Origin of the sequence: Candidatus Defluviilinea gracilis, assembly GCA_016716235.1 — a bacterium.
GTDB lineage: Bacteria > Chloroflexota > Anaerolineae > Anaerolineales > Villigracilaceae > Defluviilinea > Defluviilinea gracilis.
This window is the reverse complement of the sequence record JADJWS010000001.1, coordinates 922,744-979,344: the sequence shown is the minus strand read 5'-3', so window position 1 is coordinate 979,344 and position 56,601 is coordinate 922,744. Positions and strand designations below refer to the sequence as shown.

60 protein-coding genes and 1 tRNA gene (2 of these 61 cut by a window edge) are annotated in these 56,601 nt (G+C 53.4%); 30 read left to right on the top strand and 31 right to left on the bottom strand.

Going from position 1 to position 56,601, the window contains the following annotated elements; all coding sequences use genetic code 11:
• Positions 1-105, bottom strand: partial view of a serine hydroxymethyltransferase gene (locus IPM31_04575; GenBank protein ID MBK9006250.1) — the 5' end (the start) only. 3,003 nt of this gene lie to the left of the window's left edge; only the first 105 of its 3,108 coding nucleotides appear in the window; it begins with the start codon at positions 103-105; its stop codon lies off the left edge, out of view.
• 299 nt (positions 106-404) lie between these two features.
• On the opposite strand from IPM31_04575, the gene IPM31_04570 reads away from it, so the two are divergent.
• Positions 405-650 (top strand): hypothetical protein, encoded by a 246-nt coding sequence (locus IPM31_04570; protein ID MBK9006249.1) that lies wholly within the window; start codon positions 405-407, stop codon positions 648-650.
• 206 nt (positions 651-856) lie between these two features.
• Here IPM31_04570 and IPM31_04565 read toward each other — a convergent pair whose 3' ends face one another.
• A complete protein-coding gene (locus IPM31_04565; protein MBK9006248.1) occupies positions 857-1,978 on the bottom strand; it encodes an LCP family protein in 1,122 nt (373 codons plus the stop codon).
• Positions 1,979-2,079: 101 nt separating this feature from the next.
• Positions 2,080-2,156 (bottom strand) — tRNA-Val (locus tag IPM31_04560).
• An 89-nt stretch (positions 2,157-2,245) separates the two neighbouring features.
• On the opposite strand from IPM31_04560, the gene IPM31_04555 reads away from it, so the two are divergent.
• Together IPM31_04555 and IPM31_04550 are read left to right on the top strand one after the other, a co-directional pair.
• Positions 2,246-3,016, top strand: coding sequence for a fumarylacetoacetate hydrolase family protein (locus IPM31_04555; protein ID MBK9006247.1), 771 nt, complete (start codon positions 2,246-2,248; stop codon positions 3,014-3,016).
• A gap of 1 nt (position 3,017) precedes the next feature.
• Complete coding sequence (locus IPM31_04550; GenBank protein ID MBK9006246.1) at positions 3,018-3,575, top strand: hypothetical protein; 558 nt, start codon at positions 3,018-3,020, stop codon at positions 3,573-3,575.
• Between the two features lie 161 nt (positions 3,576-3,736).
• On the opposite strand, the gene IPM31_04545 is transcribed toward IPM31_04550, so the two are convergent.
• Positions 3,737-5,242, bottom strand: coding sequence for a sulfatase-like hydrolase/transferase (locus IPM31_04545; protein MBK9006245.1), 1,506 nt, complete (start codon positions 5,240-5,242; stop codon positions 3,737-3,739).
• Positions 5,243-5,279: 37 nt separating this feature from the next.
• On the bottom strand, positions 5,280-6,950 hold the full coding sequence (locus IPM31_04540) for a bifunctional lysylphosphatidylglycerol flippase/synthetase MprF (protein MBK9006244.1): 1,671 nt from the start codon (positions 6,948-6,950) through the stop codon (positions 5,280-5,282).
• 184 nt (positions 6,951-7,134) lie between these two features.
• Between IPM31_04540 and IPM31_04535 the strand changes: the two genes are divergently transcribed.
• The 4 genes from IPM31_04535 to IPM31_04520 all read left to right on the top strand — a co-directional run bounded on the left by IPM31_04535 (position 7,135) and on the right by IPM31_04520 (position 10,043).
• The gene (locus IPM31_04535) at positions 7,135-7,701 is read left to right on the top strand and encodes a DedA family protein (GenBank protein MBK9006243.1); all 567 of its coding nucleotides are present in this window, start codon (positions 7,135-7,137) and stop codon (positions 7,699-7,701) included.
• Positions 7,702-7,869: 168 nt separating this feature from the next.
• Entirely contained in the window at positions 7,870-8,199 is a 330-nt protein-coding gene (locus IPM31_04530) for a winged helix-turn-helix transcriptional regulator (protein MBK9006242.1), read from the top strand.
• Positions 8,196-8,726, top strand: coding sequence for a hypothetical protein (locus IPM31_04525; protein ID MBK9006241.1), 531 nt, complete (start codon positions 8,196-8,198; stop codon positions 8,724-8,726). The genes IPM31_04530 and IPM31_04525 overlap by 4 nt, the downstream gene beginning before the upstream one ends.
• Positions 8,727-8,846: 120 nt before the next feature.
• Positions 8,847-10,043: an aminomethyl transferase family protein gene (locus IPM31_04520; GenBank protein ID MBK9006240.1), complete on the top strand. Its 1,197-nt coding sequence runs from the start codon at positions 8,847-8,849 to the stop codon at positions 10,041-10,043.
• Here the strand turns inward: IPM31_04520 and IPM31_04515 are convergent.
• From IPM31_04515 to IPM31_04490, 6 genes are all read right to left on the bottom strand, one after another.
• Positions 9,961-10,506: an isoprenylcysteine carboxylmethyltransferase family protein gene (locus IPM31_04515; GenBank protein ID MBK9006239.1), complete on the bottom strand. Its 546-nt coding sequence runs from the start codon at positions 10,504-10,506 to the stop codon at positions 9,961-9,963. The two genes, IPM31_04520 and IPM31_04515, sit on opposite strands and share 83 nt — an antisense overlap.
• A complete protein-coding gene (locus IPM31_04510) occupies positions 10,503-10,730 on the bottom strand; it encodes an isoprenylcysteine carboxylmethyltransferase family protein (GenBank protein MBK9006238.1) in 228 nt (75 codons plus the stop codon). Before IPM31_04510 ends, IPM31_04515 begins: the two co-directional genes overlap by 4 nt.
• A 78-nt stretch (positions 10,731-10,808) precedes the next feature.
• Positions 10,809-10,970 carry a hypothetical protein gene (locus IPM31_04505; GenBank protein MBK9006237.1) on the bottom strand — a complete coding sequence of 54 codons (162 nt, stop codon included), beginning with the start codon at positions 10,968-10,970 and terminating at the stop codon, positions 10,809-10,811.
• 49 nt (positions 10,971-11,019) lie between these two features.
• Positions 11,020-11,235 (bottom strand): hypothetical protein, encoded by a 216-nt coding sequence (locus IPM31_04500; GenBank protein MBK9006236.1) that lies wholly within the window; start codon positions 11,233-11,235, stop codon positions 11,020-11,022.
• Between the two features lie 34 nt (positions 11,236-11,269).
• Positions 11,270-12,994 (bottom strand): DNA polymerase/3'-5' exonuclease PolX, encoded by a 1,725-nt coding sequence (gene polX / locus IPM31_04495; protein ID MBK9006235.1) that lies wholly within the window; start codon positions 12,992-12,994, stop codon positions 11,270-11,272.
• Between the two features lie 33 nt (positions 12,995-13,027).
• Entirely contained in the window at positions 13,028-13,462 is a 435-nt protein-coding gene (locus IPM31_04490) for a DMT family transporter (GenBank protein MBK9006234.1), read from the bottom strand.
• A 539-nt stretch (positions 13,463-14,001) separates the two neighbouring features.
• Between IPM31_04490 and IPM31_04485 the strand changes: the two genes are divergently transcribed.
• The 8 genes from IPM31_04485 (at position 14,002) to IPM31_04450 (ending at position 20,557) form a co-directional block, all read left to right on the top strand.
• Positions 14,002-14,763 carry an N-acetylmuramoyl-L-alanine amidase gene (locus IPM31_04485; GenBank protein MBK9006233.1) on the top strand — a complete coding sequence of 254 codons (762 nt, stop codon included), beginning with the start codon at positions 14,002-14,004 and terminating at the stop codon, positions 14,761-14,763.
• Positions 14,760-15,470: a L,D-transpeptidase gene (locus IPM31_04480; protein MBK9006232.1), complete on the top strand. Its 711-nt coding sequence runs from the start codon at positions 14,760-14,762 to the stop codon at positions 15,468-15,470. Before IPM31_04485 ends, IPM31_04480 begins: the two co-directional genes overlap by 4 nt.
• Positions 15,471-15,605: 135 nt before the next feature.
• Positions 15,606-16,817, top strand: a complete 1,212-nt coding sequence (locus tag IPM31_04475) for a L,D-transpeptidase family protein (protein ID MBK9006231.1) — start codon at positions 15,606-15,608, stop codon at positions 16,815-16,817.
• Positions 16,818-16,907: 90 nt separating this feature from the next.
• On the top strand, positions 16,908-17,924 hold the full coding sequence (locus IPM31_04470) for a L,D-transpeptidase (GenBank protein ID MBK9006230.1): 1,017 nt from the start codon (positions 16,908-16,910) through the stop codon (positions 17,922-17,924).
• 52 nt (positions 17,925-17,976) lie between these two features.
• Positions 17,977-19,002, top strand: a complete 1,026-nt coding sequence (locus IPM31_04465; GenBank protein MBK9006229.1) for a L,D-transpeptidase family protein — start codon at positions 17,977-17,979, stop codon at positions 19,000-19,002.
• Positions 19,003-19,052: 50 nt separating this feature from the next.
• A complete protein-coding gene (locus IPM31_04460; protein MBK9006228.1) occupies positions 19,053-19,634 on the top strand; it encodes a hypothetical protein in 582 nt (193 codons plus the stop codon).
• A gap of 21 nt (positions 19,635-19,655) precedes the next feature.
• Positions 19,656-20,084, top strand: coding sequence for a four helix bundle protein (locus tag IPM31_04455; GenBank protein MBK9006227.1), 429 nt, complete (start codon positions 19,656-19,658; stop codon positions 20,082-20,084).
• A 50-nt stretch (positions 20,085-20,134) separates the two neighbouring features.
• Complete coding sequence (locus IPM31_04450; protein ID MBK9006226.1) at positions 20,135-20,557, top strand: hypothetical protein; 423 nt, start codon at positions 20,135-20,137, stop codon at positions 20,555-20,557.
• A gap of 53 nt (positions 20,558-20,610) precedes the next feature.
• Here IPM31_04450 and IPM31_04445 read toward each other — a convergent pair whose 3' ends face one another.
• On the bottom strand, positions 20,611-22,143 hold the full coding sequence (locus IPM31_04445) for a hypothetical protein (GenBank protein MBK9006225.1): 1,533 nt from the start codon (positions 22,141-22,143) through the stop codon (positions 20,611-20,613).
• 494 nt (positions 22,144-22,637) lie between these two features.
• Between IPM31_04445 and IPM31_04440 the strand changes: the two genes are divergently transcribed.
• The 3 genes from IPM31_04440 (at position 22,638) to IPM31_04430 (ending at position 25,778) form a co-directional block, all read left to right on the top strand.
• The gene (locus IPM31_04440) at positions 22,638-23,567 is read left to right on the top strand and encodes a magnesium transporter CorA family protein (GenBank protein MBK9006224.1); all 930 of its coding nucleotides are present in this window, start codon (positions 22,638-22,640) and stop codon (positions 23,565-23,567) included.
• 1 nt (position 23,568) lies between these two features.
• Entirely contained in the window at positions 23,569-24,423 is an 855-nt protein-coding gene (locus tag IPM31_04435) for an SMP-30/gluconolactonase/LRE family protein (GenBank protein MBK9006223.1), read from the top strand.
• A gap of 284 nt (positions 24,424-24,707) precedes the next feature.
• Entirely contained in the window at positions 24,708-25,778 is a 1,071-nt protein-coding gene (locus tag IPM31_04430) for an acyltransferase family protein (protein ID MBK9006222.1), read from the top strand.
• Positions 25,779-25,897: 119 nt separating this feature from the next.
• Here IPM31_04430 and IPM31_04425 read toward each other — a convergent pair whose 3' ends face one another.
• From IPM31_04425 to IPM31_04380, 10 genes are all read right to left on the bottom strand, one after another.
• Positions 25,898-26,380 (bottom strand): hypothetical protein, encoded by a 483-nt coding sequence (locus IPM31_04425; GenBank protein ID MBK9006221.1) that lies wholly within the window; start codon positions 26,378-26,380, stop codon positions 25,898-25,900.
• Positions 26,381-26,405: 25 nt separating this feature from the next.
• The gene (locus IPM31_04420; GenBank protein MBK9006220.1) at positions 26,406-26,621 is read right to left on the bottom strand and encodes a type II toxin-antitoxin system HicB family antitoxin; all 216 of its coding nucleotides are present in this window, start codon (positions 26,619-26,621) and stop codon (positions 26,406-26,408) included.
• 30 nt (positions 26,622-26,651) lie between these two features.
• The gene (gene coaD, locus IPM31_04415) at positions 26,652-27,170 is read right to left on the bottom strand and encodes a pantetheine-phosphate adenylyltransferase (GenBank protein ID MBK9006219.1); all 519 of its coding nucleotides are present in this window, start codon (positions 27,168-27,170) and stop codon (positions 26,652-26,654) included.
• 90 nt (positions 27,171-27,260) lie between these two features.
• A complete protein-coding gene (recG, locus tag IPM31_04410; protein MBK9006218.1) occupies positions 27,261-29,786 on the bottom strand; it encodes an ATP-dependent DNA helicase RecG in 2,526 nt (841 codons plus the stop codon).
• A 24-nt stretch (positions 29,787-29,810) separates the two neighbouring features.
• Entirely contained in the window at positions 29,811-30,677 is an 867-nt protein-coding gene (locus IPM31_04405; GenBank protein ID MBK9006217.1) for a nucleotidyl transferase AbiEii/AbiGii toxin family protein, read from the bottom strand.
• Positions 30,665-31,315, bottom strand: coding sequence for a hypothetical protein (locus IPM31_04400; GenBank protein MBK9006216.1), 651 nt, complete (start codon positions 31,313-31,315; stop codon positions 30,665-30,667). The genes IPM31_04405 and IPM31_04400 overlap by 13 nt, the downstream gene beginning before the upstream one ends.
• 204 nt (positions 31,316-31,519) lie before the next feature.
• Positions 31,520-32,233 carry a hypothetical protein gene (locus tag IPM31_04395; GenBank protein ID MBK9006215.1) on the bottom strand — a complete coding sequence of 238 codons (714 nt, stop codon included), beginning with the start codon at positions 32,231-32,233 and terminating at the stop codon, positions 31,520-31,522.
• A complete protein-coding gene (locus tag IPM31_04390) occupies positions 32,230-32,733 on the bottom strand; it encodes a sigma-70 family RNA polymerase sigma factor (protein ID MBK9006214.1) in 504 nt (167 codons plus the stop codon). Before IPM31_04390 ends, IPM31_04395 begins: the two co-directional genes overlap by 4 nt.
• A gap of 160 nt (positions 32,734-32,893) precedes the next feature.
• Entirely contained in the window at positions 32,894-33,106 is a 213-nt protein-coding gene (locus IPM31_04385) for a DUF2283 domain-containing protein (protein ID MBK9006213.1), read from the bottom strand.
• Positions 33,094-33,420, bottom strand: coding sequence for a DUF4258 domain-containing protein (locus tag IPM31_04380; protein MBK9006212.1), 327 nt, complete (start codon positions 33,418-33,420; stop codon positions 33,094-33,096). Before IPM31_04380 ends, IPM31_04385 begins: the two co-directional genes overlap by 13 nt.
• Positions 33,421-33,503: 83 nt before the next feature.
• On the opposite strand from IPM31_04380, the gene IPM31_04375 reads away from it, so the two are divergent.
• From IPM31_04375 to IPM31_04350, 6 genes are all read left to right on the top strand, one after another.
• Positions 33,504-33,656, top strand: a complete 153-nt coding sequence (locus tag IPM31_04375; protein ID MBK9006211.1) for a hypothetical protein — start codon at positions 33,504-33,506, stop codon at positions 33,654-33,656.
• Positions 33,653-34,414, top strand: a complete 762-nt coding sequence (locus tag IPM31_04370; protein ID MBK9006210.1) for a hypothetical protein — start codon at positions 33,653-33,655, stop codon at positions 34,412-34,414. The genes IPM31_04375 and IPM31_04370 overlap by 4 nt, the downstream gene beginning before the upstream one ends.
• A 139-nt stretch (positions 34,415-34,553) precedes the next feature.
• Positions 34,554-34,886 (top strand): PadR family transcriptional regulator, encoded by a 333-nt coding sequence (locus IPM31_04365; GenBank protein ID MBK9006209.1) that lies wholly within the window; start codon positions 34,554-34,556, stop codon positions 34,884-34,886.
• A 60-nt stretch (positions 34,887-34,946) separates the two neighbouring features.
• The gene (locus tag IPM31_04360) at positions 34,947-35,924 is read left to right on the top strand and encodes a hypothetical protein (protein ID MBK9006208.1); all 978 of its coding nucleotides are present in this window, start codon (positions 34,947-34,949) and stop codon (positions 35,922-35,924) included.
• Positions 35,894-36,088: a PadR family transcriptional regulator gene (locus tag IPM31_04355; protein ID MBK9006207.1), complete on the top strand. Its 195-nt coding sequence runs from the start codon at positions 35,894-35,896 to the stop codon at positions 36,086-36,088. The genes IPM31_04360 and IPM31_04355 overlap by 31 nt, the downstream gene beginning before the upstream one ends.
• 13 nt (positions 36,089-36,101) lie before the next feature.
• On the top strand, positions 36,102-37,091 hold the full coding sequence (locus IPM31_04350) for a hypothetical protein (protein MBK9006206.1): 990 nt from the start codon (positions 36,102-36,104) through the stop codon (positions 37,089-37,091).
• Positions 37,092-37,130: 39 nt separating this feature from the next.
• Here the strand turns inward: IPM31_04350 and IPM31_04345 are convergent, their stop codons facing one another.
• On the bottom strand, positions 37,131-37,880 hold the full coding sequence (locus IPM31_04345) for an SDR family oxidoreductase (protein MBK9006205.1): 750 nt from the start codon (positions 37,878-37,880) through the stop codon (positions 37,131-37,133).
• 32 nt (positions 37,881-37,912) lie between these two features.
• On the opposite strand from IPM31_04345, the gene IPM31_04340 reads away from it, so the two are divergent.
• Together IPM31_04340 and IPM31_04335 are read left to right on the top strand one after the other, a co-directional pair.
• The gene (locus IPM31_04340; protein MBK9006204.1) at positions 37,913-38,359 is read left to right on the top strand and encodes a hypothetical protein; all 447 of its coding nucleotides are present in this window, start codon (positions 37,913-37,915) and stop codon (positions 38,357-38,359) included.
• Positions 38,360-38,364: 5 nt separating this feature from the next.
• Positions 38,365-39,381, top strand: coding sequence for an alkaline phosphatase family protein (locus IPM31_04335; GenBank protein MBK9006203.1), 1,017 nt, complete (start codon positions 38,365-38,367; stop codon positions 39,379-39,381).
• A 2-nt stretch (positions 39,382-39,383) separates the two neighbouring features.
• On the opposite strand, the gene IPM31_04330 is transcribed toward IPM31_04335, so the two are convergent.
• A complete protein-coding gene (locus IPM31_04330) occupies positions 39,384-40,154 on the bottom strand; it encodes an AMP nucleosidase (GenBank protein MBK9006202.1) in 771 nt (256 codons plus the stop codon).
• A gap of 716 nt (positions 40,155-40,870) precedes the next feature.
• On the opposite strand from IPM31_04330, the gene lpdA reads away from it, so the two are divergent.
• The gene (gene lpdA / locus IPM31_04325) at positions 40,871-42,271 is read left to right on the top strand and encodes a dihydrolipoyl dehydrogenase (GenBank protein ID MBK9006201.1); all 1,401 of its coding nucleotides are present in this window, start codon (positions 40,871-40,873) and stop codon (positions 42,269-42,271) included.
• Between the two features lie 178 nt (positions 42,272-42,449).
• Here lpdA and IPM31_04320 read toward each other — a convergent pair whose 3' ends face one another.
• Both IPM31_04320 and IPM31_04315 read right to left on the bottom strand, forming a co-directional pair.
• Positions 42,450-45,644 carry a substrate-binding domain-containing protein gene (locus IPM31_04320; protein ID MBK9006200.1) on the bottom strand — a complete coding sequence of 1,065 codons (3,195 nt, stop codon included), beginning with the start codon at positions 45,642-45,644 and terminating at the stop codon, positions 42,450-42,452.
• A gap of 81 nt (positions 45,645-45,725) precedes the next feature.
• Positions 45,726-46,562: a GNAT family N-acetyltransferase gene (locus tag IPM31_04315; protein ID MBK9006199.1), complete on the bottom strand. Its 837-nt coding sequence runs from the start codon at positions 46,560-46,562 to the stop codon at positions 45,726-45,728.
• Between the two features lie 132 nt (positions 46,563-46,694).
• Between IPM31_04315 and IPM31_04310 the strand changes: the two genes are divergently transcribed.
• On the top strand, positions 46,695-47,939 hold the full coding sequence (locus IPM31_04310; GenBank protein ID MBK9006198.1) for an MFS transporter: 1,245 nt from the start codon (positions 46,695-46,697) through the stop codon (positions 47,937-47,939).
• 122 nt (positions 47,940-48,061) lie between these two features.
• Here the strand turns inward: IPM31_04310 and IPM31_04305 are convergent, their stop codons facing one another.
• From IPM31_04305 to IPM31_04290, 4 genes are all read right to left on the bottom strand, one after another.
• Complete coding sequence (locus tag IPM31_04305; protein MBK9006197.1) at positions 48,062-48,385, bottom strand: cupin domain-containing protein; 324 nt, start codon at positions 48,383-48,385, stop codon at positions 48,062-48,064.
• A 166-nt stretch (positions 48,386-48,551) separates the two neighbouring features.
• Complete coding sequence (locus IPM31_04300) at positions 48,552-50,552, bottom strand: immune inhibitor A (protein ID MBK9006196.1); 2,001 nt, start codon at positions 50,550-50,552, stop codon at positions 48,552-48,554.
• A gap of 146 nt (positions 50,553-50,698) precedes the next feature.
• Positions 50,699-52,057, bottom strand: coding sequence for a hypothetical protein (locus tag IPM31_04295; GenBank protein ID MBK9006195.1), 1,359 nt, complete (start codon positions 52,055-52,057; stop codon positions 50,699-50,701).
• 44 nt (positions 52,058-52,101) lie between these two features.
• Complete coding sequence (locus IPM31_04290) at positions 52,102-54,573, bottom strand: AAA family ATPase (GenBank protein MBK9006194.1); 2,472 nt, start codon at positions 54,571-54,573, stop codon at positions 52,102-52,104.
• Positions 54,574-54,740: 167 nt separating this feature from the next.
• Between IPM31_04290 and IPM31_04285 the strand changes: the two genes are divergently transcribed.
• Both IPM31_04285 and IPM31_04280 read left to right on the top strand, forming a co-directional pair.
• Positions 54,741-55,733 carry a GNAT family N-acetyltransferase gene (locus IPM31_04285; GenBank protein MBK9006193.1) on the top strand — a complete coding sequence of 331 codons (993 nt, stop codon included), beginning with the start codon at positions 54,741-54,743 and terminating at the stop codon, positions 55,731-55,733.
• A gap of 35 nt (positions 55,734-55,768) precedes the next feature.
• Positions 55,769-56,152: a phage holin family protein gene (locus tag IPM31_04280; protein MBK9006192.1), complete on the top strand. Its 384-nt coding sequence runs from the start codon at positions 55,769-55,771 to the stop codon at positions 56,150-56,152.
• 126 nt (positions 56,153-56,278) lie between these two features.
• On the opposite strand, the gene IPM31_04275 is transcribed toward IPM31_04280, so the two are convergent.
• Positions 56,279-56,601 carry the final stretch of a hypothetical protein gene (locus IPM31_04275; protein MBK9006191.1) on the bottom strand. Its footprint extends 1,348 nt past the window's final position, so 323 of the gene's 1,671 nt are visible here — the last part of the coding sequence; the start codon falls outside the window, past its right edge — the gene reads right to left on this strand; its stop codon occupies positions 56,279-56,281.

Sequence of the window (56,601 nt, the reverse complement as noted above, 5' to 3'; positions counted from 1 at the left end):
AATGAGGATCAACTTGCGCGCCTGCCGCTCCTGTTCGAGTTGGGTGAGATCGTAGACATCCTTGTCAAGTTTTTCGAGCGAACCGCGGAAAAGAAAGTCGGACATTGTGTATCTCCTTGAGAGAGTTATTTTTTGTCTAACTACCCGGCACTTTCCTTTTTTGGACGCTGACCGCGAAGCGCGCTGAAAACGCTGATAAAAACTTTTTTGCCCGTTTTTTGAGAAATCCGCGTTTATCTGCGTCCCATTTTTAAAACTGTCAGGTAGGTAGTTTTTTGTTAATTCGGACAATCCGAATTGTAGACGTTATCGCCAAGCGGGGCAAGTCCCGAACGCTGGTTGGTGACAAACGTCATAATTGAAATTGGATGTGCGACCCCGTATGCTATTCATGGAGGTGTTGTATGGAACCGATCATCTTCCTGTATCGAAGCGGATGCCTGCCTGCGTTTCCATTCAAGCCCGGGATTGTTCGCTACGATATCGAAAAGGCTCTTGAAAACCGTTATCGAAGCCATCAACGAAAAATCAAACTGATTGCCTGGGTAAAATCGCTGGCGTCGTTCGAATGGCTTCTACGCCATCGTTATCAAACTCCGCTTCACCCGCGCCCAAAACCGGTCGCGGTCCACGTTCGCAAGCGAAGGTGATGGATTGAGAAAGATTGATCCGCAGATTGCGCAGATGACTTTAAAAATCCGTGAAATCCGCATCATCTGCGGATTTATTAAGTGATGTTACGCAGTAGGGCTCGTAATGCGAGATTTATCTCGCCTTTCAGGTTATTCTTGTGCAAAAGCGACATGAATGTCGCGTTACGGAGACCAGACTGGCTTCAACTGCGTAACATCAGTTATTAATCCCCGCACGCAAACTCTTGATCGGTATCGGCGGGCGAGGGTGTGGACTCGATGACGAGATTCGGGTCGGGCCATGCGCCTTGTTGAAATTCGCTGATGTATTCACGCAAGACATTGAAATCAACATCGAGTATTTGAGTTGTCGCTTTGAGCTGAGGATCGTAGATCTTTTTGTTCTTGAACAATTCGACGGGGAAACTGGCAAAGACGATATCCGAACCGTTCATTTGATTCGCAAGGCAGGCAAGTTGGTTGATCTGCTCGGGGCTGAGATCGGTCTGCACGTTGCGTTGAAAGGTTTGAACCAGATCGGGGATGGCAGGGACAATGGCGGGGCTTAATAATTTTTCGCGCAAGGCGCACATCACAATGTTTTGACTCTCGGCGCGGCTGAACGTACTATACTGACGAGTGCGCGCCACCCACAACGCGGTCTCGCCGTCGAAGTGATGCTGTCCCACCTCTACGTGAAAACCCTGAGGGTTGGCTGGCGAACGGACATCAATTTCGTAGGGCAGATATACATCAATGCCGCCGACAGCATCCACAATATTTTCGAAAGTATTCATGTTGACGGCGAGATAATGATCGGGTTGCGCGCCGAAGTTCAGGTTCAACGTTTCTGCCAGCAAGCCAGGTCCCTCGCCTGCGCCGTCGTAATAGCCAAATCCCTTGTTGCCATATAAATACGCCTGATTTAATTTTCCATGCGTGATGCCGTAATGATCGGAGATTCCGGGAATCTCCACCCACAGATCGCGCGGCACTTCGAGGATGGTCACGCGCGCGTTGACAAAATCCACGCGGACGAGGCGGATGATGTCTGCCAAGCCGTAGAGGTAATGATCGCCGCGCGCGTCTGACCCAACGGCAAGGATATTCATCACCGGTTGCGACGCTCCGCACAACGGACTCGGTTCGGGACTCAGGGCGGGCTGACTCGTCGTGGCGACCACGCTCACGGGGAAGAGGCGCGTGGGCGTCGATGAAGGCAGAGTTGGTGGAGGCAGGCTGAGGCTGGGTCCGAGCGGCTTTCGGTACAATACAGTCAGAAAAACCCCCGCGAAACAACACCACAAAATTGGAATGCCCAGCAAGATCATCCGTTTTCGAGTCATGAACATTTCTCTCCCATGCAAGAATACCCTGTAAACGGAAATGGAGAGCAAGTCGTTCCCCAAAATCAAACCTCCGAGTTCTCAAAGACTCGGAGGTTTGCTGGTGGGCGCTGAGGGACTCGAACCCCCGACCCCTTCTGTGTAAAAGAAGTGCTCTAACCAACTGAGCTAAGCGCCCGGGAATTTCATTATAAGTTGAAGGTTGCAGGTTGGCAAGTTGGCGATTACACTTGCGCCTGAAATTTAGTTTTACCATCACGGAGCGTCATGCGAATTGTTCGTTACGAAACACAGGACGGCAAAAAAGCAAAATACGGATGGCTGCTGGGCGACAAAGTGGGCGAGATCGGCGGGAATATCTACGGGCGTTATCGCCGGCAAGACGCCGCCACGCCTCTTTCGGATGTGCGGCTGATTCAGCCCTGCGAACCGGGCAAGATCCTATGCGTGGGACGCAACTATGTGGAACATGCGAAAGAATTAGGCAACGAGGTTCCGCAAGTCCCGCTTATCTTTATGAAGCCGCCTTCGTCGATCATTGCAAGCGGCGAGACGATCGTCCTGCCGCCGCAATCGAATAAAGTGGAGCACGAGGCCGAGTTGGTGGCGGTCATCGGCAAGCGCGGGCGTCACATCACGGCGGAGAACGCGAAGAAATATATTCTAGGCTATACCATCGGAAACGATGTCACCGCGCGCGACCTGCAACAATCGGACAATCAATGGACGCGCGCCAAAGGGTTCGACACATTTTGCCCGTTTGGTCCGTGGATCGACACCGATTTCGACCCTTCGGATTCTGTGATTACCTGCCGTGTCAACGGGCAGATGCGGCAAATGGCGTCGACGCGCGATATGGTCTTCAACGTGGGGACGCTGGTCGCGTACATTTCGTCGGTCATGACGCTTGAACCGGGCGACCTCATTTTTACCGGCACGCCCTCCGGCGTGGGCGAATTGAAGAACGGCGATGAAGTTACGGTGGAGATCGAGGGGTTGGGGATGATCAAAAATAAAGCGCAAGCCGAAGGCAGGTAAGATGCGATTCAACAAGAACCTCCGAACCGATATGGATTTTATTTTGCGATTTGCAGACACGCTGGGTAGCGGCGCCGCCCTGGCTTCATCCAGCCGCGCGCCGCACTCGGGTTTTTTCATCTTTGCCCATCAATTCATCGACGGGTTCATCCACTCGCAATTTTTCAAAAAGGAGGAACTCTTGATCGCCGCGTTGGCAGACAGCGGGTTTCCTCCCGACGATGGGCCCATCGGCGCCCTGCGCGCGGAACAGCAGAAATGCCGCGAATCTGCCGATCACTTGTTGAAAGCCTCGAAGGAATGGCAGGCAGGCGAATACCGGGCAAGCGCCGACGTGGGCTGGGCGTCCAGCGAGTACACTTCCACGCTTCGGCGTCACCTCGACCGGCTCAAGACCCTCGTCTTCCCGTTGCTTGAACAGAACCTGTCTGACGATGACGAATATAAAATTCTGGAGGGGTTGAACAACATCGCCTTCGAAATTGGGATGGACAGCGACCCCGATCAATACGCCAAGTTGCTCGAAGCGTTGGACGAAGAATTAAGCGAATGGAAATGAAAGAATAGACTTTATCGGTAATAAGCCCAAGTTCTTTTGCAGGACGCGGATAAACGCCGATGAACGCTGATAAAGAAGAAAGAATCCGCGTTTTCCGCGTCAATCCGCGTCCGAAAAATTATTTCCGATAACGTCTAATAAACAGGGCGCGGGCTGTGACCTTAGGGCGCGCACTCATTCTTCACCGCGTACTCGGGAGTGAAATCGGCGAACCGCCCGGCGTGATAGGCGATATCCTCCAACAAGGGATAATCCGTTCCAAAATAATTATTGAACACCACGCGGAACGAATTGACCGGCGTGATGGCGGGGTATAAATCCTGTTTCGCCGCATCGTTGACATAATACGCGTTCAAGATGGACATGCGCAATGACGGTTGGTCCTTGCTCGGCACACCGGAGGGACCATGGTCGCCCATGAGGATGATGACCGGGGGAATCTTCGATTTGGCGATGATCTCCTCCACAACGCCGGTGATCTGCGAGTCAATAAATTCCATGTTCGATAAATATCCATCCACCTCATTATCGCTCCAATCGAATTTTCCATCCGGCGTAAAGATGAACGGCGGATGCGGCACAAGAAAATGCGCAAAGACCAGTTTAGGTCCCTGAATCTCTTCGGGCAAACGCTTCAACTCATTCAAAATGAAATACGTCTGCTGATAATGCTCGTAGAATTCGGTCTCTTTTTGTTGCGCAAGATCGAAGCCGGGGATCAACGCGGGGATATCGAACGCGAGACGCGCCAGCGAAGTCTCTAACAACTCAAACTCAAATTCGCTCAAGCCGCCGGTCAGGTCCACTTTGCCGGCGAGCAGTTGATTGCGCGAAAGCCTCACATCTTCGCCGAAGGAAAAATGTCCCTGCGAGCGATTCTCGAAGGTGACGATCCGATAGCCCTGCGCGCGAAGCGTCTCGACGACGAGACTCGAATAGAGCGGGTAGAGCGTGTCCTCCCGATGGTAGTCGGCATAAAAAGTGGAGGTCACCGAAAGTTTGGTGGCGGGATAATTGCTCTGCGCGCATTGCGCCACGTAGAAACCGAGCCCCTCCAATTTTGTGGTGAACGCGGATTCGTCGTAGCCGAAATATTTTTCCAACGCGAAGGCGCTGGTGTGGGCGTCGAGTAGGATGACGTACACATCGGGTCTTTCGCCGACGTTCGACTGGTTCGCCTTACGGTACGCCTCCATCGCCGCCTGCGCCTCCCGCCCCGATCGATACACCGCGAAGTCGTGTTGAACGGACCGCGCCACCGAAAAGATCGCGAGGAACGCGCCCGCCATGGTGAGAAAGTTGACGAGCGTGTCGGCTCTTTTCATCCGCCAGAAGATGAACCAGACCGCAAGCGCAAACAGCACGCCAAAGATGAGCAAGAGATAACGGTGACGAATCGTCTCGCCGAACGCGGATTGAATCGCCAAGTAGACATGCCCGTACGAAAAGAAGACGATCACGACCAGCGTGGTGACGATGCCCGACTTTTGCCATTCGCGCGTGAGTAATCTCAGGATGATCCAGATCAACGCCGTGCAAACCAGCGAGAGCAGAACGGGCCGCGCGAGCGACGCAGAGTCCACATACGCGATGTTGAAATTCCGCAATTCAAAGATGGGGTAGAGCGCAAAGAGGAAGGGATGCAGGTAGGGAAGTATTTTTTTCATGGAACAGCGACGTATTATAGCCGAGAGAATCTCGCGCCTACTTCTTCAAATATCCCCGCAGGAAATCATCTCCGCTATGGGCGCGGACGAGCGCGGCGGTGACGGCGGGCAGGTTCGCCGATTCTGAATAGACCAAATAGCGCGGCTCCCACATGGGATGGAATTTTTCCTTGAAGGCGTGGAGTCCCTTGAAGTTGTAGAAGCGGCTCAAATTGTCGGTTAAGAGGCGCAGGACTTTTTCCACAGCCGGGTCATCCGACTTTTCTCCGATCCCCGAAAGCCCGCTCAGCCCGAGGTTGAAAGTCGCATATCCCGATTTCTTCGCCCAATCGAACAACGAAGCGAACAGCAGGTCCATCGTCCCGTTTTCGATCTGATGGACGCGGCGCATGAGGTCGAGCGAAACTTCGTTGCGTTGATACTCCGGCACAATATTCGCAAACGCGCTGACGTATCCTTCGGCGGTACGCGCCACGGCGACTCTTCCATTCCGCACATAATCGTCGTCGAACCAGCCCAGCGAAAAACGCATTTCACTGCCATGCATCATGGTCAGCCATTCATCGCTCACCGCTTTCAACTGACTGATCAATTCGCGGCTGAGCGGCGGCTCGAGAATATCCACGTGATGACCGAGCTTGCCGAGACGATTCATCACATTGCGAAATTCCTTGCCCGCCTTGCCCTCCAGCGTGAACGCGGAAAGATCAACGATGGCTTCCTCGCCGATGCTGAAAAATTTGAATCCTGTTTCTTTATACACGGGCAGGCACTCTGGATGCGTTTGATAAAAACACGGGTCCCAATCGTTGACCGCGCAAAACTTTTTGAATTCCAAAATGGACGCCTGCGCTTCTTCCCCCGTTCCAATTGGGTCGCCCAGCGCGAGCGCCACTCGCCCTTTGACCACGTACGCGATCAGCGTTCCGCCCGCGCTGAAGAAATAGGATTTATCGTCGAAGAGGGTCATACGCGCCAGCGGGGTGCGCCCATGCGCCTCGACAATTTCTCGCGCGCGGTTGCGTTCCTCCGCTGTGGCAGGCTGACGGATCAACACCGGACGGACGAGCATGAAAAAACCGTAACTTAACGTTGCGCCCGCAATGATGTAGATCGAGTCCGCAAAATAACGCCCAAAGCGCGTGACCGGTTGCAAGCCGGGGGTTGCGAATTCGGTGAACATCGCCAGCGTTTGCGTCAACGCGGGGATAAGCTCAAACCTCGCCTTGAAATGTCTATCGAGTAAATAGAATCCGACGGTTCCATACGCAAGCGTGAACAACGCCGCCGAAAACAACACGCGGATGCCCTGTCGAACAGAAGGAACATCGGACCGCGCATGAAAATGCGAGCGCAGAGAAAAGATGAAGAGCGCCAACAGAACCGCGATGCTCGCCTCTTCGTAATCCAAGCCTTTGAGCAAGTGACTGAGCGCCGAAGCGACCAGCACAGCGATCGCCAGCAACCAAGCCGCTTGTTTCCTTCGCCACAGGTTGCTCGAAAGCAACAGGAGGGCGAACCCAGCCAACACCGTCGCGAGGCGGCTTCCGCGCGTCACCTCCAACGGAGAGAATTGCTCCAGCAACCTCAACCGCTCTCTCACGGCGGGCATCGTGGCGGAAATCACGTTGACAACGCCCATTGCGGCGGTAAGAATCGCCACCGCGCGGACCGAGATCGCGTCCCAGCGCGATCGGAACGAATCCATGCGGTTGGCGAAAGAGGAATGATTTTGCGGTTCGGGTTCTGAAAACATCTTGCTTCCGAGTATAGCATCTGGCTGTGATGAAGAATGAGCATTTGCCACCAAATTATATACAATGTAAAATGCTGGCACGCGGCGAAGTTCCTCCCGGCAACGTCCGCTTCCCGTGTTTGTAGTGTGTGAAAAAATGAATCTTGAAACTTTGATCTCCCAATTTGGCTACCCCGCTCTGATTATCGGATTGCTCCTCGAAGGCGAGACCGTCCTTGTGTTGGGCGCATTCATGGCTCACCGCGGTTATTTGAATCTGCCGCTGGTGATCGCTCTGGGCTGTGTCGTTTCTTTTTCAACCGACCAGTTCTTTTTCTGGCTAGGGCGCGCGCAAGGCGTCCGCTTCCTTGAAAGCAGACCGACATGGAAACTTCACGTGGACAAAGCGCGCTCATTGCTTGGGCGAAACCCCGACATGCTTTCTTTGGGCGTCCGGTTCATGTATGGATTACGAACCGTTCTTCCCTTTGCGATGGGCATGTCGAAGTTCGACCCGAAACGGTTTGCGCTCTTCGATTTTTTGAGTTCCGCGCTCTGGTCGCTGACCTTTGGACTGGCGGGCAAACTCATCGGTCATCTGATCGAAGCGATCTTCCAAGACTTCAAGAGACACGAAGCCATCACCATTGTCGGCGCCATGATCATCGCTGGCGTGGTCTGGTTGTATCACTCCTGGCTGGGCAGAAAACAAGGAACGCTGTAAATATCTTGACGGAGAACCTCTATGTTCAATCTCAAAACCACCCCATTTCACGAAAGAACATCCGCGCTGTGCCAGCCGCAGAACTGGCGCAAGTGGGCGGTCGTGAGATGATATAATGACGGAAAATATCCGTCATTTGACGGCAATTCTCCGTCTTGAGGAATTAACATGATCGAATCGCTTCTTGGGTCAAAAAATGCAGAACGAGCGCTGGTCTATATTCTGAGCCGCGAGGAAGGGTATGCCCGCGAGATCGCCAGTTTTTACGGAACGGACTTGAAATCCGTTCAACTGCAATTAGATAAGTTCGAGAAAAGCGGCGTGCTGGTAAGCCGATCCGTTGGGCGAACGCGTCCGTATATGTTCAATCCACGTTACCCGTTTTTGACCGAGTTGAAAGCATTGCTTGAAAAAGCATTGTCGTTTTATCCCGCAAAAGAACAGGAAGAATTGACCATGAACAGGCGCAGACCGAGGGCAAGAGGAAAAAGTCTGTGAAAAGTATCGGAAAGATGAGCCAGAGCGAGTTGGCGGCATTTATTCAAGACACGTTGCAAGCGGAAGGAATCACTGTTGTTCTTTCAGGCGGTAGCGCCGTCTCATTTTACAGTGGCAACAAATATGTTTCAAAAGACTTGGACCTGATCAATACAGGCTTTGCCAAACGAAGCCAAATCAAAGCGGTTATGGCAAGTATCGGGTTTGAAGAAAAAGGGCGTTATTTTATCAACCCCGCTACAAAGTACTTTGTGGAGTTTCCCGATGGGCCGCTTTCGGTTGGCGAGGAGCCTGTGAAAGAGGTCAATGAATTTGAATTGGCAACAGGAATCTTGCGGGCGCTCTCGCCGACAGACTGCGTAAAAGACAGGTTATGCGCTTTTTATTTTTGGAATGATCAGCAAGGATTGGCACAGGCAGTTTTAGTGGCAAAAGACCAGAATGTGGATTTACAAGAGATCAAACGTTGGTCAAAAGCAGAAGGCAAAGAAAGGGAATATGAAATTTTCAAACGTAAACTTAACTAAGGAAGACTTGACGGTGTTGGTCTTCTTCGCGCCGGCGGAGTATGCAAACTGACCATAGACAATGGACGATGATGTGTCACATGGTCAATGGTCTATCGTCCATCGTCAAAAGGAATCTACATGTTCAATCTCAAAACCACACCATTTCACGAAAGAACGTCCGCGCTGTGCCAGCCGCAGAACTGGCGCAAGTGGGCGGGATATTTCGCCGCAGGCTCGTATGAGCATGTGCTCGACCGCGAGTATTGGGCGATCCGCAACTCGGCGGCGTTGATTGATGTCTCGCCGTTAATTAAATACATCATCAAAGGAAAAGATGCGGCGGCGTTGTTGCATCGCGTCACCACAAGAGACATCCACAAAATGAAGGTGGGACAAGTCGCTTACACGGGCTGGTGCGACGAAGAAGGCAAGATGATTGACGATGGAACCGTTTCTCGATTAGATGAAACATCTTTCCGTTTAACTGCGGCAGAGCCAAACGTACGTTGGTTATCCATGAATGCCGTCGGCATGGACGTATCCATCACCGAAGTGACGGATGAAATTGCCGCGTTGAGTTTCCAAGGTCCAAACACGCGCAAGGTGTTGAATCTTGTTGCTGAGAAATCTGTGGATGAGTTGAAATATTTCCGTTTGATGAAAAATAAAATCAAAGGAATCGAAGTCACCATTTCGAGAACTGGCTACACAGGCGATCTCGGTTATGAAATCTGGATGCCTGCAAAAGACGCCATCAAAATTTGGGATACGCTCATGTCGGCAGGCGCGGACTACGGCATCACGCCCGTCGGCATTTTAGCAATGGACATGGCGCGAGTCGAAGCAGGCTTGTTCATGCTTGATGTGGATTACACATCCACAACTCACGCGTGGATCGAGCCGCAAAAATCATCGCCGTTTGAATTAGGTCTCGATTGGACAGTCGCGCTCGATAAGACTGGCTACTTTGTCGGTCGCCGCGCGTTGGAAAAGGAAAAACGCGAAGGCTCGTTGTGGAAAATGGTCGGCTTGGAAGTGGATTGGGTTGGGATGGAAAACATCTTCAAGCGAGTCGGCTTGCCGCCCCAAATCCCTGGCATGGCTGTGCGCGGAAGTTTGCCGATTTTGGTTGGCAACGTGCAAGTTGGATATGCATCCACGTCAACATGGTCGCCGCTGTTGAAGAAATACATCGCTTTGGCGCATTTGCAAAAGCCGTATTTTGAAGTCGGTACTGATGTGCGGATGGAAATTACGGTGGAGCATCACCGTCAGCACGCGCCTGCGAAGGTGGTGAAACTTCCGTTTTATGAGCCTGAGTGGAAGAGGAAATAAATCGCGGAATCCACCTCGGCACACGCTGACAATACTCCTCATACGCCGCGCCGAATTGATTCCGCAAGACAGGTTCTTCAACGATGAAGATAAGAATGTTGAATCCGAGAAAAAAGAACAGGGCATAGACAAGCGCCAACGCTGACCCAAACCAAAGTATGTATCCCGCCTGAAATAACATTGCCCCAACGTAAATCGGATTCCGCACGTAGCGGTACAGCCCCGCAATGACCAGTTCCTTCGGCGGGTCAACGAACGCGGGTGTGCCGCGCCCGCGGCGGATGATGTCCACGCAACATCGGATGATGATCAGCCCGCCGAGAATCCAAAACGGGAAAGCAAGGTAACGGACTATACCAAAGTCAACGAACGGCGTATCACGCGAAGCGAGTTGATACGGAATGTACAACGTGAACAGTCCGTGCATGAAGCCCATGTAGATGATGGTTTTGAGGGTGTTCATTTCAACCGCGGAATCCACCTCGGCACGCGTTGACAATACTCCTCATACGCCGCGCTGAATTGATTCCGCAAGGCGGGCTCTTCATAAAGAACAACAAATAAATGCTGAATAAAAAAATATACGAACAAATAAATTAGCAAACTCCAATATCCAAACCACAGAAAGTGTCCCGCATTAATGAGAAATACCCCCACATACATCGGGTTGCGGACGTGGTTGTACAAGCCCGAAACGACCAGTTCTTTCGGCGGCTCGATGGGCGCGGGAGTGCCTTTCCCTTTTTGTACAAAGTCCCAGAAGCACTAGACCAGCATCCCGATTCCGACGAGCCAAAGCGGAAAAGCAAGATAGGCGAGAAATCCCGTCTGGACTTGCGAGCCTGTTCGCAACAACACCAGCGGAACGAATCCCGCCACTGTGCCGGGCGCGAGGATGAAGAAGAGGATGGATTTGAGGGCGGTCATATTTTTTTCAACAGACCTCACAGGTTTTTAAAACCTGTGAGGTCTAATTTTATTCTTCGGTTTTCGTCAATTGATACACCAACACCGCGAGCGACCCCGCGAACCACACCCCTCCGACCAAGCCGATCACCCAGCGCGGAATGCCCCAGCCTGAAATGTCAACGGGAAATAGACCGAAGTAAATGAGGAGGACGATTGCGCTTAGGATCAAATCAAATCCGCTGGCGATGATGATGACGGTGCGTTTGTATTGTGGATTATCCATAACTTTACCTTTTCCACTTTCTACGTACCACTTTCTACTTTCTACCCTTCAACCACTTCAACAACTTCTCCGTAGACCAGCAGTTGATCACGTCCTCTTTCAACACGCCTGCGCGTCTCGCAATTGCGACTCCGTAGTGGAGCATGTCCAAGTCCTCTTCGGAGTGGGCGTCGGTGTTGATGCTGAGGAGCACGCCCAACTCACGGGCGCGGCGGGCGTGCGGATCGTCGAGGTCGAGGCGGTAGGGACTGGCGCTGATTTCCATCGCTACGCCCGATTTCGCCGCGGCTTGCAGGATCACTTCCATATCCAAATCCGCGCCTTCGCGGTCGGGGATCTCGCGTCCCGTCGGGTGACCGATGATGTCTACGTGCGGGTTGTTCACGGCTTTGAGCAATCGCTCGGTGATCTTTTCTCGAGGCTGGCGCAGACTCGAATGGAGCGAGGCAACCACAAGGTCGAGAGAAGCGAGGAAGTCGTCGGGATAATCCAGCGAGCCATCCGCTTTGATCTCCACTTCGCTCGAATGCAGGATCGTAATCTTGTCGCCGAGTTGCTTTTGAATCTTTTTAATTTCAGCGGCTTGCTGTTTGTGTCGTTCAATTGAGAGTCCATTCGCAACGCCGAGGCTCACTGAATGATCGGAGAACACGATCACTTTCAGCCCGCGCTTGATGGCGGCTTTCGCCATATCGAGCATGGATAACTTTCCGTCGCTGTACGTGGAGTGCATGTGCAAGTTGGTTTTGATGTCTTTCACTTCGATCAACTTCGGAAGTTTGTTTGCTTTCGCCAGCGCGACCTCATCGCGTCCCTCGCGCAGTTCGGGCGGAATCCATTGCAAGCCCAACGTTTTATACACTTCCTCTTCAGTTGAACAGAAAATTTCTTTTCCACCTTTAACTTTTTTGAATGAATGATCCGAAAGTGACAATCCTTTATCGAGCGCGAGTTGGCGCAACAACACGTTGTGATCTTTCGAGCCTGTTGCGTATTGAAGCGCGGTTCCAAATTCGTTGGGCGGATGCACCCACACCTGCGCGCGGACTCCGTCGGTGAACTCGATGCTCGATTTGAATTCACCTTTGCCCAACACCCGCGTCACGCGCGGAAGTTTGACGAACGCATCCATCACCGCCGCGGAATCTTTCGCCGCGACGAGGATATCGAGATCGCCAACTGTCGAACGCATCCTTCGCAGACTTCCAGCGGGTTCGGCGGCGACGACTCCCTTCACCTTTTTGAGCGCGGCGATGATCTCGTTCGCCAGCGGAAGCGCGCGCCCGATGGAGATTCGTCCCGTGCGCCGCGCCAACGATGCCAGCCCTTCGAGGATGGCAGTCTCTGATTTTGCGCCCATGTTGGGGAGGTCGCGCAGTTTGCCGTCTTTCGCGGCGGCTTCCAGTTGCGCGAGAGATGTGATTCCCAACGTCTTCCAAATCATCGCGATCTTTTTTGGTCCCAGCGACGGGACAGCCAGCCACGCGGCGAGTTCTTCGGGAACTTCCTTTTTTGTTTTTTCGAGAAACTCGAGTTTGCCCGTGTTCAACAACTCGTCAATTTTTTCCGCGATGGCTTTGCCCACGCCGGGGATCTCGAGCAGTTTGCCCTCTTTCCAAAATTCGCTCGCCTCGCGCGGCAGGCTGATCAAACTTTCAGCCGCTTTGCGATACGCGAGCGTTTTGTAAATGATCTCGCCCTTGATCTCGAGCAGGTTGGCGATGAGCGTGAACGTGTCGGCAAGTTGTTTGTTGTTCATGGGACCTCTCGTTTGAGATTATACGACCGAACATTATTTCACCGTCAGCCAGACGCCCGCAAGCACGACCGCCAACCCCAACACCCGCGCCGCATCCAGCGGACGGGGCGCCAAGCCGAGCCAGCCGAAGTGATCGAGAACCGCGCCCATCACCAATTGACCCGCCAGCAAAATAATGAGGGCAGGCGCAACGCCGATCCGCGGAATCATAAAACTGATCGCGGCGATCACTCCCAACCCGAAGAACCCCGCGCCCAGTGTGTACCACGGCACATTTCGCCATTGACTCATTTTGCTTCCAAGAATCAACATGGGGATCAATGCGATGACCGCTCCGCCGAGATGCACGATGAACACGCTTTCAAAGATTCCCAGCCGTTGCGTGATCATGCTTGCCATTGGGCTTTGCAGTCCGATGGCAAGTCCGCCCGCGAGGCCGATGAGGATGATAAAGAGGATCGAGTCCATGAGTTTTCCTTTGGGTTGAATTTTGTTGATGATACTTGATTTCAAGACGTGGAGGCATAAACAGATTCGGTTCTACCGTTTTTAACGGGAATTCTTTGTTCAAACACAAAGGACACGACGGTCACAAAGGAAGAACGCAAGGAATTCAAACTCTTTTTTCCCCTTGGCGCCCTTTGTGGTGAGGCTCTTTCCCGTTAACTACGGGAGACTCGCGGATTCGAGAGCAAAAAATCTCTTTCGCGCGCAGCCCACGCAAGTTGCGCGGATTCTTCCGTAACAAACGAAAAAATCCGTTTCATCCGTGAACTCCGCGTGCTGAAATGCGCCGGGCGCCTGATCGCCTTACACAATCCTTTTTGGACGCAGAAAACGCTGATTTCGCTGATCTGAAAGAAAGAAAAATCCGCGTTTTCAACGTGAATCTGCGTCCCGATTTTGAAAGGGTAAGGTAATCAAACCGGGCGTTTTCTTGAGAAACCATTGCGAGCGAAGGCGCGCCTCTTGCACAACCCCATCATCACAGTTACCATTACCCCGTTATGCCCACCAGCCCGCGCCCGTTACGCGCCATTTCCACCACGCTTGGCGTTGCCATCCTGCTTGCCGCCCTGTTCACCGCCCTCCCCTCGCAAGGACTCGCCAATGGAAACTTCTACGAACGCCTGAGCCTGCTCCTCACCCCGCGCGCGCCGGATGAGGTCTCGACGACACAGCCGCAATTGAGGATCGGAATCGTCGCCGGCCACCTGGGCAACGACTCCGGCGCCGTGTGCGTAGACGGCAACGGCAGTGTCACCCTCACCGAAGGGGAAGTCAACCTCGATATTGCCGCCATCGTCCAACAGCAACTGCAAGGGGCGGGCTATGTGGTCGATCTTCTGAACGAATACGACACGCGCCTGAACGGCTATCGCGCCCTCGCTATCGTATCCATCCATAACGATTCGTGCGAATACATCAACGACCAGGCGAGCGGATTCAAAGTTGCCGCCGCGCTCAACACCAACGATATCAACCGCGCCAACCGCCTCACCGCCTGCCTGGTGGACCGCTACCAAAAAATTACCGGGCTCGACTTCCACGCTGGGAGCATCACCGCCGACATGCGCGAATACCACTCTTTCCGCGAGATCGACCCCAGCACCGTCGCGGCAATCATCGAGACCGGCTTCCTCAACCTGGACCGCGAAATCCTCACCAAAGAAACCAACCGCGTCGCTACTGGCGTGGTGGATGGGATTTTGTGCTTCACGAATAACGAGAATATCGAACCGACTCCGATCCCCAACTTGAACCCATGACAAAAAACAGACGGCTCTTTCTCCCAGTACTGCTGATTCTGCCCCTCGTCGGCATTTCTCTCGCGTACTTCTTCTTCACCCCCTCGCCAGCGGATGCGTTCCTCAACGCTCCCACCCCCGCCGTCACGCAGGAAGATCTGTGGGCGCGGGTGGAGATCGCCAAACCCACGTATACGCCGTTCATCCTCCCCACCGAAACGCCGACTCAAATTCTCCCAGCCACTGAAACACCCGCCGTGCTCGCCATGGAAATCGTTAACGAAATCACCGTGGCGCTCGAACAGGCGCAACAGATCGAAGCCGATCCGCCGCCCGCGCCGGTGTACGTGGGATCGAAATACATCCTGGTGGATATTTCCGACCAGCACATGTACGTCTACGAAAACGACGCGCTGATCTACAGCTTTGTCGCCTCCACCGGCATCAACAACGCCACGCGCGTCGGCGTCTTTGCCGTGCAAAGCAAATTCGATAATGCCTACGGCGCCACGTGGGATATCTGGATGCCCAACTGGCTCGGCATTTACTGGGCGGGCGGGCTGGAAAATGGAATCCATGCCTTGCCGATCCTGCCCAACGGCGCAACGTTGTGGGAAGGCTTTCTCGGCAGACCCGTTTCCTATGGCTGTGTGGTGTTGGGCACGTATGAATCGAAGTTGCTCTACGATTGGGCTGAAATAGGCGACACGGTTGAAATTCAGTGGTAACAAACCGCATGAAATTCAGATGGTTTTTGCCCATATAAAAGGGTAAAATCGTCCTACACGAACCCATCCTTCCCTCTAAGGGTTCGTAAAAATATAAACCATCAAACCATCAACTTGGAACGAACACTCCCGCCTATGAACGATAACCTTTCCCAATCCCGCGAATTGATCCTTCAAGCCCGCGAGGCGTTGCGCCGCAACGACCGGACCACCGCCCGCGCCCTTGGCGAGGAAGCCGCACTGCTCTCGCCAGATTTTGAGGACGCCTGGTTGATCCTCGTCGCCTCCGACGATAACCCCGAAGATGCGCTGGCGTACGCGCGCAAAGCGGAGGAACTCAACCCGAACAGTCCGCGGGCGCGGCGGGCGGTGGAATGGGCTGAGGGGAAGTTGAATCAGGCAAAAGTGGGGGCGAAGCGTTCTGAGCCGGTCATCAGCCAGCCGCAAAAAGGGATTCCGCTCGTTCGTGAATCCGAACCTGTTCAAGTCAAAGAAGAATCGAAACCGCGCGGTCGTTTGCTTTTGTTCGGCGGAGCGCTGGGTTTGCTGGTGTGCATCCTGCTCGGCGTTGCCGCGTGGATGTTGTTCCGGTCGCCGTCGATCGCTTCGATGCTCAATAACGCGCCCCAGCCCACGCAGGAAAATTTATGGGCGCCGGTGGAGATCGCCAAGCCGTTGAACGACGCGCCGGCGCAAACCAGCCCCACCGCAGAATTGCCGGCGCAGGCAAGCCCGGTGGTGCCCCTCACCGGCGCGACCGAAACCGCCACGCCCGCCCCCGCGTTGCCGACGATCACCCTGGCGCCCAGCGTCACACCGATGGCGCCTCCCACCGACGCGCCGACAGCCCTCCCCGCCGCCACTGAAACGCCGGCCGTGCTGGCAATGGATTTGCTTGCCGACACCCCCACCAGCGCCTACGTCCCGCCGACTGCCGCGCCCACCTCTGCTGTGGCGAACGATCCGCAACCGTCGTATCCCGCCGAGGGCAACGGCGTCCGTTGGATCGACGTGGATTTGACGAATCAAATGGTCTACGCCTACGAAGGCGATGTGATCGTCAATTCGTTCGTGGTTTCCACCGGCACGGCTTACACGCCAACGGTGACCGGCAAATTCAAGATCTGGATCAAACTCAAAAAGACGAACATGTCGGGTCCCGGGTATTACCTCGCCGATGTGCCGTACACCATGTATTTCTACAAAGGCTACGGTTTGCACGGCACCTACTGGCACAATAACTTCGGCACACCGATGAGTCACGGGTGCGTGAACCTCAGCATCCCCGACGCGGAATGGTTGTATTACTGGGCATCCGAAGGCACAGTGGTGAACGTGCATTACTAGCAATTTTTTAACCGCTAAGAGCGCAAAGAGCGCGAAGGTTTTTTAAAAGTTTTCTTGGCGTGCTTCGCGCGCTTTGCGGTTCAAAAGAAAATGAAACTATCCCGGCGCGATTTTCTGAAAATAAGCGGCTACGGCATGTTGGGGATGATCCTGCCCGGACTTCCGCATTTTCTCAACCAGCACAACGACCTCATCACCCAGGGGCGCATCATCGACAATTCGTTATGGTCCTACGAGGAGCCGACGAAAAAATCGAAACGCGTAAAAAATTATTGGCATGATCTTGTGGTGCCCATCACCGGCGCAACTGTCAGCGAGGATGAAGCCGCCTACAACCGCGTCTGGTACGAAGTGGAAGGCGCAGGCTACGTCTATTCAGGGAGCGTCCAGCCGGTGCGCATGATCCTCAACGAACCGCAACACATCTCGCTCAAAGGCGCGTTGGTCGAAGTGAGCGTGCCGTTCACCGACGCGTACCTCGAACCCAGCGCCGCCTCCGAACTTCTGTATCGCCTCTACTACGAATCCGTCCATTGGGTGAAAGCCAGCGCCGTCCATGCGGATGGGACGATCTGGTATGCCCTGCTGGATGATAAGACCGGCGCATATTATTACGCGCCAGGAAAACACCTCCGCCTCATCCCCGACGGGGAGCTTGCCCCGCTTTCCCCCGGCATTCCCAACGAGCAGAAGCGCGTGGAAGTGCGCTTGAAGGATCAACTCTTGCTGGCGTTCGAGGAGAATCAACAAGTCTTCGCCACGCGCGTCTCCACCGGCGGCCGCCTGCGTAGCGGAACCTACACCACGCCCGAAGGCGAGTACCTCACCTATCACAAACGCCCCACAAGGCACATGGCGCGCGGCGACCTCGCCTCCAGCGGATTCGACCTGCCCGGCGTGCCGTGGGTGACATACATCAAAGAGAACGGCACATCCTTTCACGGCACGTACTGGCACAACGATTACGGGCGTCCGCGCAGTCACGGTTGCATCAACATGACCCCGCCAGCCGCGAAGTGGTTGTATCGCTGGACAACCCCATCCGTGCCGCCGGAAAAAGAATTGGTCTATGGGCGCGTGGGGACGAGGGTGGAGATAAAAGTATAAGAAAAAAGTAACAGCGGAACAAATTCCCGCGTTTTCCAGTTAAACTTGCATCATGCTCAACCCCCAACTCACCCGCCGCGACTTTCTCAAACTCATCGGCGCGGGGACTCTTGCCTTCGCGCTCAAAGACCTGAAAGTCAGCCGCGCGCTGGCTGAAAACAGCATCACGCAGGGATGTATGACCATCAGCGGCATCCCATTGTATGACGCGCCAAGTTTCAGCGCGAACAAGGTCCATCACTTCGGCAAGGATAATGTGGTGGAAGTGACCGGCATCGAAGAAAATGGCGAGTTCGGCAACGACTTCAACAGCGCGTGGTATCGGATCAACGACGAGGGGTTCACCTATTCAGGCTGGGTATTTCCGGTGGAGACGAATTACCAAAAGCCAAATTTCAATCTCTTTGAAAAGGGACAACTGGGCGAGATCACGATTCCGTTCGTGGATGTGAAACTCGACCCGTACGTGTATGCCAAGCGCGGCTATCGGCTGTACTACCAGTCCACGCATTGGGTGAAGCGCGTCGTCGTCACACGCGAGGAGAAAAGCATCTGGTATCAGATCTACGATTCGCAACTGCGGAAAGATTTTTACGTGCCGTCACATGCCATGCGGCTGGTGCCGAACGACGAGTTGACCCCGCTTTCGCCGGAAGTCCCCGATTCGGAAAAACATATCGTGGTTGATCTGCCGACACAGATGGTCACAGCCTTCGAGGGCGAGAAACTTGTCTTTTCACAGCGCTGTTCCAGCGGAGCGACAGGGACGGAAACGCCGACGGGCGAATTCCGTACATATCACAAAGGTCCGTCCGTTCACATGACGAATCAAGGCGACGCGCTCGAAAACATCTATAATTTACCCGGCGTCCCGTGGTGCGCATTCTTCACCGGCATTGGCAATGCGTTCCACGGCACGTATTGGCATAATGACTATGGTCGCCCGCGCAGTCACGGGTGCGTGAATCTGCCGTCAGACGCCGCGAAATTTATCTATCGCTGGACCAGCCCGAACGTCCCGCCTGAAACGGAGTATCTTCACAGACCGGGCGAGGGGACGAAAGTCCAAATTTTTTAATTCGTAGTGACGATTTCAATCGTCCGTATTTAGCGAAAAAGGAAAATGCTATGAATTCAATTTTTCAATATCCGCATTATGTGCTTCATCGTCAGGTGTTCGCGCTGACTGGGAAATTCCGTTTCTACGATCCGATGGGCAATCTCGTCATGTTCAGCGAGCAGAAGATGTTCCGCTGGAAGGAGGACATCCGCGTGTATGCCGACGAATCGAAAATGCGCGAGGTGTTGAGCATCAAGGCGCGGCAGATCATGGATTTTTCCGCGTCGTACGATGTGGTGGATACGGAGATGAATCAAAAGGTGGGCGTGTTGCGGCGCAAGGGCTGGCGGTCTATGTTTCGCGATGAGTGGGAAGTGTTGGATGAAAACGATAACGTGAAAGGTCTGCTGTTCGAAGACAGTATGGGACTCGCGGTATTGCGCCGACTCGCTCTCGGCTCGTGGCTTCCGCAAAATTATGATATTACATTCGGCACGACGCGCGTCGCCGACCTCAAGCAAAACTTCAATCTCTTCCGCTATGAATTGAATCTCGATTTCAGCATGGACGTTTCGCGCATGATGGATCGCCGCCTCGGCATCGCGGCTGGGATTCTGCTCGCGGCGGTGGAAGGAAAGCAGAGTAATTGAGATAGGAGATAGGAGGTTGGAATGAGCGATGCGTTTTTGAAGTTTGAGGATTGGGAGAAGTCAATCCCTGCTTTCTATAAGCGAGACCCGTTGTGGGAGTCGCTTTATTATCGTGTTGCTTTGTTCCTTTATGATCTTGTTTGGGATGATTGCGACCTCCTTCAAAAGCATTCTCTGGCAAAGCATAACGTGGCGCAGATCATGCACAGTTCAGGGAGCGTCAGCGCCAATATGGAGGAGGCGTATGGGCGCGGAGTTGGGACGCCGGATTATGTGCGGATCATCAAAATCAGTCTTGGAGAAGCGAAAGAGACGCGAGGCTGGTATTATCGGTGTCGCCACGCGTTACCAGCCGACTTGATCGAGCATCGTTATAAAGTGGTCGACCATCTGATTTCGCTCATTACCAAGCTCCTCAACTCGCATAAAGGAAATTTAGGAAAGAAGTAACTCAACTTGCCCGCCCTTCCTAACTCCTAACTCCTATCTTCGCATTGAATATGCCACGCCAACCTCTCTTTGCCGGTCTTGTTGTAGACGAATCAGGACGCGCCGCTGAAACTGCATTCATCGGCGATGATCCCTGCTATGTGGTGGACGATTACGGATTCCGCCGTCACATCCCCTCGGAGCAGGTGGATCGAGAAGTGTTCAAGCAGATCACCGACCTCATGAAGGGCAGTGAAGATTTCATCTCCGAACAAACCGCCAAGATGCTCGGGCAGGAGGACGTCTTCACCAAAGCCGCCATCGAACAGCAGTTAAAAAATATTGATAAGCAATTCGACCAACTCGCGCAGCAAGGCATCCCTGAAGATATGCGCGCCTATCTCGGCATGATGGGTTTCAAGGTGGTCATCAATGTGCATGGCGAGGTGGTGAGGGTGGAGCAACCCGGTGCGGCGGGAGATGATGGGGAATAGAGAAGAGATTGGAGACTGGAGATTAGAGACTGGGGATTGGAGAATTAGAGAATTTATTTGCTCAGATCGTAGAAATACAAATAGACCGACGTGCCTGATTTTAGGATCTCGCGCCGTTTCTCGCCGATCTCATTCAGATATGCGACGAGGTAATCGCGCTCGTTGAAGCCTCCCTGCTCGTAGACGTGGGAGAACAAGACCCACACCCGCTTCTCTCCGACGAGCGGACTGATTCGGCTCTTCAACGTTTCGCCATCGGGGTAATCTTCGATCTTGCTGGACACATATTCCACATCTTCGAGTCCATAGAACGGAGCGTAATAGCGAAACGCGGGTTCCGCCCACGCGGTGACGAAGAGCGCGTCGCCGTCTTTCCATGAGTCCGCGAGTACCTGCATCGTTGGGCGGATATGTTCATAGTATTTCGGGGAAATGAAATTTTGAAACGAGGTGACGAGCGGGTTGATGAGCAAATATCCGCTCAATAAAATCGCTATGCCCATTGAAACAAATTTGTTCGAGGAAAGAGTTTGCCGCAAAAACTCAATTGCTTTTCCGAGCAAAAGAATCCCTAGCGGAATCAAAAACAGACTCAACCGTCCGTTGACGGGATACAGATGCAATGCCGAGGCGACAAATGCAAAGAAAGTTGTGAAGGCGAAAGCCAGCGCAAGGCTTCGTTGCTCTCGAAACAAAGCAAACCAGCCGATCAGGATCAAAACAAAAACGAGCAAGGGGATGAATTGAATATCGAATTGATAGTTGATGAGGTCGCCGATCCAGCCAAGATCGCTCCCCAGCGACAGGGAGATGAATCCCTCCGCCCAATAATTTGCGAGGTAATTATTTTGGCTGAGTTGCCGCAAGTTGATGAAATACAACAACGCCAGATTCGCCAGCCAGAGCAAGCCTATGCCGAACGTTGTTCGTAAATTTTTGTACTCCCGCGTCCGCAAACATTGAATGACGAGCGCGATGCCGATCCCTGCGAGGACGAACAGCGCGGGATGCGAGAACCACAACGCGAGAATCCCTGCGATGGCGAGCAGGATGATATTTTTTCTGTTGAATTGATTTTGGAATATCGGAATTGCGAGAAGCAACAAACAGAGCGTGACAGCCACATCTACGATGTATTGCTTGGCTTCGGAGGTGTAATAGACGAGTTGGGGATTGAAAGCGAATAATGCCAGGGCGAGGAGATTGTGTCGCCACGGCGCCACGGCGACGCTTCGCCGCTCCGTTCCCCCCGCACCTGTGGTTCGGGGCAGGTGTCGCAACGACATAATTAAAAGATAAAACAACGCCAATGATGCCAGCCCTGCAAGCAAAGGAAAGAATCGCAAGACGAGTTCGGTTCTTCCAAAAAGCGCGTTGAACAATTTCTCGACGAGTAAAAAACCCAGCGGCGCGCCCTGGTCGTATTCCAATGGCTTGAATAGCTCGGCAAAGTTTCGGTTGACGATGTTCAACGCCAGCATCGCTTCGTCTGCCCAGAGGGAGCGACCGCTGAAATATTGTCGCAGGCGGAGGATCGCGCCGACAAACAACAAAGTGATGGCGATGTTTTTCTCTGAGAGTTTCATGCGGGGTCAATTATAGTCGGGAGATTTGTACAGCAAAGTTCACTTTGCGATTCACTGTACGGAGACTGACTCAGCCATGATGTGCACGCGATCTTGACGCAGTTGAACTGCGTCAAGAACTGCATGGCAACGCGCGCGCCAAAGTGATGGCAGTGCAACTGCCATCACATCGAGGCGGGGCAAACGCGCGAGTCCGTTTCAACGGACTTCGTAGGGATAGCGCGGGGATTGATCCCCGCGCGGCGTTGAAGGGACACAAACGCCTCACGGAGACTGAACCAGCCGTCCCTGCGAAAGAAGCGTTCACAGAATTGCAATCCGCGCGGCGATTGTGCAATCCAATTTTCGGGCGTACAATTCATCATCATGTTTCATCAGGACGAGAGTCAGCCTCCCAGTTTGGGAGGAGTCGACCTAGCGCAACATCAGTTTCAACCGATCACGTAGGAGGTGAGCCGCCTCCTGCGCGGATATTTTTATGCAAGGAGGCAGTGATGCTCACCATTTACAAAACCACCGAGGGCGGAATCGAAGAATTGAAATCCATGGAAAACGGCGCATGGGTAAAAGCCGTAGACCCAACGCCCGAGGAAATTCAACAACTCGTGCAATGGGGCGTGGACCCGGACTACATCAACAACTCGCTCGACCTGGACGAAATGCCGCGCATGGAACGCGACGACGATTACACGTTCATCTTGATCCGCATCCCGCACCGCCAGCCCGAAAGCGACATCCCGTACACCACCATCCCGCTTGGAATTTTTATCAAAGGCAACATGATCGTCACCATTTGCCGTTACGAAAAAGAAATGTTCCAAGTGTTGGCGAACAGAAAATATCGCCTGCTCAAAACGGGCAAGCGTTATCGTTTCGCGTTGTACATCTTTTTGGAAACTGCCACGCGCTACCTCACGCACCTGCGCGAGATCAATCGCAAGACCGAAACCATCGAAGACCAGTTGCAAAAATCCACGCGCAACCGCGAAGTGCTTGAACTGCTCAAATATCAAAAGAGCCTCACGTATTTTGCGACCGCGCTCCGTTCCAACGAAGTGATGATGGAGCGCGTCCAACGCACGCAGATCTTCAACTATTATGAAGAAGACCAGGATTTGCTCGAAGACGTGCTGACCGAAAACCAACAAGCCATTCAAATGACGAGCATCAACGCCGAGATCCTCTCCAGCATGATGGACGCGTTCGCCTCGATCATCTCGAACAACCTCAACGGCGTGATGAAAGCCCTCGCCGCGCTCACGATCATCGTCAGTTTGCCCGGCACGGTGGCGGGCTTCTTCGGCATGAACGTGATGCTGCCCCTCTCCGACGGCGAGCCGACCGCGTTCCTCATCGTCTTCGGCATCGCGCTCGCGTTAACCGCGGTCGCCACATTTATTTTTTACAAACGCGATTGGTTTTAACATGCGCGTCGAATTGTTGTACGATGCCAAAGCAACCTTGGGCGAAGGTCCTGTGTGGGATGCGCGCGCGCAAACTTTATACTGGCTCGACATCCTCAGCAAACGCATCTATGCCAACGCGGATGTGATCGCTGAATTGGATGACTTCATCGGATGTCTGACTCTTCGTCAGCGCGGCGGACTCATCCTTGCGAAACGCCTCTCTTTCTGGACGTTCGATCTGGTTGCCGCTTCGTCAACTTTTCTCGCCGCCCCAGCGGACGAGCCCGCGACCAACCGCTTCAACGACGGAAAATGTGACCCACGCGGACGTTTCCTCGCTGGCACGATGAATCTCAACGAAACGGACTCAACTGGCTCGCTATATTCCTTCGATGGGAAATCCATCACGAAATTATTGTCGGACGTCACCATCTCCAACGGCATGACGTGGAGCGCGGACGGCAAAACGTTTTATTACATAGACACGCCCACACGCCAAGTACAAGCCTTCGATTATGATCTCGACTCAGGCGCGATCGCCAACCCGCGCATCGCGGTGACCATCCCCGCATCCCTCGGCTGGCCCGACGGCATGACCTCCGATTCGCAAGGCAACTTGTGGATCGCCATGTGGGGCGGCGCGCAGGTCACAAAATGGAATCCGCACACGGGTCAACTGCTGGAGCAAATCCCTGTGCCTGCGCTTCAACCGTCATCGTGCGTCTTTGGCGGGAAGAACATGAACGAACTCTTCATCACCTCCGCTTGCAAGGACATGGATGATGCCGCGTTGACGAAGTATCCGCTTTCGGGCGGCGTCTTCCGCGTCGAGACGAACGTGGAAGGTATGCCAATGTTCGAGTTCGCAGGGTAAAATTCAAAGGACATTTTGTTCGCCCGCAGTTGTACTGCGGGCGGAATGTGATGAAAGCGGGATGCAGTGCAACTGCATCCCTAACGGAGAAATTTGCCACAGAGAACACAGAGATTTTGAGATTCTCTATGATCCACCCACAGATCGAACCACCGAGACACGGAGACACTGAGAAACCAATTTAGAAACTCCGTGACTCGGCGTCTCCGTGGTTCAAGCCTTCGCGATGAACCACAACCAAGGATATTCTGCGGCTAAAACAAGACTTTCGAGGCGACCTTTTCATGACAAAGCGAATCGAATACATTGACATTGCGCGCGGCATAGGCATTTTGCTGGTGGTGCTGGCGCACAACGATTTCGGATTCATCTCGCAATACGGCTATCAGGTGATCTATTCCTTTCACATGCCGTTGTTCTTTTTGCTTTCGGGGTATTTCATCAAAACGAACATTTCGTTCTTCGAGTTCTTCAAAAAGCGATTCCATTCCCTGCTCAAGCCGTTCCTGTTTACGCTTTTCCTGATTTATTTCCTAAATGTTTCCTTCGAGAAGATGGCGTTCGAGACCGCCCTGCGACGCATCGTCAAATCGTTGTATGGGACAGGCGTGTACATTGACTGGGTGCAGTTGTGGTTTCTGCCGAATATGTTCGTGGCGAGTCTGTACGCGTTCATTTTCATCGTGATCGTCGGCAAACTCAACAATCGCTGGCTGAGGCTTGGGATTTTGTCCGCGACGCTGGCGTTCTCGCTTCCGTTCCTCAAAACGTTCTATCCGTTTTCTGTTTCTCTCCTGGGCAATGACTACGAACTCTTCGGCTTACCGTTCAGCCTCGACCTCGTTTTCCTCAGCGGCTTCTTCTACATTTTGGGAAGCGAATTGAGACAGCTCACAACAGAGAAAACATTCGATAATTATTTTCTTCTGATTGGAACGGGAGTCGCGCTCTTTGCGATGAATTACTTTATCGAATCGCCGATTGATTTCAACACGCGCACGTATCACTCTTTCTTCATCAACTCCATCGAAGCCGTCGTTGGGATTCTGTTCGCGATGGCATTGTCACGCCAGATTGAATTGCACACAAGTCGGCTTGCTTCCCTGATGAGGTATTTCGGGCAAGCATCGCTCATCATTTTGATCTTCCATGTCCCGATTCAGGATTTCTGGGGGCAGAAAGTGTTGGCGGTCACGGATAATCTTCCGCTCTCGATCTGGATCGGATTCTTCATGGGTGTGGGCGGGTCGGTGTTGATCCACGAATTATTTATCAGGAGGAACCCCGTCGCTTCGTGGTGGTTTGGGAGAGAGGCGGAGTTGCCCGTCGAGAAATCAGCGGATATGTCACCCTGAGGGAGCGGTCGTCCGCGACCGATGGGTCTCTGCTGTCGGGGTACAGATGATTCGCCGCTGTGCGGCTCAGCATGACATGTTCAAATAAAAAAATCCCTCCGTGATGGAGGGATTTGATTTTACTTATCAACCGAGTCGGAGACCGCCGCTCTTCGTTCCTGTTCATCTTGCACCACGCGGATTCCATTCGCCACTTGATTTGAAATTCGCTCCAGTTCCGCTTGCAATTGCGTGAGACTGCGCATCACATAATCGTCCGCGTCGCCGCGTGTGTTTTCGGCGTCTGTCCGCGCTTGGGCAAGGATCTGTTCCCCTCGGCGTTGCGACTCTTGCACGACCACTTCCTTCGAGGAAAGTTGGTCCGCTTTTTGGCGGGCGAGTTCGAGGGTGCGATTCGCTTCCTCTTGCGCCTGCGCCAGCACGCGGTCGCGTTGACCGAGTAACTGTTGCGCCTTCTTCACTTCTTCGGGGATGGCGATGCGCATCTGGTCAATGATGTCCAACATGCGGTCTTCATCCACCATCACATTGCGCGTCAGCGGGATGGATTTGCTCTCGTTGAAGAGTTCTTCGAGTCGGTCAATTAGTTGCAGGATGTCCATACGCGGCTCCTCCGTGTTTGAGCCGTCACGCGGCTACCGCAATATACTCGGCAAAACTATGCGATTGGGGTACGCGCATCTTGTCTTCGATCATTCCCTGCACGTGCATTTCGATGGCTTCGTGCATGTTGCGAGCGGTCTCTTCGCGGGTTTTGCCAGTGGCTACACAGCCTGGAAGATCGGGCGAATACGCGGAAAAATTTTTACCTGCTTTTTCAATAACGATGAGGAAGCGATACATTCTCTATTCCTCTTGCAATTCTAGCACAGATTAATCCCTCAGCGAGTTGGGGATGGAATGCTGGTCGTCGAGGCTGGCGACTTTTTCCTTGAAGGCTTTTTCCACGAAGGGAGGCACCATGCTCGAAACGTCGCCGTTCAACATGGCGATCTCGCGGACGGTCGTTGACGACAGGAACGTGTGCTCCTCCGCGGTGATGAGCGCGACAATTTCGATGTCGGGCGCGAGGCGGTGATTCGCCAGCGCCATGCGGAACTCAAATTCAAAGTCCGAGAAGACGCGCAGTCCGCGCACGATCACTTGCGCCTCGATCTTGCGCGCAAACTCGACGGTCAGTCCGCTGTAGCCTGTGACCTTGATCTTCGGATTATCTTTGAACGCCTCGTTGACCAACCCGATGCGTTCCTCCGGTGAAAACATCAAAGACTTGGACGGCTTGTCGTAGACCGCCATCACCACCTCATCGAAGAGACGCGCGGCGCGTTCGGCAATGTCTATGTGACCGAGGTGAATGGGGTCGAATGTTCCTGGGAAAAGTGCTCTAACCATGTACTCTCCATTTTTTTACCACGAAGGACACTACGGTCACTAAGGTTTGTTGCCTTTAAAACTTTGTGCCCTTCGTGTCCTTTGTGGTGATTAAGAAACGTCACCCTTGCCTTCACCCCAAAACCTTCCAAGCGATTCGGCGAGGAGTTTGTGTTCGGGCTGACTCAAATCCGCATCTTTCTCGAAGACGGCTTGCGCTTGCGCCCGAGCCTTCTCGATCAATTTGACATCGGTGATGCTTGCCATGCGCAGACTGTTAGCGAAGCCTGCCTGGCGCGTCCCCAAAAATTCGCCAGGACCGCGGATCTGCAAATCTTTTTCCGCCAGTACGAATCCGTCGTTCGACTCAGCCATGATCTGCAGGCGTTCATTTTCGGTCGCGTCTTCGCGCGTGGGGATGAGCAGACAATACGATTGGTCCGCGCCGCGCCCAACGCGCCCGCGTAACTGATGCAACTGCGCAAGACCGAATCGGTCCGCGCCTTCGATCAGCATGACGGTCGCGTTGGGAACATCCACGCCGACTTCGACGACGGTGGTCGAAACAAGGATGTTGTATGCTTTGTCGCGGAATTTCAACATCGTCTCGTCTTTTTCGCTGGGACGCATCTTGCCGTGCAACAAGCCAAGTTTCAGATCGGGGAAGACCTCTTTCGAGAGAGTCTCGTAATCGTCCACGGCGGCGCGGGCTTCGATCTTTTCGCTTTCTTCGATGAGCGGATAAATGATGAACGCCTGCTTGCCATCCTTGATCTGTCCGCGCAGAAGTGTGAACGCGCGCTCGCGTTCTTGCGGACGAAGCACAAACGTGTTGATCGGGATTCGTCCTGCGGGCATCTCGTCCATGATGGAGAGGTCGAGGTCGCCGTAGAGAGTCAACGCGAGCGAACGCGGAATCGGCGTGGCGGTCATCACCAACAAGTGCGGATTCGTCCCTTTACTGCGTAACTCGGCGCGTTGCTCCACGCCGAAGCGATGTTGTTCGTCAATGACGGCGAGTTGCAAGTCTTTGAATTGGACGGGTCCTTCGATAACGGCGTGCGTGCCGATGACGATTTTTATCGAGCCGTCTGAAAGACCAGAGCGAATTTGTTCTTTCTCTGATTCGGGCGTGTCGCCAACAAGCAATCGAATTTCTTCGGGCTTCAAAATATCTTTCAGAAGATTCGTGAAGTTGCGATAATGTTGTTCCGCAAGGATCGAAGTCGGCGCCATGATCGCGGCTTGCGCGTTGTTCGATGAAATGATTCCAGCGGCTATTGCGGCGACGACCGTTTTTCCAGAACCGACATCGCCTTGCAAGAGTCGATTCATGGGCTTGCCCGAGTCGAGGTCAGCGCGGATGTCTGCGATGGCGTGTTCTTGCGCGAACGTCAGGGTGAAGGGAAGCCCCGTCTTTAGCGAATCCAGCCACACGTCCGAGACAGAGAAGCGACGCGCCTCCACAGACTGCCAGTCGCGGCGTTGTCGCAGAACTCCCATTTGCAGATAAAAAATTTCATCGAAGGCGAGTCGCTCGCGCGCGGCTTTGAGTTTATCCTGCGACGATGGAAAATGAACTTGCAACAGCGCCTCGCCGAGCGGCATGACGCGCGCCGCGTTGCGCACGCTTTCGGGAATCGAATCGACCACCGCGGGCGCAAAATATTCGACGACCTGCTTCATCACATTGCGCAGCCATTTTTGTGTGATGCGTTCGGCAAGCGGATAGATCGGCACGATGCGATTCGTGTGCAGGTTTTCAGCCTCCACCGATTCCCAATCGGGGCTGTTCATCACGAGGCGACCGAGATATTGATCCACCTTGCCCGAAACAGAAATCGCATCGCCAGATTTGAATCGATTCGCAAGCCACGGCTGATTGAAATACGAGAGTCGCAACGCGCCCGTGCCGTCGCCGATGACGACTTCAACAATTGAAGCCTTGCCGCCGCGAATCGGTCGCGTATGCACGCTTTGAATTGTTCCGATCACAGTCACCTGTTCGCCGTAAAATAATTCCTTGATCGGTTTGAGTTGCGAGTAATCGTCGTAACGGCGCGGGTAGTAATACAACATGTCGCCGAGCGTCACCATGCCGAGCTTGGCGAACGTCTCCGCATTTTTCGGACCGACGCCTTGAAGCACTGTCAACTTTGCATCGAGCGCGGCGGGCGTGGATGAATGACGCGCGCCCGCAACGGATTCGGATCGCGGCTGCGCTTGCGGACGCGGACGTTGTTCGTGCCGCTGTGGATGTTGCGGGTGCGATTCTCTTTTCGGTTCGGACTCAGGTTTGGGCTGGTTCTGATTCTGCTGAGGCGGACGCGGCGCCTCTTGCCGCCCTTCAACCTGACTCTGCGCCCGCGGCTTTTGCTGCGCTTCAGGATACGCGTCCCCGATGCGCTTCCACAATCCCTTCAACGCGTCGGCGCGGGACTGGGGGCTGAGTCCGTCATACGAGCGGAGTCTCTGCACGACGGCTTGGATCACCTCTTCTTGAATCCCGTCTGCGCGCGCTTCCCCTTCCCAAAAGTTGAGCATCTCCGCCAGCCCGCCGATGATGGCGGTGTTGGCATATCCGTTTTCGTGTTCGAGTCGGAAGAACTTACGTAGTTTCTCCAATGAGGTCTGCATGAAAGGTATTTTATCATGGGGGAATCAAGGCTTCAGAACCTGGATCGTTCTTCGTCCAAGATAACCCTCGGCATATCTTGAAAAATTCTCGTGAAAGGAACTCAACCAACCCTCGATGAATGTTCTGGACTCGAACATGGGGAGCAGGTCCACAGCCAGGTCGGAGTCTTTAATTCCTTTCACTTTTTCACGCAATGCCTGTATGGCGGATTCAACGGTATAGGGATTCTTCCCGTCCTTCGACAGTTTTTCAGGCAGAGGCTGAATGCCCTTTTGCATATACCAAAGCAAATCGTAAAAATCGCGCCCCTTGATGTACGCTCCTGCTTTGCCGCGCTGGAAATTTCGTTCCAGGCAGGCAATGATCTTGCCAGCCATCATGGTCTCCAATGAGAAGTGAATGGGGACAAAACTCCGCCCATAGTAAAAAGACGGCGTGCTTTGCAAAACAGCCACCTGCTTGTGATGGCTGATCTCCACTTTCAAGTGCAGGGCTTCGTTCGCGTAATTGGAAACCCCAAGTGAATTTAACACAGGAAATTTCAACGTGACTCGTAGAACGCCATGTGCTCCCTGTTGTGATTTTACGTTGGCGCTTTCATATCCGAATGTTCGGCGATAATAGGAGGATAAATCGTCTGCCAGTGAGGAAAGGTCAATTTCCGCGCTATTGTCGAAGTCCAAGTCTTCCGAGAGTCGGTTCAGTCCGTATATCACGTGCAGGCAGGTGCCGCCGTAGAAATTGAGTCGGCGATAGGCGGGGTGATTGTAAATGAAATCCAAAACATGAGATTGCAGCGCCTCTTTGAGCAGAATCCGTTTCGTCTCGACGGACAGAAGCGAGTCCTTGGAATCGAGAACGTTTTGCAGGGTTTGGATCAATGTTGCCATATGGTATTCCGAAAATTTTCAAGGATGTCATTCATCTTGCGTGACCTGCTTTCTTCCACATACTGGGCAAATTCGTCCCTGTCATTTGCGGAAAATTCATCGAGATTCAAACGCAATTCGTCTGCAAGATCGAACTTCACGGTTCGATACGCCGAGGCTAACGGGCGAAGATATAAATAATCGAACAATGCTTTCGCCACCGACGCTTTTGCATAGCGGATTCCCATGTATTCTGAAAACGCAAACCCGCGATATAAGTCTGCGCGGATGTTGCGATACCAAAACACACCAATGCGATTTTTGATCGTACGCGTATTTTTCGTTGTAATGCAGGTGATTGGGTAAGTGACTTCGGTCAGGATGTTGTTCTGCTGTAAGATAAACTCAAGCGAAAGGTAGGATTGGGGCAGGAGAACGGCGCTGATCGCCGCCATGAAGGCTGGATCCTTGCTGTGCTGTTCGTAAAAACGCCGCGTCATATACACTCCCTTTTTCAAAGGGATAACGCGATCTGACGTCGACCAACGGTGTAAACGGACGCGGGAACTTTCAGGTGACTCCTTGTCGAGCACCTGCCTGATTCCCTCCACGGTGAAATAGGGCATGGCTTCAAATGGGCGGAGAGGGTCTGTTTTCATTTTATATCGGATAATATACAACTAATGTATATTATCCGATATAAAACAATTTTCGTCAAGTTATAGGTTGCTTCATGGAAATAGCCAAAGGAATCTTGTTCGGGAAGACATGGAAAGGAAATTGGCGGTAGCTTGCATTATAGAAATAAGAACTCGGAGGTCTCCAAGACCTCCAGTTTCTGTTTGAACAGAGGAAAACAGAAGTCACGGGATCGATTCAGCCATTTTGATCAATTCATCTGCCATATTCGGGTCGAGGCACCAGAGATCGTAAACGGTATTTTCGTCATATCGCCACTTGATGCTTACTTTGCCGGAATAATCATACTGTTGGGTATCAAGATCCCACACACCGCGAGTAAGAACGGCGGGCTTGCCATTGAGCATAATTTCTTCCATTGCCCCTTCCTGAACATAAAACCCGCAACCCGGGGTGTCAGATTGACACTGCGCAATAAACAGTCCGATCATTGGAAATTGTCCTTTTTTTCTCCAGATAACATCAACTGAAGGTGTGCCATCACCCCAGACGTGGTATCGTGTATCAACCTCTTGTTCATAGCCCTCTGGCAAGTAGGTTGGGAGTTGGACGGGGGAAAGAAAACGATCCCTTGCCTGCTCCCACGACAAATAGTCAGGCACGAGTTCGACTTCGGGAATATTAGGGTCGCTTGGATTCTCAGAGATCGTTTCAATGGACAGTCCACCGATATCCACGATCCACCCGATAACCTCGGCGCGGACCGTGAATGAAAAAGCCATCAATGAACCAAATACGAGAGTCAAGGTGAGCGCTGAACGCATGATATAGCTTTTTATTGTTTGAATGCGTTCTTTTCTTTCAAGCCGCATATGGACTTTTCCCACAAAACTGACGTTGGGTTGTTTTCTAAATTGTTTGAGATAGTCTTCGTTCATCTTGCGCCTCCTATTTGTTCACGGAGTTTTTGCAAAACACGATTGAGAATCGTGCCGACGTTGCTTTCGCTCAACCCTGTGACAACAGATATTTCACGGTTGTTTAAGTCCGCGCCGAATTTGAGCGAGATGAGTTCGCGCTCGCGCTCGGGTAAATCTGTAAGCAGGCGGGATAATTGCTGAATATTTTGAGATTGTTCAAGACGAGGCTCGATTGCCTCCCCATTCGTTGTTTCAGCCATTGAAATGGGCAACAAGTCTCGTCGCTTGCGCAAATAGCTGACAACTTCATTTTTGGCAATCGAGAATAGCCACACCGAGAAAGCGGCGCGATCCTTGCGGTACTGATGGCGTTTGGTCCACGCTTTTTCCAAGACCGTCGAAGTGAGTTCCTCGGCAACCGACTCCTCACCAAGCCGATAACGGAAATAGTTGTAGAGTCTCGGCAGTTCATCCTTAACCACCGAATCCCAGTTGATATCTTCTACAGAGGCTGTCATTGCCTTCCCGATTGCTTCGTTTTGCACTGTCATCTCATGGATTAATACGCGTTTTACAGGAATGTATCACACGAACCCCGAATTTTTTTCCCACTAATATTTGATGTAATCAAGAACTCGGAGGTCTTGGGGACCTCCGAGTTCTGTTATTTGAGTTTCGTTATGCGGCAACCGTCTCGAAAGCCACCCTAACCGCATCTGCTGATTGAGCGGTAAAGTTCAACTTCTCGAACCCTATGACTTTACCTTCTCGGTCTTTCATCAAGACAATTTCCTCACCTGTTTCTTCCGCGACAAATTCATCGGCAGGGTTGCCGAACCAAACCGTAAGCGTATTACCCTCACGGTCATAATAAACTTTTACTTGTGCCATACTTGCACTCCTTCTTTGATCGCGCCTGTCGGATACGTCGTGATCAAAAATCCTTCTCTTTCGTTGGTTCTCTTGGACACCGCGCAGATCCAACGCCTTGCCCGTTCAGATTTGTAAAACAGAAAAACGTTCTCGTCCGATTTGCTTTGGCGAATTTCGTCGGGCTGTTCTAATGCCATTTTGACATCTTGTTCGCGTCCTGCCATGACAGGGTGCTTGATGGAAACAATCAACTCCCAGTAGTCCTTCGTCACGCGGACTTGGAAGCCAAGCGGAGTCATCACCTCAAAAAGGATGTCTGATTCACTGGGCATAGATGCTTCTATTTTACCTTTTTTCTAAAACCCGTAAACAACTTTTGATACAATCGTCATCAATCTCCAGCCTCGAGGAATTTATGAAACCAACCTTCAAATGGGACGACCCCTTCCTGCTCGACGACCAACTGACCGACGCGCATGTGGAGTCAAACGGTAAGAAAATCATCCATGGCAAAATCTCTATTTATCCCGCAAGATCGATCCACTTAGGTTCCAAGGAGAACGAATGAAACATAAACTCATCACTCTGTTTTTGTTAACCGCGTTTGTTGCAGTCTCATGCAATTTGCCGGTCAATACACCGGAAGCGACAGCAACGCCTCTTTTTACCGAAACGGCGGCATTGCCCAGCGACACGCCAGCGCCGACCAGCACACCGCCGCCAACCGATACGCCGCTCCCCACATTAACCTTCACCCCCAGTGTGCCGACCGTCACGACGCTCGATAAACCGGTGAATTGCCGGCTGGGTCCCAGCACGGCATGGCTGGCGACCAGCGCCCTGAACATCGGACAAAGCGCGCAGATCGTGGGGAAAAACTCAGACGCGAGTTGGTGGCTGATTCAAGACCCGCTCAACCCCGGACGGAACTGCTGGGTTGCCTCCAGTGTAACAAGCGCGTCGGGCAACCTCTCTGGCTTGCAAGTGGCGCAGACCCAAGCCGCATCCGTTACCAATGTGACAATTAAACTGGAGCCCAAACTCATTGATCTGGTTCTGTTGTGCATCGGGGTGATCCCTCCGGTGAAATTCACCGGCTCCATCGAAACCAACGGACCAACTGAAGTCAAATGGTATTTTGAAACCCAGCAGGGAGGCGCCCAGCCGGTCAAAAACACCGACTTCGACGCGTTTGGCATCAAGGAAGTCTCCGGTGAATATACCCATGTTCTGCCGGTAGTAGCGGGAAAATATTGGGTGAGGTTGGTGGTCACCAGCCCCAACAGTCTGGTTGCAGAAGCGCTTTATGAAATAGACTGCACATAATCAACATATCCCGATCAGCAAGATAAGGGCAAAACCATCCCGAAGTTAATCTTCGGGATGGTTTTTGTTTCTATCATCCTATACTTTCTCTCTTGACATACTGTATGATATACAGTATAGTACGAGGCATAGGTGACACATGGACAATGATGAACTCGTACAAAACATGCTGTTGGAACTGCGACGCGGCATCCTGTCTCTTGCGGTGCTGAGCCAGTTGAGCAAGGAGCAATACGGCTATTCCCTGCTCAAGGCGCTCTCCGATCAGGGCATGGAGATAGACCAAAGCACGCTCTATCCCCTGCTCCGCAGGCTCGAGGCGCAGGGACTGTTACAGTCCGATTGGCGCATCGTGGACGAAGCCCGTCCACGCCGCTATTACGTGATCAGCGCGCAAGGCAAGGCGGTGCTGACAAAACTCAAAAAGGAATGGTCTGCCATGACGGCGACCATGACACAAATGCTATCGTAATCCGCGTGTGGTTGACGTTCTCTAACGTCAACACACAAGAAAACAAGTAAGGAGAATGAAATGAACCTGATTGACAAATATGTTGCCGAAGTCGGCAAACACCTGCCGCTCCTCAAAGGGCGCGAGGATGTGGAAAAGGAATTGAAATCCACACTGGAGGATATGCTCGAAGATAAAGCGGAACAGGCTGGGCGTCCGCGTGATGAAGCGATGGAGATCGAACTACTGAAAGAATACGGCTCGCCGCAGGAGATCGCATCCAGTTACAACGCGCATCCGTATTTGATCGGTCCGCGCATGTTCCCGTTCTTTCTGATGGTATTGAAGATCGTGGTCACGGTTGTGGTCGTCGTCATGCTTGCGATCGGTTGGGTAAAAGCAGTGACGGCTTATCCTCTCCTTGCGGCAGATTTCATGCAAATCATTTTTCAGGGATTTGGGAACGCGTTTTCAGCCGCCATCGCGGCATTCGGGAACGTCGCGTTCGTCTTCGCCATCCTCGAACGCGTTTTGCCTGAAAAAGAGATCGGCGATTTCTCCGATGACAAAAATTGGGATCCAGCATCGCTCGCAAAACAACCTGACCCCGATCTGGTGAAGCGCGGCGACTTGATCGCAGAGGTTGCGTTCACGGCGCTTGGGCTGGCATTCTTGAACGGACTGTTCAACCTGCCCGTATTTACAGAAGAATTTTCGAAATTCATCCCATGGATCAACGCGGTATTCCTCGCCGAGATCATTCTTGATGTGTACCTACTCTTCCTTGCAAAATGGAACATGCTGAGTCGAATTACCAAAGTGATCATCGAAGCCGTTGGGATTGCGGTCACCGTCGCGCTCATCCGCACGCCTGACCTCACCTTCTTTTCGAATGAGTCGCTGTTGAACTTCATAAAGATTTCTGAAGAGGCTGGCAAAGTTATCACTGCCGCCAACTACACCACGTGGATCGTCCTGATCGTTGTCCTCATCATTCAGGGGATTGAACTGGCAAAAGCCTTGTATGGATTGTTGAGGATAAACTACAAGACAAAGTAACTGATGTTGAGTCACAGGGACTGTTACAGTCCGATTGGCGCATCGTGGACGAAGCGCGTCCGCGCCGCTATTACGTGATCAGCGCGCAAGGCAAGGCGGTGCTGAGCAAACTCAAAAAGGAATGGTCTGCCATGACGGCGACCATGACCCAGATGTTGTCGTAAGAAGGAGAATGAAATGAACTTAATTGATCGATATATCGCGGAAGTCGGCAGACATTTGCCAGAAAAAGATCGCTCGGACATTGAAGCGGAAATACGTTCGATGGTGGATGACATGCTCGACGAGCGTGGAGCATCGGCAAACTCAGCCAATGAGAAGGTCATCACGCAGACGCTCGAACAACTCGGCGACCCAAAATTGCTCGCCTATAAATATTCGCCAGCCAAACGCTTCCTGATCGGACCCGATTGGTATGACCTGTACCTGACGACTCTCAAACGTGTGCTTTCTACGGCGCTTCCCATTGTTGCAATGGTTTCCTTCGTTCTAGTGTTTTCAAAAGACCCTCTGGATTTCGGTGGGGCAATCGAGCGGGCAATAGGGTCTGTGTTCGACGTGGGAACGGGAATACTTTTTTGGGTCTCTGTCGCTTTTATCATCGTGGAACACTCGAATGCCAAACCCGAAGAGATGAGCACACCCAAAGCCAAAGCATGGACGGTTGCCCAACTGCCGAAGGCGCCCGCAACACGCCAGATCAGTGTGAGCGAGGTGTTGACGAACATTGTGTTCTATAGCCTGTTCCTCGCATGGATCGTCCTGCCTCCCTTCACGGCATGGCTACGTGGCGATGAAGGATTTGTGCCCGTCTTTCATCCTAACTTGTGGAACGTCTGGTTCCCGATCTTCGCAGTGATCGCATTTCTGACCTACATGATCGAGTTCTTCAAACTGAAGATCGGCAACTGGACGACCGCGCTGACCGTGAGCAACGTACTTCTGTGCATAGGCACGATCGTCTTCATTGTAGCGTTGGTAACAACCCAGGAAATCTTTAGTCCCGCATTTCTGGCAACATTCGCTGAAAACGCGCCAACCGAGGAATTGCGTAATGTGGCAGTATCAGCAAAATGGACGGTCAACATCAGCGCCGCGATCGTCATTGGCATCTGCATCTGGGATATGGCTGACTCTGTGATCAAGTGGAGACGTTTGGCGAAGTAAGCAAAGAACTCCGAGATGGTCAACATCTCGGAGTTCTTTTTAAGCCGCTGTGATACCGCCATCCACAGGCAAAGCGACGCCCGTGATGAAACTCGCCTCGTCGCTGGCGAGGAACAAAATTGCGTTTGCCACTTCATCTGCCCGCGCAATCCTGCCAAGCGGATGTTTCTCCGCCCACACACGCTTCGCCTCTTCCACATCGCCAAACTTTTTCCACGCGTCGTGGATCATGTCGGTATCCACACTGCCGGGGCACACGGCATTGACGCGCACGCCCTCGCGCGCATGATCGAGCGCCAACGTGCGAGTCAGGTTGACGAGCGCGGCTTTCGACGCCGCGTACGCCGCCGTGTTGGCGAACCCAACCAACCCGACGTATGAAGCGACGTTGACCACACATCCCTTCCGCTCGCGCAGAATCGGCATCGCATGTTTGCACATCAGAAACGCGCCCTTCACATTCACATCGAACGTCGCGTCCCATTCCTCTTCGCTCGTTTGTTCAACGGTTCGATTGCGAAAAATAATTCCCGCGCAATTGATCAGCGCATCCAGCCCGCCTTGAGCGTGAACAACTTCCTCAATAACGCGCTGACAATCTTCGGCATTGGATACATCGCCTTTGATGAATTTCGCCTTCGGGATGCGCCTCGCTTCTTCCTCCCCTTTCGCCTGGTCGCGCGCCATCAACATGACTCGCGCCCCCTGCCCCGCGAACAAACGCGCCGCCGCAAGACCGATGCCGCGATTGCCGCCCGTGATCAAAACCGTTTTATTTTCAAAGCGCATGAGGACTCCTCATTCGGCATTATACTTCCCTCATGCGACAGACTCGCGTTCGTGGACGAATCGTGGAAGGCTACCGCGTCGCTTCCGGACCTTCGGCTGACTACCCCTATGGAGCCTTGAGCCGCCAGCGACCTTTGTTCGCCGCGCGCGGACTCGACCTCAGCAATTATTTCAACGGCACGCTCAACATTGACATTAGCCCGCACACGTTCAAACTTGTCCGACCCGAATTCACTTTTTACAACGTCAAATGGACGGACCTGCATCCGCCCGAACATTTTTCGTTTTCGCGTTGCAAAGTTATCTTCAAAGAAGTGGAATACGACGGCTGGGTGTATTATCCGCATCCCGAAACGAAATTGCGCCACTTTCAGAATCCATCCCTGCTTGAAGTGATTGCGGAAGAGATCAAAGACATTCAATACGGCGAAAAAGTAGAAGTATCAATGAACCCGCAAGAAATTTCAATTGAGAGTTGACCCTGATGAATCGCAAAAACCTTTTTCCCGTTTTGCTTTTTCTCCTTCTGCTTGCCTGCCAGATGCCGAATGTTGCGGGCTTGCCTTTTTCTCCAACGTCCACACCCACCGCGACCCTCACGCCAACGCTGACCGCGACTCCCACCCTCACTGCAACCCCAACAGAGACCTCCACGCCGACGATCACGCCCACGCCTGTGCCTCTCGCCCGCCGCGTGTTGATCTTATCCATTGACGGACTGCGCCCTGACCTGATCTCACTCGCGCCGATGCGGAATGTGCAAACATTGATGCAGATGGGCGCGTATACCTTATCCGCGCAAACCGTGTACCCAAGCGTGACGCTGGTCTCCCATTCATCCATGTTGACCGGTTTATGTCCATCCAAACACGGCGTAGACTGGAACGACTATATCCCCGAAAAAGGAATTGCGCAGGGCGCCGACTTATTCGACATCGCGCATGCGGCAGGCTTTCAAACTGTGATGCACGCGGGCAAGGAAAAATTACAACAAGTGACCGACGCTTCAAGCCTTGACATCTTCACCTACGTCAATGACCGCGACCTGGTCGTTGCAAAACGGTTGATTGCCGACTTCCCTGAAAATTTTGGCGTGCTGTTCGTTCACTTCCCGCTGGTGGATGGCATGGGGCACGCATACGGCTGGCTTTCGTCTCAACAGATCAGCGTCGCTTTCCGCGCGGACGAGGCATTAGGGTTGATTCTTGCCGAATTAGACGCGAAAGGCTTGCGCGGCGAAACGCTGATCATCGTCACCGCCGATCATGGCGGGCATGATACAACGCACGGCTACTCGCTTCCCGAAGATATGACCATCCCGTGGATCGCGTCGGGGGCGGGTATCCAGCCCAAACCGTTGACGACGCGCGTTCACACGATGGATACTGCCGCCACAGCCGCGTTCGCCCTCGGGTTGCCGATTCCCGCCGAATGGGATGGAGTTCCCGTGTATGAAGCGTTCGGCTTGCCCGTCGTCAAAGAATCGACACAGTGCAAGTGATTCTAAAACCGCAAGTGTTTGACCTCTTCCCCGTTGTTGATCAATTCCTTGAGCGAGTCGATTCCGATGCGCAAGTGCATATCCATATATTTCTGCGTAACTTTTTTGTCGCTCTTTGCGGTCTTCACGCCGCTGGAGATCATGGGCTGATCGGAAACCAACAGTAAGGCTCCCGCCGGAATCTTATTGTAAAAGCCCGCAACGAAGAGCGTGGCTGTTTCCATATCAATCGCCATCGCGCGGATGCGGCGCAGATATTTTTTGAATTCCTCGTCATGTTCCCAGACGCGCCGGTTGGTCGTGTAAACGGTGCCGGTCCAATAATCGCGCGCATTGTTGCGGACCGTCGCTGAAACGGCTTTTTGAAGATTGAAGGCAGGCAAGGCTGGGACCTCGGGCGGGAAATAATCGTTCGAGGCGCCCTCTCCGCGAATCGCCGCAATAGGCAGGATCAGGTCTCCGACCTTGCTCTTTTTCTTGAGTCCGCCGCACTTGCCGAGGAACAGACAGGCTTGCGGCTTGACCGCGCCTAACAGATCCATAATGGTGGCGGCGTTGGCGCTTCCCATCCCAAAGTTGATGAGCGTTATGCCTTCCGCTGTGACCGTGGGCATGGGCTTGCCCTCGCCGCGGATGGGAACGTTGAACCAATCCGAAAACATGTGCAAATACGTTTCGAAGTTGACCAGCAAGATATGTTCGCCGAAATCCTTAAGCGCCGTATCGGTATAACGCGGAAGCCAGTTGCGCACGATCTCTTCTTTTGTTTTCATGGGGACTCCAAATCCTGAAACGCGATTTGCGCTCAATCTTACCTGAAATTAAGTTCTGCGAATTCTGTGGGTTAGCCACAGAATTCGCAGAGGTTTTTGAGCTTTTCTCTCAGAGGACCCGGTGATCTCTGTGGCGAAGAAAATTTAACCCATAGGGCTTACGCAGTTGAACCTGTTGCGCCGTAGTTGCACTGCGGCGGCGGCAGTCCAACTGCCCGCCAACTGCGTAAGTCCTGACCCATTATTTTAGCCACCCCCGTATTCACAAATGTCGCATAGAACAGTATGGAACGAACTCACGACTCCGATGAGAAAAGGCTCATTCAAATCGTCGTGAAATCGTTTGGGTGACGTAGGGCAGACGCCAAGCATAGTTTACAGGCTGATGATACAGTTAGGTTCTCTTCTCCTCCTTTTGATACTGAAAGAGCCGGGCTTGGAGCCCCCGGCTCTTTCAGTTTAAGTCTGTGGGCTCGGCGGCGCCAATGTACGGTAGCGAGATCAGAATAAAAAGCCTCTTACCTTGATTAATAGTAAAATAGTCGAAAACAATGTCGTTGTGACGCGCTTGTGTCTTTAATATTCGCCTTACGCAGAATGTCCCGAAAGTTTTCGTGAATCAAGGTCGGTTTTTACTCAACCTTCGGGACAGCGCGTAACATCAGCTTAATATTTTGACTGCTTCGACTCACAATGACATATATTAGGAGATTTCTATGGCAGAAAATTTCGATGTGATCGTCATCGGCGCGGGGCCGGCGGGATACGTTGCCGCCATTCGCGCCGCGCAACTTAAGCAGAAGGTTGCAATTGTAGATAAGCAGTGGCTTGGCGGCGTGTGTTTGAATGTCGGTTGCATCCCGTCCAAGTCATTGTTGAAGAATGCGGAAGTGGCGCATACCCTGCGCGAACGCGGCAAGGATTTCGGCTTCTCCTTCGATAATTTGAAACTCGATTACGGCGTGGCTCTCAAACGCTCGCGTTCGAATTCCGACCGTCTTGTGAAGGGCGTTGGCTTTCTGATGCGAAAGAACGCCATTACCGTTTTTATGGGGGAAGCAAAGATCAAATCAAAAGATACATTGGCTGTGACCGATGCCGACAAAAAAATAACGGAGTTGAAGGCAAAGAACATCATCGTTGCCACCGGCGCGAGCGCGGCTGTCCCTCCTGTGTGGAAAGTGGACGGCGAGAAGGTCGTCACCTATAAGGAAGCCATCTTGCAAGAGAAACTTCCCAAGTCGGTGGTCATCATCGGGTCGGGCGCGATCGGCGTTGAATTTGCAACCGTGTGGAGCGCGTACGGCGTGGAAGTCACAATCGTGGAAATGTTGCCGCGCCTCGTTCCGCTCGAAGATGAGGAAGTCTCGAAAGAATTGAAAAAGGAATTCGAGAAGCGCGGCATTAAGTGCCTCGTTGGGCATAAAGTCGAATCGGTGGAGGCGACGAAAGCGGGCGTGAAAGTAAAAGTCAGCGCGGAGGGTAAGGAAACTATTCTCGAAGCGGATCAGGCTTTGGCGGCGATCGGGTTCCGCCCCAATTCCAAGGGATTCGGGCTTGAAGATATAAACGTCAAGATCAGCGAGCGCGGCTTTGTCGAAGTCAATGAAAAGATGCAAACGAATGTGCCGGGCATTTGGGCGATCGGCGATGTGACCGGCAAACTCATGCTGGCGCACGTCGGTTCGGCGATGGGAATCATCTGCGCCGAAAATATCGCCGGCGCTGAAACGACCACGCTCGATTATGAAATGATGCCGCGCGCCACTTATTGTCATCCACAGGTCGCCTCGTTCGGACTCACCGAAGCGCAGGCAAAAGAACGCGGCTACAATATCAAGATCGGGCGGTTTCCGTTTCAAGCGAACGGCAAAGCGTTGGGACTCGGCGACTACGCTGGCTGGGTGAAGATCGTTGTAGATGAAAAATACGGCGAAATTTTAGGCGCGCACATGATCGGTCCCGAAGTGACCGAGTTACTCCCCGAACTCACGCTCGCCCACCTGATGGAGTTGACGCCGCGCGAGATCGCGCGTAACGTCCACGCCCACCCTTCGTTAAGCGAAGCGCTGATGGAAGCCGCGCACGGCGCGGAGGGAAGTCCGATACATATTTAAGAGAGTAGAAAGATAGAGAATCGGGACTTACGCAGTTGGCGGGCAGTTGTACTGCCGCCGCCGCAGTGCAACTACGGCGCAACAGGTTCAACTGCGTATGTCCTAAGAAAATTGTTGAAGAGAAGCCTCCGAGGGTATGAAACTCGGAGGCTTTTGCGCGGTGTAGTATGTGTTGCGGCTATCTTGTCTTTGCCAGGGGAATTTGCACAAAGAACGCGCTACCCGGCAATTTTTCTTCATCGTGACCGGGGCTTTCCACCCAAATTTTCCCATGATGCGCTTTGACGATGCCCGCCGCGATGGCGAGACCCAAGCCGGGTCCGCCGCCTTTGAATTTAGTGCGGCCCGAGGAGTGCAACTCCACATCGCCGAGTTGATAAAGTTTCTCGAACACCATCTTGTGATCGGCGGGGTCGATGCCGATGCCGGTATCGTGGACGCGGATCTCGCACACCTCCCCGGCGCCCTCGGCGTGGGTCACCTTCGCGCTGACGGTGATGGTGCCACCGTCGGGAGTGAACTTGATGGCGTTGACGATCACGTTGTCCAGCGCTTTTTGCAGGAGTTCGCTGTCTGCCATAAGCGGGGGAACGGCTGAGATGGACGGATCAAGCTCCAATGTGAGTTGACGCGTTTGCAGGTCGGCGGAGTAATCCTTTTGGACGAGTCGCATGATGGGGCCGAGCGACGTTTCATCGAGGTGAGGATTCAACACTTGGTTCTCCAACCGCGCCACGTCCAACATGCTGTTAACCACCTGGTGGAGTCGTTCGCTCCCTTGCAGCACTCCGTCTACGGCTTGAGAGAGTTCGGCGCTGGTTTTTACGGCGGACGAGGCTTTGACCATGCCCATGTAGCCTTTGATAACCGTAAGCGGCGTGCGCAGTTCATGCGCGGCAACGTTGATGAAATCGCTTTTGTTCTTGTCGAGTTTTTTGAGCGTATCGTGCGCCACACCCAGCTCGTTCACGCGCAATTCCACCATGCGCTCCATCATTTCGTTGAAGCGCGTCACCTCATCGAAGAGTTTGGCGTTTTCCAGGGCGATGGAGGCTTGTAGGGCAAAGGTGCTGGCAAGCAGAACGTCGTCGGGGTTGAACGCGGACGGTTCAGCGCGCGTCAGCGTCAACATGCCGACGAATTTCTTTTTCGATTGCAGGGGCACGCTGAGCACCGAGCGGTCGGGCGGGAGCCATTCCGATTGCCCCCAGCCGCGCGTTTGTTGAATATCGTTGACCAGCATCGGGTCGGTTTGTTTGGCAACGAAGTGCAGGATGTTCGTGCCGTTGATGTTGTAATTCAATTCATCGATGGGCGCGTTTTGAGGAAAGCCGCGATGCGCGACAAGTTCCATGCCGTTCACCGCCTCGAGGAACAACGCGCAACGGTCATGCGGCACTATGTTGGATAACTGCTCCACGATCTGCGCCGGCACCTCGTCTACTTTGCCCAGCGAGGAGATCTGTCGCATGGCTTTCGTCAGCGCTTCGGCTCCGCGACGCCGGGCTTGTTCGCTGGAGTACAGTTTCGCGTTCTCGGCGGCGGTCTGTTCGGACCATTCTTTGGCGATGGACAGTTCGACGGCGCGGTCCTTTGATTCTTTGAGCAGGCGTTCCACCTCGTGTTGCGCCTGTTCCTTTTGTTGCGCGAGCATCACGCGCAAGAGCGCGCTGCTGACGAGATTGCGCACGCGAACGTACACTTCCCAATCGCGCGGACCCATCTCTGCCCACATGAACCCGAAGCGGTTCCGCGCCAGCGAAAGCGGCATGATGACCGCTGTGTAGCGCCGTCCTTGCGGGGTTTTTCCGCGCGGCACCAGTTGACCGGTGCCCACAAAGGTGCGCTGGGAGGGCACCTCGAACTTTGCGCCTTCATATTGGAAAAGCAAATTGTAATTTTCAGGCGGGGCGGAGGAAGCCAGGTGCGGCGCAGTGGTTGAATCGCTGAAGAACATCACGTACCAGCGTTCGATGCCCATTTCGGGAAAGCGTTCCTCGATTGCCGCCCCCAGCCGATCCATGGACATGACCGGCGCCATCGAAAAACTGAAGCCCTGTAGAATGTGCTCCTGTTGTTCGAGCATCAAGCGGCGGTAGGCTTGCGCGCGCTGTGAAAGTTCGCCCACGAGCAGGCGCGCCTGCTGGAACATATTCTCGGCGAGTAACATGGTGTTATGTTCTTTGATGCCGCCCAGCGCGTACCGCCTCATCACGGAGATCACGCCGTGCCAGATATTTGCGGGAAGATCGCGCTTTTCCATCAACTCCACCATGGCGTTGATGGCTTTGAGGAAATCATCCCCGTTGGTATTCTCGCGCAAGGCGGAGAGGAGGGCATCCCAGGCGAGGCTGAGCGAATCGCGGAATGATGCGTGCGACGCATCGTTTTCCGCGACGCCGGCGGAAGTCAACAAGGCTCGCAGGGCGGCTTCGCGTTTGTTTTCCAGCCGTCCCGTCTTTGCCACTTCGCGCGGAGCGACCGCCGCCTGTTTAACGTTTTCCGGAAGACATCCGCACGACCAGCGGATCAGCAATTGGGTTGGGGTGACCGTTACTTTCTGGATGGTGTTGCCGTCGATACGATTGATCAACGCTTCGAATGCCTGCCTGCCCGCCGTATAAAACGATTGCCGCACGGTAGTCAGTGAAACCCCGGTGCTTTGCGCCTCGCGCAGGTCGTCGAAGCCAGCCACAGCGATCTCATCGGGCACGCGGATTCCGCGTTGTTGCAAAATTTCGAGCGCGCCGAATGCCATGCGGTCGTTTGCCGCTACCAGCGCTTCGAATTGGGCTTTACGCTCATCGAGCAAGACCTGAATCCCCTCGCGCCCGCCGTCGGTGGAGTAATCGCCGTCCACCACCAGGCGTTCGTCGAAGCGGATGCCGCGCGCTTTGAGTTCTTCCTTGTACGCCTCGAAACGTTGTTCCGCGTCGATCTGCCCGCGGATGCCGCGCAGGAAAGCGATACGTTTGTACCCGTGTTCCTCGACCAGGTGGCGCACCAGCGAACGCATCCCTTCCGTATTATCGGGGATGAACATGGAGGCGTTGTCCAGACTGACCGATTGCGTGACAAGCGGCAATTCCCCGAACATCTCTCGGAAAATTTTCAAGTCTTCCGCGCTTACGCCGAACGCGGTATCCGCGGTCACGATCAAGCCATCCAATTGTTCGGTATGGGCAAGATCGTAAAATCCGAATGAGGGTTTGGGCTGGACGAATAACTTGAGCGTGCCGCCAACGAAATACAAAATATTGACATCATTTTCTTCGCCGGCGTCCGCGATACCCGCGAGGAATTCCGCCCCCCAGGCGCGGCCGACTTGGGAGACGAAGACACCGATCGTTTTACGTTTCGCGGATGTTGGCATATGAAATAGGATCGCCGTAGGCTGGGGGAAAGTATATCGCTTCACCCGCCGCCCAACTTGATTCGGCGCTTTACAATTTTCTCAGGTGGAGGCGCCCAACGGGAGGCGCATCTGCCATTGCGAGAGGGTCTCGCGCTCGAAGCAGGCGCGCTCGAACACTACCGCTAGTTCCTCCGGGCAGATCGCCGGCACATGCCAGGTCTTGCCTGGGTGATTGGCAATCACCTGTTTCAACAGAAGAGAGCCATGACGGTTTCCGCGCGCCTCGGGTTTCACCAGCACGGACCAGATCACCACGTGATTAGCATCCGGGTTTGAAAGCACAATGAAAGCGGATCCATGATGGAATGCGCGCGCGGGCGGAGTGATCTGGGCGATGGTCTCGCCGGAGAGTTGCCACGGCAGGTTGGGCAGACCAAATTGCGAGATCAAGGCTCCCGCATCACGAACGTCAATCTCCCGCAGCGCGGCGTCTTCGAGTTCCACCGCCTCGCGCCGGATCAAACCGATCAAGCGTCTTATGATCTGAAACCCAAATTTTTCGTAGAGATGGACGGCCGGATCGTTTTGCTCGATCACCTCAAGCGTCATTTCGTGGTCGCCGCGTTCGCGCGCTTCGCGGATCAATTTTTCCATGAGCCATGAGCCGGCGCCTCTGTTGCGCGATTCGATGACAATGCCCATCGCCGCGAGCCGGCTCGTCCAGCCGCGCCGCGCGATTAACGCCACGCCTTGCGGTTTGTTGTCCGCGAACAGAACGCGGCTGGCGGTCAGGTCGATGCTGTCTTTGCGGACCATGTCGATGAACTGCGACAGGCTGAGATGGATGGGAACAGGGTATTCTTCAAAGCCGCGATTCAGCGTCTGGAGGAGATCAGGCAGAGGCAGGTCTGAAGCGGGCTGGAGGTCGAAATCCATGCGATAAATTTTACCCGCATCCCATGTATAATCCGCCAGTCCAATGTGGTCAATTTCATGACAGACTACGGGGCTTAGCCGTTTTCGACGGCATGAGAGCCATCGAGCGCAAAGTTCAAAGAGGACAATTTCATGACAGACTTTAAACGCATTGCATCAAAGATCACCTTCACGCTCTTCATCGCGCAAAGTTTTGCGTCGGCAGGATTCATCGCCGCGGCGGCGATCAACCCCATCCTCGGCGCGAAACTTGCCGCAGACCGTTCGTGGGCAACCCTGCCGACCGCCGCCTATTTGTTGAGCGGCGCGTTATCGGCTTCGGCATGGGGCGTCATCATGGATCGCATCGGTCGGCGCAACGGGATCGTGTCCGGTTTGCTCATCGGCATTCTGGGAAATGTTCTGGTGTTGTTCGCCATCCAACATGCTTCCTTCCTGCTGGTCATCCTCGGTTTGATGATGATGGGCGCGACCAACTCGGCGGTGCAGTTAGGCCGCTTTGCCGCGGCGGAAGTGAACCCGCCGGACCGGCGCGGACGGGCGATCTCGATGGTGGTACTGGGCGGCGTGATCGGGACGATCCTGGCGCGCGTCTCCGCCGTGCCGATGAGCGGGTTCGTCGTTTCGCTTGGCATGGATGAACTCGCCGGCGCCTATGCCACCACGTTGATCTTGTTCGCCATCGCCGCCGTTCTTGTGTTCATCGGCTTGCGCCCCGATCCGCGCGATGTGGGCAAAGAAGTGGCGAAGCAATATCCATCCGAGATTCCGCACGGTGAAGCGCGACCCATTTTGGAGACTCTGCGCCAACCCGCGGCGATCACCGCCGTCACTGCGATGATGCTGGGGCAGGTGGTGATGGTGGCGATCATGGTCATCACCTCGTTACACATGGAAGACCATAACCATAACCGCGCCGACATTTACTCCGTTATTTCGGCGCACACGTTTGGCATGTACGCGCCTTCGATCATTTCAGGCTGGCTGTTGGATAGGATCGGGCGCGGCAGGATGATCTTGATCGGCGCGTTGACTCTTTTGCTATCCTGCATCACCGCCCCACTCTCACCGGATGTGTTGCCGTTGGGCATTTCGTTATTTTTGTTAGGCTTGGGATGGAATTTCTGTTTCGTTGGCGGCTCGACGTTGCTTTCCGATCAACTCTCGCCGGTGGAGCGTTCGCGCGCGCAAGGCACAAACGATTTCCTCGTCGGGCTTGCTTCGGCGATCATCAGTCTCTCCAGCGGATTCATCTTCGACGCTTCGAGTTACACAATGATGGCGGTCATCGCGGGGTTCTTGTCTCTCGTGCCGTTGTTCATGGCGTTATCGTATATGAGGGGCAGCGGGGTGATGAGTAAACAGGTAAATACGTAGACAGGTAAACAAGTAGACAGGTAAACACGTAAACAAGAAGATACGTGGATATTAAAAAGGAAACAGGCACACAAGGAAATTCTTCTTTCCTGTGTGCCTGTTTACGTATCTCTTGTGTACTTTTACTTCCGAATCATCGTCAACAACATCTTGAAGCGCGTCAACGCTTTCACCGCATGAGGTTCACCGGCGGGCATGATGATCGCGTCGCCCGTTTTCAAGTGGAACGGCTTGCCCGAGATTTTGATCTCGGTTTCGCCGTCCAACACATGCGCGAGCGCGTCGTATGGCGCGGTGTGTTCGCTCAACTCTTGCTCTTTGTCGAAAGCGAACAACGTGACGTTACCCGCATCCGCTTTGGTGATCTGGCGGCTGACCACAGAACCGTCGTTATAAGCGACCAGATCAGCCATGTGAAGGATTTCAGATTTTGGAGCAGTAGCCATTGTTTCTCCATTCAAGTTAGGCAGGTAAACCTCTTGTATCCGTATTTACGTGTCTACTTGTCTACGTGAACCTGTTGCGCCGTAGTTGCACTGCGGCGGCGGCAGTACAACTGCCCGCCAACTGCGTAAGTTCTGTTTACGTGTCTACTTGTCTACGTGTTTACTTTTACTTGATTTCGACCTGATACGCCGCGGAGAGTCTTGTATAGCGCGTCGTGCCGGTCACGATGAGGATCGCCTCTTCGCCGGGTTTCAGCGAAAGCGGGAATTCAGCCGTCTGGTCGGCGTTGACCGGGATTTGAGTCACAGTGGTCGTATCGCCTTTGACGATGAGAGACAGGCGGAACGTCTGCGGGAGAACGTTTTCGACACGCGCGAATCCTTCGGCGACCCAGCCGCCGTCGTCCGCTTCAAAATCGGACGTGTAGCCTGCCGCGTCCACTCGAACGTCGTCCAACAGGAAGCCTTCGCCGTTGACCGCCGCGTCGGTGATGTACTCGAATCGGATCTGCACTTTCTTGCCGGCGAACTGCGAAAGGTCAACATCCTCTTGCTGCCAATCGCCGGTCTGACCGTTGTAGCCGCAACCGTACGAATTGCCGGAGGGGTCTTCGTTCGTGCAGGACGGCGTGGTGAGGATCTGCCACGTCTGCCCATCGGTGGAGGCTTCAACGAAGAGATAATCGTAATCGGTCTCGAGGTCGTACCACATCGAATACGAGAACGTGATCGGCGCGCTGACATTAGTGAAATCAAACTCGCGCGTGAGGGTCATATCCGATTCGTCGCCCTTGTTCGACCAGAACGCGTATTTGCCGGAGTGCGCGTCGGCGGGTAGGAGTTTTGCCACGGTCGAGCCGCTGAACTTCAAGATGTGATCTCCCTCGCAGTTGATCGTGAAATAGTCGATGCCGTACTGGTTGACCGACCCGCTGGTGGATTGCGGGCACGAATCAATGGATTGCGATACGGAGATGTTCGGCGCATCGGGATAGTTTCCGTAGTGATAGCGCCCATCGCCAACCGATTCATTCTGGAGCCACATGGTCGCCGCCCAATCCATGAACACATCGTCGGCAGTGACGACCTTCCCGGTTTGCGGGTCGGTGATGTTGAGGTCGGCGAGAGTCTGGTCGATGCTGGCGAGTCCGTTTTCGGGGTGCTTCACCATTTCTTTTGTCGCATCCTCCCCAAACCGATCAAGGAAGTAGGCAAGGTAGAGGAAGGATTGCCCATAATGAGGTCCGTTCGAGCCGGGGTCGGGCGACCAGTCGGTCAGGTTAAGGTCGGGATCGGTAATGTAGTAATAGTCAAAGTAAATGGGATAAGCGTTCAACAGCTCGGCGACCATCGCGAAACCTTCGTTGATCCATGAGGCTTCATTGCGGTCGGTGTTGAAGTGGATCATGTGCTGGAATTCGTGCGCAAGCGTGCCGTAGGTGTCTTCCGCGCCTAAATCCATGTTGTCGGCATTGAAGAAGAACATCTCGTGCCCGTTCGAAAATTCCTTGACGAGGGGGTTGTATTCATCGGGCGTGGAGAAATATCCCGCGTTCGAGGCGCCGGTGCCGCGCACGTACAGAATGTAGATGCGGGGGTCATTATCAATGCCTGGGTTTGGCTCACTGCCGAAGAATTCGCGGTTGGTCGGGTACATCTGATTCTCGAAGGTATCGCCGAGTCGCTTCAAGTCGCTTTCATCGTATTTCACGCCATTCTCGATCCAGAAATAGATATGGTCGCCAACGTACCGCAAGGTGGCTTTGGCTTGGAAATTTTCCACCGTATCCACATTTGTCACCCAGAACGTTTCTTGATCGCCTAGTTTGTATTGCTTACCGGGGACAGTGGTAGGCACATTGCAGATATTTTGCAAACGACACGCCAGTTCGTAGGGATCATTCTCCGGCACGAGCGTATCTGCCAGCGTTTCAACGGTCTCGGTAGAGATCTCGTCGGTGGTTGGGCGTTCGATCTCCGGTGTGGGCAATGGGGTTTCAAAGACATCAATGGGCGGCGGAAAATCGGTAGGGATATTCTGCGCCGCTTGATAGACCAAATAGCCCGCCGCGGCAATGACGACGCACGCGCAACAAAGCAGAATGGCAACAATGCCCCCGACGATCTTTGTCGTGTTGTTCGACGATTGATTGTTGTTTAATTCCATGAAAGTTTTCTCCTTTTAAGTTCCCTGCATCTTACCGTGAATCTGTGAATTTGACATTAGGAACTCTTTCCTCCCTCAATAAAAAGTTGTGGGAGCAATTGAACTGCTCCCGCAACTTTTAGTTTCTTCCGATCTTTATTATTCCTTTACGAGCATTTTGGCGAGTTGCGATTGGCAGTTACAATGCTCCCATCGAGTTCCCATGTTAAGCTATCATCAAACAGGATACTGAACCAATCGCTAACTCGACCGGGCGCAAAAACTTCAGGCTGCCCAATTCGGAAATTTGGGGCTGGCTCAAATTTATTTTGATAGTTATCAGAATCTAATACAACTACAAATGAATTGGGATTCTCATAGCCGAAGCGTGCTGTATATGTTCCATCGAGGTTTTCGGCGACACATTCGAGAATTGGAGTGATTTTATCCTGTGAGGGACCCTCAAACTGCAAAGTGTAACGATGCTTTTCGCTATATGAACCATCCAAGCTCCATATTCTGACCAAATAATCGCCGCTTGGAGCATTCGATATTGTGACTCGCTTGCTATCCGTTCCTAATGAGTTATTTTCTTCGACAATCGCACCCAACTGGTTGCTGTCTACAAGTATGACTCTTATTCCATAGTTTCCTGTTTGCGAGATCACAGATACTGTAATAGTGCCCGGCACACTAGAGTAGTAATGGAACCAATCGTAATCGTCTGGTTTGCTAATGGAAGAGTCCAAAGGTATGTTTACAGGTTGATAGTCGAGGGCATCAATAGGCAAATCGGGCGCATCTTCTGATTGCGGCGATATGACTGTTTCGGCTGACGTGGAGGTAGGCGCAATTGAGACTTCTTCCTCGAGAGAATCCACGAAACTTAAACTAGGCACATCAAAGTAGAATGTTTGACCTTGTTCTGAATTCAAAATTATTTTCTCCCCTCTTGCTCCGCCAACACTTAGCTCACCGGCTTGAAGTGGACTTTGTAATATTAACCTGTCTTGATATTGTTTGTGGTGAGGCACAATTTGCACCCACAATATACCTTGAGATGGAGATGCCGTTAGAAAGCCAGGCCAGATTGTAATGAAAGAATCAAATGTCCATTCCTCCCATGCAAGATCGCTTAATTCATATTTTCCCACTTCCTCACCATGTAAAATAACCGGAGGCTCGATTGACCTAAGCATACCATTCCCCATTAAAACGCCATCGAGTTTTGTTTCGATGATCGATTCGGAACTGGGTCTTTCTGGGAATATCGGGTACATTTTTTGAAGGTCAATTGCTGGTGGCGAGGATTGAATCGCTGGGTTGAACAATGGATTTGTATCTTCTTGCAAGAGAAGTTGGGGTGTAGGCGCTATCTCAGTGAGAATGTCAGGAGGCACTACAGTCGGAGTGACATCTTCCAAGAGATGAATATCACCTGCATTAATGCGAGTAACAATCAGAGTAAAGGCAAGAAAAAGAAGCAAGCCTATTGAGATTAAGACACTAAACGGTTTTTTGTTCATAACCACAAAGATGTGCGGCAGTTGAACTGCCGCCACATCGCGTTTTATGCCTCCGCGTGCTGTTTGCTTTTCTTCTTCACTGGCTCAGCCGTGTGGAAGATAATCTTCTCGCTCTTCTCGTCCACATCCACCGTCACAGCCGCGCCGTCTTTGAACTTGTTGCCGAGCAACTCCATCGAAAGCGGACTCTCCACATTCTTTTGGATCGCGCGTCGCAACGGGCGGGCGCCGAACGCGGGATCGTAACCTTCCTTTGCGAGCCACTTGCGCGCCGCGTCGGTGAGTTGCACAGTGATGTTGTGTTCGTTCAAGCGGTCTTGCACTTCTTTCATTTGCAGGATGACGATCTCTTCCATTTGTTCGAGAGTCAGCGGCGAGAACATGATGATCTCGTCGATGCGGTTCAAGAACTCAGGACGGAACGCGCCTTTCAACGCTTTCTCGATCTTGTCGTGCTGGTCGCGTTCCTCGTCGGTGGCTTTGGATTGTAAAAAGCCGAGGGTGCCGCCTTTTCTCACGTATTCGGTACCCAGATTCGAGGTCATGATGAGAACCGTGTTGCGGAAGTCCACCACATTGCCTTGACCATCCGTCAGACGCCCGTCATCCAAAATTTGTAACAGCGCGTTCCACACTTCGGGATGCGCCTTCTCGATCTCATCGAACAAGACGACTCGATACGGGCGGCGGCGGACGGCTTCGGTGAGTTGACCGCCTTCCTCATAGCCGACGTATCCAGGCGGCGCGCCGAAGAGTCGACTCACGGTGTGCTGTTCGCGATACTCCGACATGTCAATGCGCACGAGCGCTTCTTCATCGTCGAACATGAACCACGCGAGGGCTTTGGCGAGTTCCGTTTTGCCGACACCCGATGGCCCGATGAAGATGAACGAACCGATCGGGCGCGACGGGTCTTTGAGTCCGCTTCGCGCGCGGCGGATCGCGTCGGAGATGGCGTGGATGGCTTCCTCCTGCCCGATGATGCGCTCATGCAATCGCGCTTCCATGTGCAGAAGTTTTTGCGATTCGGTTTCGAGCATTTGCGTGACGGGAATGCCCGTCCATTGATGCACCACGCTGGCGATGTCGTCCACATCCACCACTTCATCAAGCTGGTGTTCCGATTCCCACTTATCGCGCTTCTCTTGATACTCTTCTTCGATTCGCAATCGCTCCGATTTTTTCTGCGCGGCGCGTTCGTAATCGCGGTTCAAGCCAGACTGTTCCTCTTCGGCTTGCAATTTTTCGATTTCAGTCTTTTGCGCCTTAAGATCGGGCGGCATCGAATACAAAGCCACGCGCAATTTCGCGGCGGCTTCATCCATCAGGTCAATGGCTTTATCGGGCAGTTTTCGATCGGTCACGTAGCGGTCTGCCAAACGAGCCGCGGCAACCAACGCATCATCCGCAAAGCGGACTTTGTGATGCGCTTCGTAACGATCGCGCAAACCTTGAAGCATTTTGATCGTATCGTCCACGCTCGGCTCCTCCACATAGATCGGAGCGAAGCGGCGTTCGAGCGCGGCGTCTTTTTCGATGTACTTATGATATTCATCCAACGTCGTCGCGCCGATGGCTTGCAATTCGCCACGCGAAAGCGCGGGCTTGAGCATGTTAGACGCGTCCATCGCGCCTTGAGCCGCGCCCGCGCCGACGACCGTGTGCAGTTCGTCGATCATCATGATGATGTCGCCCTGCGCGCGCTGGACTTCCTCCATCACGGCTTTGAGTCGCTCTTCAAACTCGCCTCTAAATCGGGACCCTGCGATCATTGCGCCCAAGTCGAGCGCCACCACCCTTTTGCCGCTCAAAATCTCCGGCACATCGTTGTTCGCGATCTTCTGCGCGAGACCTTCCACGATGGCGGTCTTGCCCACGCCCGCTTCGCCGATCAACACGGGGTTGTTCTTCGTGCGGCGTGAAAGGATTTGAATAAGTCGCAAAATTTCATTATCGCGTCCGATGACGGGATCGAGTTTGCCTTCACGCGCCAATTGCGTGAGGTCGCGCGAGTATTTGTCCAATGTGCGATAGCGCGTCTCAGCCTGCGGGTCGGTGACGCGTTGTCCGCCGCGCAAATCCTGCACTGCGGCGTAGACGCGGTCGCGCGTGAGTCCCGCCGATTCCAAGATCCGCGCGGCGGGTGTGTTGCGCTCCGTCAGAATGGCGAGGAAGATATGTTCGGTGGAAATGTATTCGTCTTTGAGTCGGTTCGCTTCCTCGTTCGCAAGATCAATGATCCGCTTGACGCGCGGCGTGATAAAAATTTGTCCCGCGCCGCCGCCGAAGATGTTGGCTTTCGGGCTGGCGCGCAACGTCGCGTCGAGTCTCTCGGTCAACGCTTCGGGGCTGACGCTAAGTTTTTCTAAAATTTGGGGAATCACCCCGCCGGGCTGTTCGATCAACGCCAGCAGGATGTGTTCAGTATCAATTTGATTATGCCCATAGCGCTGGATGATCTCCGCGGCGCGTTGGGCGGCTTCTTGGGCTCTCTCGGTAAATCGGTCAAATCGCATCATGGGGTTTGTTCCTCCCGTAGTAACGACTTAAGTCGTTACTACGATATGCGGCGCATTATAACAAACACCGCATCGGCGGTCTGTCAATGCGGCGTAAGAGGAACGTTGGAATTCATGAAGTTATCTCCTCCTTGCATTGCAACAACGGTACTATAATTCCATGCATGACCACGATCACCCTCCCGGTCAAAGCCAAAGACCATCCGCACATGCGGCCGCTCAATATGTTGCGCGACCTCTCGAAGGTGGCAGACTTGATCGAGTTGTGCTTCTCGAGCGCGATGGACAACGATGGTCAGCGCTACGTGGACGATATGAGGAAAGCGGGCAGGGACGAAGGCTTTTTACGCTGGGCAAACCATGTGGCAGAGACCACCTCCATGCCGTTGATGGGTTACGTGTGGGAAGAGAATGACCGCATCGTAGGCAACGCCAGCCTCATCCCCTTCCGCGACAAGGGCAAACGCATTCATCTCATTGCCAACGTGGCGACGCATCCCGATCATCGCCGCCACGGCATTGCGCGCGCGCTCACCGAACGCGTGATGCGTCAAGCCCGCGAAAAAAATACCACCGCCCTCTGGCTTCACGTGCGCGAAGACAATCCCGGCGCGGTCAAACTGTACGAAGATTTGGGATTCCACGAAATCACCCGCCGAACCGCATGGACGGCGAACCCCGACTCAGCCCTCCTCGCAATCGATTCGGATGTTCGCATTGTTCCTCGGCGCGCCGATTTCTGGATTCAACAACAAAGCTGGCTTCGCCGCGTCTACCCCGACGTGATTGCCTGGTACCACCATTGGAGTTTCAACTCCCTTCGACCGGGTTTTTGGGCGTGGCTCTCCAACCTGTTCACGGATAGCGAGATCGCGCAATGGGCGGCGATACAAAACGGGGAATTGGCCGCAACGCTCTCGTCCGCTCCGCATGGGAGGCGGTCGGCTTCCCTGATTCTTGCCTCCGCTGGCGAATCAACCGCAAGGGAGGCGGAGGCGGTGAAGTCCCTGCTCATCCACGCCCGGCGGGCTCTGCGATATCACTCGTCCCTTTTACTCGATTTTCCCGGCGGCGAGTTGACCGACGCCATCGCCTCCGCAGGCTTCAAACCCCGCCGCACGTTAATTTGGATGCGCGCGGATGCAACCCGTCTGTGACTCTCTCGTATAAGAATTTGAAAAGAGGAGCGACTATGACAAAATTTATTGTGCGACTTTGCGTCAACGCGATCGCCCTGTACCTGGCGGCATTGCTTCTGCCGGGCATCGCGCTAAACGGCGAACCCATTTCCATTCTGTGGCTCGCGCTGATCTTTGGCTTGGTCAATGCGTTGTTTAGACCGTTGCTCAAGTTCCTCACCTGTCCGCTCATCATCCTCACGCTGGGACTGTTCACCTTGGTGATCAATACCTTCCTGTTCTGGCTCACAAGCGTGATCGGGCAATCGTTCGGCATCATGCTGTCGATCAGCGACCCCGTTTGGTGGAACGCCTTTCTCGGCGGGTTGGTGGTCAGCGTGGTGAGCGTGGTATTGACGTTGATCCTGAAGGATGAGTTGAAGGGTAAAAAAGCATAGTTCGCGCGAGACTCAAAAAAAACTCCGGGCGACCAGCCCGGAGTTTTTCGTTTAAATTGCTGCGTGTGGCGCGGATATCGGGGGCATACCCCTGCTCGCAAGGTGAACCTTGCGTCACTTACGCGCTCATCCGTAAAAAGGCGCGACAGCCTTCAATATCTCGCGGAATAGATTCAGGTTGTTCAACATCAATCCCGTTAAGAAGATCAAGAGAATGAATTGCGCCCATTTCTTTTCTGACAATCCCTCGTATGATATGCCGAAGAAAAACACAAGCGCGTACGTCCAATCCGGGGAGTAGAGCATGAAGTCGTCGCCGTAGTTCATGTGCAAGGTAAAGTTGAATAGCAGGTTGAGCAACAATGCCATTGACAAGGCAAACGCCTTGGGTGAGTTATAAAATTTTTGCAGAAAAAACCATCCCGCTGGCGCAAGCATGATCAGCCAGG

Coding starts and splice junctions, on each gene's coding strand:
- IPM31_04550 (MBK9006246.1), top strand. CDS start 3,018: ATGCGATTCAACAAGAACCTCCGAACCGATATGGATTTTATTTTGCGA.
- IPM31_04365 (MBK9006209.1), top strand. CDS start 34,554: ATGGACAATGATGAACTCGTACAAAACATGCTGTTGGAACTGCGACGC.
- IPM31_04505 (MBK9006237.1), bottom strand. CDS start 10,970: ATGACCGCCCTCAAATCCATCCTCTTCTTCATCCTCGCGCCCGGCACA.
- IPM31_04545 (MBK9006245.1), bottom strand. CDS start 5,242: ATGAAAAAAATACTTCCCTACCTGCATCCCTTCCTCTTTGCGCTCTAC.
- IPM31_04470 (MBK9006230.1), top strand. CDS start 16,908: ATGAAACTATCCCGGCGCGATTTTCTGAAAATAAGCGGCTACGGCATG.
- IPM31_04530 (MBK9006242.1), top strand. CDS start 7,870: ATGATCGAATCGCTTCTTGGGTCAAAAAATGCAGAACGAGCGCTGGTC.
- IPM31_04345 (MBK9006205.1), bottom strand. CDS start 37,880: ATGCGCTTTGAAAATAAAACGGTTTTGATCACGGGCGGCAATCGCGGC.
- coaD (MBK9006219.1), bottom strand. CDS start 27,170: ATGGTTAGAGCACTTTTCCCAGGAACATTCGACCCCATTCACCTCGGT.
- IPM31_04555 (MBK9006247.1), top strand. CDS start 2,246: ATGCGAATTGTTCGTTACGAAACACAGGACGGCAAAAAAGCAAAATAC.
- IPM31_04535 (MBK9006243.1), top strand. CDS start 7,135: ATGAATCTTGAAACTTTGATCTCCCAATTTGGCTACCCCGCTCTGATT.
- IPM31_04570 (MBK9006249.1), top strand. CDS start 405: ATGGAACCGATCATCTTCCTGTATCGAAGCGGATGCCTGCCTGCGTTT.
- IPM31_04435 (MBK9006223.1), top strand. CDS start 23,569: ATGCGCGTCGAATTGTTGTACGATGCCAAAGCAACCTTGGGCGAAGGT.
- IPM31_04450 (MBK9006226.1), top strand. CDS start 20,135: ATGCCACGCCAACCTCTCTTTGCCGGTCTTGTTGTAGACGAATCAGGA.
- IPM31_04305 (MBK9006197.1), bottom strand. CDS start 48,385: ATGGCTACTGCTCCAAAATCTGAAATCCTTCACATGGCTGATCTGGTC.
- IPM31_04320 (MBK9006200.1), bottom strand. CDS start 45,644: ATGCCAACATCCGCGAAACGTAAAACGATCGGTGTCTTCGTCTCCCAA.
- IPM31_04370 (MBK9006210.1), top strand. CDS start 33,653: ATGAAACATAAACTCATCACTCTGTTTTTGTTAACCGCGTTTGTTGCA.
- IPM31_04425 (MBK9006221.1), bottom strand. CDS start 26,380: ATGGACATCCTGCAACTAATTGACCGACTCGAAGAACTCTTCAACGAG.
- IPM31_04515 (MBK9006239.1), bottom strand. CDS start 10,506: ATGAACACCCTCAAAACCATCATCTACATGGGCTTCATGCACGGACTG.
- IPM31_04490 (MBK9006234.1), bottom strand. CDS start 13,462: ATGGACTCGATCCTCTTTATCATCCTCATCGGCCTCGCGGGCGGACTT.
- IPM31_04335 (MBK9006203.1), top strand. CDS start 38,365: ATGAATCGCAAAAACCTTTTTCCCGTTTTGCTTTTTCTCCTTCTGCTT.
- IPM31_04405 (MBK9006217.1), bottom strand. CDS start 30,677: ATGGCAACATTGATCCAAACCCTGCAAAACGTTCTCGATTCCAAGGAC.
- IPM31_04485 (MBK9006233.1), top strand. CDS start 14,002: ATGCCCACCAGCCCGCGCCCGTTACGCGCCATTTCCACCACGCTTGGC.
- IPM31_04445 (MBK9006225.1), bottom strand. CDS start 22,143: ATGAAACTCTCAGAGAAAAACATCGCCATCACTTTGTTGTTTGTCGGC.
- IPM31_04430 (MBK9006222.1), top strand. CDS start 24,708: ATGACAAAGCGAATCGAATACATTGACATTGCGCGCGGCATAGGCATT.
- recG (MBK9006218.1), bottom strand. CDS start 29,786: ATGCAGACCTCATTGGAGAAACTACGTAAGTTCTTCCGACTCGAACAC.
- IPM31_04295 (MBK9006195.1), bottom strand. CDS start 52,057: ATGAACAAAAAACCGTTTAGTGTCTTAATCTCAATAGGCTTGCTTCTT.
- IPM31_04300 (MBK9006196.1), bottom strand. CDS start 50,552: ATGGAATTAAACAACAATCAATCGTCGAACAACACGACAAAGATCGTC.
- IPM31_04315 (MBK9006199.1), bottom strand. CDS start 46,562: ATGGATTTCGACCTCCAGCCCGCTTCAGACCTGCCTCTGCCTGATCTC.
- IPM31_04460 (MBK9006228.1), top strand. CDS start 19,053: ATGAATTCAATTTTTCAATATCCGCATTATGTGCTTCATCGTCAGGTG.
- IPM31_04350 (MBK9006206.1), top strand. CDS start 36,102: ATGAACTTAATTGATCGATATATCGCGGAAGTCGGCAGACATTTGCCA.
- IPM31_04565 (MBK9006248.1), bottom strand. CDS start 1,978: ATGACTCGAAAACGGATGATCTTGCTGGGCATTCCAATTTTGTGGTGT.
- IPM31_04330 (MBK9006202.1), bottom strand. CDS start 40,154: ATGAAAACAAAAGAAGAGATCGTGCGCAACTGGCTTCCGCGTTATACC.
- IPM31_04380 (MBK9006212.1), bottom strand. CDS start 33,420: ATGCCCAGTGAATCAGACATCCTTTTTGAGGTGATGACTCCGCTTGGC.
- IPM31_04385 (MBK9006213.1), bottom strand. CDS start 33,106: ATGGCACAAGTAAAAGTTTATTATGACCGTGAGGGTAATACGCTTACG.
- IPM31_04455 (MBK9006227.1), top strand. CDS start 19,656: ATGAGCGATGCGTTTTTGAAGTTTGAGGATTGGGAGAAGTCAATCCCT.
- IPM31_04465 (MBK9006229.1), top strand. CDS start 17,977: ATGCTCAACCCCCAACTCACCCGCCGCGACTTTCTCAAACTCATCGGC.
- polX (MBK9006235.1), bottom strand. CDS start 12,994: ATGAACAACAAACAACTTGCCGACACGTTCACGCTCATCGCCAACCTG.
- IPM31_04390 (MBK9006214.1), bottom strand. CDS start 32,733: ATGACAGCCTCTGTAGAAGATATCAACTGGGATTCGGTGGTTAAGGAT.
- IPM31_04475 (MBK9006231.1), top strand. CDS start 15,606: ATGAACGATAACCTTTCCCAATCCCGCGAATTGATCCTTCAAGCCCGC.
- IPM31_04400 (MBK9006216.1), bottom strand. CDS start 31,315: ATGAAAACAGACCCTCTCCGCCCATTTGAAGCCATGCCCTATTTCACC.
- lpdA (MBK9006201.1), top strand. CDS start 40,871: ATGGCAGAAAATTTCGATGTGATCGTCATCGGCGCGGGGCCGGCGGGA.
- IPM31_04375 (MBK9006211.1), top strand. CDS start 33,504: ATGAAACCAACCTTCAAATGGGACGACCCCTTCCTGCTCGACGACCAA.
- IPM31_04420 (MBK9006220.1), bottom strand. CDS start 26,621: ATGTATCGCTTCCTCATCGTTATTGAAAAAGCAGGTAAAAATTTTTCC.
- IPM31_04520 (MBK9006240.1), top strand. CDS start 8,847: ATGTTCAATCTCAAAACCACACCATTTCACGAAAGAACGTCCGCGCTG.
- IPM31_04500 (MBK9006236.1), bottom strand. CDS start 11,235: ATGGATAATCCACAATACAAACGCACCGTCATCATCATCGCCAGCGGA.
- IPM31_04440 (MBK9006224.1), top strand. CDS start 22,638: ATGCTCACCATTTACAAAACCACCGAGGGCGGAATCGAAGAATTGAAA.
- IPM31_04310 (MBK9006198.1), top strand. CDS start 46,695: ATGACAGACTTTAAACGCATTGCATCAAAGATCACCTTCACGCTCTTC.
- IPM31_04480 (MBK9006232.1), top strand. CDS start 14,760: ATGACAAAAAACAGACGGCTCTTTCTCCCAGTACTGCTGATTCTGCCC.
- IPM31_04280 (MBK9006192.1), top strand. CDS start 55,769: ATGACAAAATTTATTGTGCGACTTTGCGTCAACGCGATCGCCCTGTAC.
- IPM31_04540 (MBK9006244.1), bottom strand. CDS start 6,950: ATGGATTCGTTCCGATCGCGCTGGGACGCGATCTCGGTCCGCGCGGTG.
- IPM31_04285 (MBK9006193.1), top strand. CDS start 54,741: ATGACCACGATCACCCTCCCGGTCAAAGCCAAAGACCATCCGCACATG.
- IPM31_04340 (MBK9006204.1), top strand. CDS start 37,913: ATGCGACAGACTCGCGTTCGTGGACGAATCGTGGAAGGCTACCGCGTC.
- IPM31_04290 (MBK9006194.1), bottom strand. CDS start 54,573: ATGCGATTTGACCGATTTACCGAGAGAGCCCAAGAAGCCGCCCAACGC.
- IPM31_04395 (MBK9006215.1), bottom strand. CDS start 32,233: ATGAACGAAGACTATCTCAAACAATTTAGAAAACAACCCAACGTCAGT.
- IPM31_04360 (MBK9006208.1), top strand. CDS start 34,947: ATGAACCTGATTGACAAATATGTTGCCGAAGTCGGCAAACACCTGCCG.